This window comes from Pseudomonas sp. AL10, assembly GCF_029960685.1.
Classification (GTDB): Bacteria; Pseudomonadota; Gammaproteobacteria; order Pseudomonadales; family Pseudomonadaceae; genus Aquipseudomonas; species Aquipseudomonas lactis.
On record NZ_JASBQZ010000037.1, the window covers coordinates 1 to 48,464 of the forward strand.

39 protein-coding genes and 1 other RNA gene are annotated in these 48,464 nt (G+C 61.3%); 14 read left to right on the plus strand and 26 right to left on the minus strand.

The annotated features are described in order from the left end of the window. Nucleotides 1–210: 210 nt before the first annotated feature. A complete protein-coding gene (locus QK296_RS23755) occupies nt 211–993 on the minus strand; it encodes a transporter substrate-binding domain-containing protein (RefSeq protein ID WP_003188697.1) in 783 nt (260 codons plus the stop codon). Between the two features lie 162 nt (nt 994–1,155). After that, entirely contained in the window at nt 1,156–1,389 is a 234-nt protein-coding gene (locus QK296_RS23760; RefSeq protein WP_003188695.1) for a hypothetical protein, read from the minus strand. Nucleotides 1,390–1,582: 193 nt separating this feature from the next. Here QK296_RS23760 and QK296_RS23765 point away from each other — a divergent pair, with 193 nt between their 5' ends. The 6 genes from QK296_RS23765 to QK296_RS23790 all read left to right on the plus strand — a co-directional run bounded on the left by QK296_RS23765 (nt 1,583) and on the right by QK296_RS23790 (nt 11,251). Continuing rightward, nucleotides 1,583–2,749, plus strand: a complete 1,167-nt coding sequence (locus QK296_RS23765; RefSeq protein ID WP_034134897.1) for an efflux RND transporter periplasmic adaptor subunit — start codon at nt 1,583–1,585, stop codon at nt 2,747–2,749. Then, nucleotides 2,746–5,841 carry a multidrug efflux RND transporter permease subunit gene (locus QK296_RS23770; protein WP_282391412.1) on the plus strand — a complete coding sequence of 1,032 codons (3,096 nt, stop codon included), beginning with the start codon at nt 2,746–2,748 and terminating at the stop codon, nt 5,839–5,841. The genes QK296_RS23765 and QK296_RS23770 overlap by 4 nt, the downstream gene beginning before the upstream one ends. A gap of 7 nt (nt 5,842–5,848) precedes the next feature. After that, nucleotides 5,849–6,541, plus strand: coding sequence for a heavy metal response regulator transcription factor (locus QK296_RS23775; protein WP_003188690.1), 693 nt, complete (start codon nt 5,849–5,851; stop codon nt 6,539–6,541). Further along, nucleotides 6,531–7,895: a heavy metal sensor histidine kinase gene (locus QK296_RS23780; protein ID WP_003188688.1), complete on the plus strand. Its 1,365-nt coding sequence runs from the start codon at nt 6,531–6,533 to the stop codon at nt 7,893–7,895. The genes QK296_RS23775 and QK296_RS23780 overlap by 11 nt, the downstream gene beginning before the upstream one ends. Before the next feature lie 386 nt (nt 7,896–8,281). Then, nucleotides 8,282–9,604 (plus strand): OprD family porin, encoded by a 1,323-nt coding sequence (locus tag QK296_RS23785; RefSeq protein ID WP_192002458.1) that lies wholly within the window; start codon nt 8,282–8,284, stop codon nt 9,602–9,604. Nucleotides 9,605–9,766: 162 nt separating this feature from the next. Then, complete coding sequence (locus QK296_RS23790; RefSeq protein WP_057710943.1) at nt 9,767–11,251, plus strand: sensor domain-containing diguanylate cyclase; 1,485 nt, start codon at nt 9,767–9,769, stop codon at nt 11,249–11,251. Nucleotides 11,252–11,424: 173 nt separating this feature from the next. Here QK296_RS23790 and lpxC read toward each other — a convergent pair whose 3' ends face one another. The 18 genes from lpxC to rsmI form a co-directional block, all read right to left on the minus strand. Continuing rightward, entirely contained in the window at nt 11,425–12,336 is a 912-nt protein-coding gene (gene lpxC / locus QK296_RS23795) for a UDP-3-O-acyl-N-acetylglucosamine deacetylase (RefSeq protein WP_003171886.1), read from the minus strand. Between the two features lie 112 nt (nt 12,337–12,448). Beyond that, nucleotides 12,449–13,645 carry a cell division protein FtsZ gene (ftsZ, locus tag QK296_RS23800; protein WP_003188685.1) on the minus strand — a complete coding sequence of 399 codons (1,197 nt, stop codon included), beginning with the start codon at nt 13,643–13,645 and terminating at the stop codon, nt 12,449–12,451. A gap of 75 nt (nt 13,646–13,720) precedes the next feature. Continuing rightward, the gene (gene ftsA, locus QK296_RS23805; protein ID WP_003188682.1) at nt 13,721–14,983 is read right to left on the minus strand and encodes a cell division protein FtsA; all 1,263 of its coding nucleotides are present in this window, start codon (nt 14,981–14,983) and stop codon (nt 13,721–13,723) included. A gap of 15 nt (nt 14,984–14,998) precedes the next feature. Further along, nucleotides 14,999–15,868 (minus strand): cell division protein FtsQ/DivIB, encoded by an 870-nt coding sequence (locus QK296_RS23810; protein ID WP_032893516.1) that lies wholly within the window; start codon nt 15,866–15,868, stop codon nt 14,999–15,001. A 4-nt stretch (nt 15,869–15,872) separates the two neighbouring features. After that, nucleotides 15,873–16,829 (minus strand): D-alanine--D-alanine ligase, encoded by a 957-nt coding sequence (locus QK296_RS23815; protein ID WP_003188679.1) that lies wholly within the window; start codon nt 16,827–16,829, stop codon nt 15,873–15,875. After that, the gene (murC, locus tag QK296_RS23820) at nt 16,826–18,274 is read right to left on the minus strand and encodes a UDP-N-acetylmuramate--L-alanine ligase (RefSeq protein ID WP_003188677.1); all 1,449 of its coding nucleotides are present in this window, start codon (nt 18,272–18,274) and stop codon (nt 16,826–16,828) included. Before murC ends, QK296_RS23815 begins: the two co-directional genes overlap by 4 nt. Further along, nucleotides 18,267–19,337 carry an undecaprenyldiphospho-muramoylpentapeptide beta-N-acetylglucosaminyltransferase gene (gene murG, locus QK296_RS23825; RefSeq protein ID WP_003188675.1) on the minus strand — a complete coding sequence of 357 codons (1,071 nt, stop codon included), beginning with the start codon at nt 19,335–19,337 and terminating at the stop codon, nt 18,267–18,269. Before murG ends, murC begins: the two co-directional genes overlap by 8 nt. Further along, nucleotides 19,327–20,538 (minus strand): putative lipid II flippase FtsW, encoded by a 1,212-nt coding sequence (gene ftsW / locus QK296_RS23830; protein WP_161793210.1) that lies wholly within the window; start codon nt 20,536–20,538, stop codon nt 19,327–19,329. Before ftsW ends, murG begins: the two co-directional genes overlap by 11 nt. 8 nt (nt 20,539–20,546) lie before the next feature. Further along, nucleotides 20,547–21,893: a UDP-N-acetylmuramoyl-L-alanine--D-glutamate ligase gene (murD, locus tag QK296_RS23835; RefSeq protein WP_034134893.1), complete on the minus strand. Its 1,347-nt coding sequence runs from the start codon at nt 21,891–21,893 to the stop codon at nt 20,547–20,549. 6 nt (nt 21,894–21,899) lie between these two features. After that, complete coding sequence (mraY, locus tag QK296_RS23840; protein ID WP_003188670.1) at nt 21,900–22,982, minus strand: phospho-N-acetylmuramoyl-pentapeptide-transferase; 1,083 nt, start codon at nt 22,980–22,982, stop codon at nt 21,900–21,902. After that, on the minus strand, nt 22,982–24,352 hold the full coding sequence (gene murF, locus QK296_RS23845; RefSeq protein WP_003188669.1) for a UDP-N-acetylmuramoyl-tripeptide--D-alanyl-D-alanine ligase: 1,371 nt from the start codon (nt 24,350–24,352) through the stop codon (nt 22,982–22,984). Before murF ends, mraY begins: the two co-directional genes overlap by 1 nt. Then, on the minus strand, nt 24,345–25,808 hold the full coding sequence (locus QK296_RS23850) for a UDP-N-acetylmuramoyl-L-alanyl-D-glutamate--2,6-diaminopimelate ligase (protein ID WP_003188667.1): 1,464 nt from the start codon (nt 25,806–25,808) through the stop codon (nt 24,345–24,347). The genes murF and QK296_RS23850 overlap by 8 nt, the downstream gene beginning before the upstream one ends. Beyond that, the gene (locus tag QK296_RS23855) at nt 25,808–27,550 is read right to left on the minus strand and encodes a penicillin-binding protein 2 (RefSeq protein WP_019816949.1); all 1,743 of its coding nucleotides are present in this window, start codon (nt 27,548–27,550) and stop codon (nt 25,808–25,810) included. The genes QK296_RS23850 and QK296_RS23855 overlap by 1 nt, the downstream gene beginning before the upstream one ends. After that, on the minus strand, nt 27,550–27,843 hold the full coding sequence (ftsL, locus tag QK296_RS23860) for a cell division protein FtsL (RefSeq protein WP_003188663.1): 294 nt from the start codon (nt 27,841–27,843) through the stop codon (nt 27,550–27,552). The genes QK296_RS23855 and ftsL overlap by 1 nt, the downstream gene beginning before the upstream one ends. After that, nucleotides 27,840–28,781: a 16S rRNA (cytosine(1402)-N(4))-methyltransferase RsmH gene (rsmH, locus tag QK296_RS23865; protein ID WP_087149552.1), complete on the minus strand. Its 942-nt coding sequence runs from the start codon at nt 28,779–28,781 to the stop codon at nt 27,840–27,842. The genes ftsL and rsmH overlap by 4 nt, the downstream gene beginning before the upstream one ends. 2 nt (nt 28,782–28,783) lie before the next feature. Beyond that, complete coding sequence (gene mraZ / locus QK296_RS23870; protein ID WP_003171868.1) at nt 28,784–29,239, minus strand: division/cell wall cluster transcriptional repressor MraZ; 456 nt, start codon at nt 29,237–29,239, stop codon at nt 28,784–28,786. A 355-nt stretch (nt 29,240–29,594) separates the two neighbouring features. Beyond that, nucleotides 29,595–29,948: RNase P RNA component class A (rnpB, locus tag QK296_RS23875), an RNA gene on the minus strand. Between the two features lie 96 nt (nt 29,949–30,044). After that, nucleotides 30,045–30,917, minus strand: coding sequence for a 16S rRNA (cytidine(1402)-2'-O)-methyltransferase (gene rsmI / locus QK296_RS23880; protein ID WP_282391421.1), 873 nt, complete (start codon nt 30,915–30,917; stop codon nt 30,045–30,047). A 209-nt stretch (nt 30,918–31,126) separates the two neighbouring features. Here rsmI and QK296_RS23885 point away from each other — a divergent pair, with 209 nt between their 5' ends. The 4 genes from QK296_RS23885 to QK296_RS23900 all read left to right on the plus strand — a co-directional run bounded on the left by QK296_RS23885 (nt 31,127) and on the right by QK296_RS23900 (nt 34,574). Further along, complete coding sequence (locus QK296_RS23885) at nt 31,127–32,938, plus strand: penicillin-binding protein activator (protein WP_282391423.1); 1,812 nt, start codon at nt 31,127–31,129, stop codon at nt 32,936–32,938. Then, the gene (locus QK296_RS23890; RefSeq protein ID WP_003188656.1) at nt 32,938–33,309 is read left to right on the plus strand and encodes a YraN family protein; all 372 of its coding nucleotides are present in this window, start codon (nt 32,938–32,940) and stop codon (nt 33,307–33,309) included. The genes QK296_RS23885 and QK296_RS23890 overlap by 1 nt, the downstream gene beginning before the upstream one ends. Nucleotides 33,310–33,402: 93 nt before the next feature. Continuing rightward, a complete protein-coding gene (locus QK296_RS23895; protein ID WP_007904374.1) occupies nt 33,403–33,996 on the plus strand; it encodes a phosphoheptose isomerase in 594 nt (197 codons plus the stop codon). Continuing rightward, nucleotides 33,993–34,574 (plus strand): BON domain-containing protein, encoded by a 582-nt coding sequence (locus QK296_RS23900; RefSeq protein ID WP_003188655.1) that lies wholly within the window; start codon nt 33,993–33,995, stop codon nt 34,572–34,574. The genes QK296_RS23895 and QK296_RS23900 overlap by 4 nt, the downstream gene beginning before the upstream one ends. A gap of 206 nt (nt 34,575–34,780) precedes the next feature. Here the strand turns inward: QK296_RS23900 and QK296_RS23905 are convergent, their stop codons facing one another. Next, nucleotides 34,781–35,554 (minus strand): OmpA family lipoprotein, encoded by a 774-nt coding sequence (locus tag QK296_RS23905; RefSeq protein WP_003188654.1) that lies wholly within the window; start codon nt 35,552–35,554, stop codon nt 34,781–34,783. Between the two features lie 178 nt (nt 35,555–35,732). Continuing rightward, nucleotides 35,733–36,377: an MBL fold metallo-hydrolase gene (locus QK296_RS23910; RefSeq protein WP_014716965.1), complete on the minus strand. Its 645-nt coding sequence runs from the start codon at nt 36,375–36,377 to the stop codon at nt 35,733–35,735. A 155-nt stretch (nt 36,378–36,532) separates the two neighbouring features. Between QK296_RS23910 and QK296_RS23915 the strand changes: the two genes are divergently transcribed. From QK296_RS23915 to QK296_RS23930, 4 genes are read left to right on the plus strand one after another with little or no spacing between them, the layout of a single operon-like run. Beyond that, entirely contained in the window at nt 36,533–37,123 is a 591-nt protein-coding gene (locus tag QK296_RS23915) for a paraquat-inducible protein A (protein WP_034134888.1), read from the plus strand. After that, a complete protein-coding gene (locus tag QK296_RS23920; RefSeq protein WP_003188648.1) occupies nt 37,120–37,764 on the plus strand; it encodes a paraquat-inducible protein A in 645 nt (214 codons plus the stop codon). Before QK296_RS23915 ends, QK296_RS23920 begins: the two co-directional genes overlap by 4 nt. Continuing rightward, nucleotides 37,745–39,394: an MlaD family protein gene (locus QK296_RS23925; protein ID WP_014716962.1), complete on the plus strand. Its 1,650-nt coding sequence runs from the start codon at nt 37,745–37,747 to the stop codon at nt 39,392–39,394. Before QK296_RS23920 ends, QK296_RS23925 begins: the two co-directional genes overlap by 20 nt. Before the next feature lie 14 nt (nt 39,395–39,408). Beyond that, nucleotides 39,409–39,966, plus strand: a complete 558-nt coding sequence (locus QK296_RS23930) for a PqiC family protein (protein ID WP_034134885.1) — start codon at nt 39,409–39,411, stop codon at nt 39,964–39,966. Nucleotides 39,967–39,975: 9 nt separating this feature from the next. Here QK296_RS23930 and QK296_RS23935 read toward each other — a convergent pair whose 3' ends face one another. The 4 genes from QK296_RS23935 to QK296_RS23950 form a co-directional block, all read right to left on the minus strand. After that, nucleotides 39,976–42,705 carry a LuxR C-terminal-related transcriptional regulator gene (locus tag QK296_RS23935; RefSeq protein WP_282391429.1) on the minus strand — a complete coding sequence of 910 codons (2,730 nt, stop codon included), beginning with the start codon at nt 42,703–42,705 and terminating at the stop codon, nt 39,976–39,978. 271 nt (nt 42,706–42,976) lie between these two features. Next, a complete protein-coding gene (locus QK296_RS23940; protein WP_003188642.1) occupies nt 42,977–44,341 on the minus strand; it encodes a DUF1329 domain-containing protein in 1,365 nt (454 codons plus the stop codon). A 42-nt stretch (nt 44,342–44,383) separates the two neighbouring features. After that, a complete protein-coding gene (locus QK296_RS23945) occupies nt 44,384–46,243 on the minus strand; it encodes a DUF1302 domain-containing protein (RefSeq protein ID WP_003188640.1) in 1,860 nt (619 codons plus the stop codon). Between the two features lie 332 nt (nt 46,244–46,575). Beyond that, a complete protein-coding gene (locus QK296_RS23950; protein WP_282391432.1) occupies nt 46,576–48,258 on the minus strand; it encodes a fatty acid--CoA ligase in 1,683 nt (560 codons plus the stop codon). Between the last annotated feature and the right edge of the window lie 206 nt (nt 48,259–48,464).

Genomic DNA, 48,464 nt, shown 5'->3' on the forward strand with positions numbered 1-48,464 from the left:
GCTGGGCCGGCATTCCGGCTCTTTTCAAAAGTGAGCCGCTGTCAGAGCGGAACCCCAAGTGGCCGTTACCGCAGGAATGGATATGTACACAATCCAACTGTGTCGACTGGGAGGCCGTCATCGCAGGCAAGCCAGCTCCCACATTTGGACTGCGGGGTGTCAGGTAGATAGGCGCCTCACGGGTGCAGAGCGGCACTCACACATTCGCGATCATGAATGGGGCGGCAATACATCGAGCCGATACGGCTGAAGAATGCGCTGGTACTCGCCATTCTGCATCAATTGCTCAAGCGCATGATTAAGCTCATTACGCAACGCCGTATCGGTTTTTCGCACCGCAATCGCCACGCTATTACCCAGCAGGCCCGACGACACAGGCGGCCCCATGTAATCGAAGTCCAGCCCCTGGGGCGTGTCGAGCAGGGCTTCACGGATCTCCACCGCGCCTTGCAGGGTCGCGTCGATATCGCCCGAAACCAGGCCCTGCACCAGTTGGTCGTTGAGCCAGAAACTCCTGATGATCACTCCCGCCGGCGCCCACTTCGACAGGGCAAAGGCTTCGCGATTACTGCGCACCAGCACCCCGACACGCTTGCCCCTGAGCGAGCGCCGATCAGGGCGCAGGCCCGAGGTTTTACGCGCCACCAGCCGAGTGGTGATCGGGTAGAGGTCATCGGTAAAACTCACCCGTCGCCGCCGACTGCAGGTGGGCGCCATGCCCATGATCGCGTCGAACTGCCTGGCTTCAAGGGCCGGGAAGTTTTCCATCACGACCTGGTCAACCCAGGTACAGCGCACGTTGAGCTGCTCGCACAGGGCATTGCCCAGTTCGATATTCAGCCCCACCAATTGCCCTTGGGCGTTGCGGCTTTGAAAGGGCGGAAAATGCGCGGCAACGGCGAAACGGATTTCACGCCGAGGTTGAACGTCGGCGGCGACGGCACTCGTCGAGAGCAAGAGAGCAAGCACTGCACAGAGGTGTATCAGGGCCACGGGAATGTCCTTTTCCGGAAAGCTGACTCACCACGTCCCGATGGGCGTCATCGGGACGAAGCAAACGCTGTGCAAGCTTTCAAGAATCGGTCGCGGACCTACAAGCAGAAATGTCCACGGGCGATGTAGGCAACTGCCTATAACGCACGCAACGCTTTAATCTCAGCGTTTACCCATCGAGCGGCGAGTGCCCGGAGGCGCCATGCCTGGCGTCTTGGTATGCCCGTTCTTGGCGCCGCCTTTGTACCAGGGCTGGCTGGCATTCTTGGCACCGGCCAGCTCACCCGGCTTGAAGGGGAACTTGAACGCCGGGATCTCGGCTTTTTCAACGCCGTCGGCGGTAGCCGGATCGACGAGGTCGGCCGCGTCGACAGCGGGTTGGGTTGGGGAAGTCATAAGGGCTCCGGCACAGCTAATAGGTGTAAAAGCGCGAGTATACGGGGCCTGAGCTGCCAGCAGTAACTTCAAGCGACAAGCTCACATGGCCTAGCTGTCACGGCTGTCAGTTTGCCGTCACCGTGCTGACGGCGGAACAGCGCTATAAAGGACGTTCCGAACTCCAACTTGTAGTTTCCGCCGGCGTCCTCCTATGCAGATCAAACGAAACGTGGCCCTGATGCTGGGTGCTCTCCTGATACTGGCCGTTGCAGCCTGGGCGTTAACCCGGCCGGCCAAGACCCGCCTGGCAGCGCCTACCGCCATTCCTGTGCGGGTGGTGAGCGTGACGCAACAGGATGTGCCTCGGTTTGTCAGCGGCATCGGCTCGGTGTTGTCATTGCACAGCGTGGTGATTCGTCCGCAAATCGACGGCATCCTCACCCAACTGTTGGTCAAGGAAGGCCAATCGGTGAAGGCCGGCGACCTGCTGGCTACCATCGATGACCGCTCAATCCGCGCCAGCCTCGACCAGGCCAGGGCGCAACTCGGTGAAAGCCAGGCGCAGTTGCAAGTAGCATTGGTCAACCTCAAGCGCTACAAAGCGCTGAGCATCGACGACGGTGTGTCGAAGCAGACCTACGACCAGCAACAGGCGCTGGTCAACCAGCTCAAGGCCACGGCGCAAGGTAATCAAGCGGCCATCGATGCGGCTCAGGTACAACTTTCCTATACCCAGATTCGCTCCCCGGTCAGCGGCCGAGTGGGCATCCGCAATGTGGACGAAGGTAATTTCCTGCGCATGAGCGATACCCTGGGGCTGTTTACCGTCACCCAGCTCGACCCGATTGCCGTTGAGTTTTCCTTGCCACAGCAGATGCTGCCAACCTTGCAGGGCCTGATCGCCGCCCCCACCCGGGCCACCGTCGACGCCTACCTGGGCGCCGACACCGATGGCCAGACCGGCGACCTGCTCGGCGAAGGCCACCTGAGCCTGATCGACAACCAGATCAGCTCCACCACCGGCACCCTGCGGGCCAAGGCCGAGTTCAGCAACCCGGCGCATAAGCTATGGCCGGGGCAATTGGTGACCATCAAGATCCAGACGGCCCTCGACAAGAACGCCCTGGTGGTACCGCCGACCGTGGTGCAGCGCGGCCTGGACTCACATTTCGTGTACCGCGTAAGCGCTGACAAAGCCGAGGTGGTGCCGGTGCAGGTCGCCTACCAGAACAGCGACATCAATATCATCAAAGGCGTGCAGGCCGGCGATGTGCTGGTCAGCGATGGGCAGTCGCGGCTCAAGGCCGGCGCCCAGGTGACGGTGCTCAAGGAGCCGCCGCAAGTGATCCACACCGCCAACGCCCAGGTGCAACCATGAGCGCCAGCCGGTCGCCCTCGGCCTGGTGCGTTGATCACCCGGTCGCCACCTTGCTGCTGACTTTCGCCCTGGTGCTGCTGGGGATCATTGCCTTCCCGAACCTGGCCGTCGCGCCACTGCCGGAAGCGGAATTCCCGACGATTCAGGTCACCGCGCAACTGCCCGGCGCCAGCCCGGACACCATGGCCTCATCGGTGGCCACGCCTCTTGAGGTGCAATTCAGTGCCATCCCTGGCATGACCCAGATGACCTCCAGCAGCGCCTTGGGCTCCAGCCTCTTGACCCTGCAGTTCACCCTGGAAAAAAGCATCGATACCGCCGCCCAGGAAGTGCAGGCCGCGATCAACACCGCGTCCGGCAAGCTGCCCAGCGACATGCCGAGCTTGCCTACCTGGAGGAAGGTCAACCCGGCGGACAGCCCGGTGCTGATCCTCAGCGTCAGTTCCAGCAGCATGCCCAGCACCGAGCTGAGCGACTACGTGGAAACCCTGCTGGCGCGCCAGATCAGCCAGATCGACGGCGTCGGCCAGATCAACATCACCGGCCAGCAACGCCCGGCGATCCGCGTGCAAGCGGCCCCTGACAAGCTCGCGGCCATCGGCCTGACCCTCGCCGACATACGCCTGGCCATCCAGCAGTCGAGCCTCAACCTGGCCAAGGGCGCGATCTATGGCGAGAACAGCGTGTCCACCCTGTCGACCAACGACCAGCTGTTTCACCCGGAGGAATACGGCCAACTGATCGTTTCCTACAAGGACGGTGCGCCGGTTCAACTGCGCGATATCGCCAAGGTTATCAACGGCTCGGAAAACGCCTACGTACAAGCCTGGTCCGGCGATACGCCTGGGGTGAACCTGGTGATTTCGCGCCAGCCCGGCGCCAACATCGTCGACACCGTCGACCGCATTCAAGCCGAGCTGCCGCGCCTGCAAGGCATGTTGCCGGCCTCGGTGCAGGTCAGCGTGTTGACCGATCGCACCAAGACCATCCGGGCCTCACTGCATGAAGTGGAGATGACCCTGCTGATCGCCGTCCTGCTGGTGGTGGCGGTGATGGCGTTGTTCCTGCGCCAACTGTCGGCGACGCTGATTGTGTCTGCGGTGCTGGGTGTCTCGCTGGTGGCCAGTTTTGCCCTTATGTACGTGATGGGGTTCAGCCTGAACAACCTGACCCTGGTCGCTATCGTGATCGCCGTGGGCTTCGTGGTGGACGATGCGATTGTGGTGGTGGAGAACATCCATCGGCACCTGGAGGCCGGCCTGGGCAAGCGCGAAGCGGCGATCAAGGGCTCCGGCGAAATTGGCTTTACCGTGGTGTCCATCAGCTTCTCGCTGGTAGCAGCGTTTATTCCGCTGTTGTTCATGGGCGGTGTGGTCGGGCGGTTGTTCAAGGAATTTGCGCTGACGGCCACCGCGACCATTCTGATTTCGGTCGTGGTTTCGCTGACATTGGCACCGACGCTGGCCGCCTTGTTCATGCGCGCCCCTTCCCACCCTGCCCATGCCAAGCCCACCTTCAGCGAACGCCTGCTGGCCGGCTATGCGCGCAACCTGCGCCGTGCCCTTGCGCACCAACGCAGCATGGTCGCGATCTTCGTGGTAACCCTGGCCCTGGCGGTGGTCGGCTATGTGTTTATCCCCAAGGGTTTCTTCCCGGTGCAAGACACCGGTTTCGTGCTCGGCACCAGCGAAGCGGCGGCCGACGTGTCGTACAAGGACATGGTCGCCAAGCACAAGGCCCTGGCCGAGATCGTCAAGGCCGACCCGGCGGTGCAGGCGTTTTCCCATTCGGTCGGCGTCACCGGCAGCAACCAGACCATCGCCAACGGCCGCTTCTGGATCGCCTTGAAAGACCGCAGCGAACGCAATGTGTCCGCCAGCCAGTTCATCGACCGCATCCGCCCGCAACTGGCGAAGGTGCCGGGCATCGTGCTGTACCTGCGCGCCGGCCAGGACATCAACCTGAGCTCCGGCCCCAGCCGCGCCCAGTACCAATATGTGCTCAAGAGCAACGACGGCCCGACGCTGAACACCTGGACCCAACGCCTCACCGAAAAACTGCGCGCCAACCCGGCGTTTCGCGACCTGTCCAACGACCTGCAACTGGGCGGCAGCATCACCCACATCAGCATCGACCGCCAGGCCGCTGCGCGCTTCGGCCTGACCGCCACCGATGTCGACCAGGCGCTGTACGACGCCTTCGGCCAGCGCCAGATCAACGAGTTCCAGACCGAGATCAACCAGTACCAAGTGATACTCGAACTGGACAGCCAACAGCGCGGCAAGGCCGAAAGCCTCAACTATTTTTACCTGCGCTCGCCATTGACCAACGAGATGGTGCCGTTGTCGGCCTTGGCCAAAGTCGACCCGCCCACAGTCGGGCCTTTGTCCATCAGCCATGACGGCATGTTCCCCGCCGCCAACCTGTCGTTCAACCTGGCGCCTGGCGTGGCCCTGGGCGATGCGGTGATCATGCTCGACCAGGCCAAGAACGAAATCGGCATGCCGAGCACAATCATCGGCAACTTCCAGGGTGCGGCCCAGGCGTTCCAGAGCTCGCTGGCCAGCCAACCCTGGCTGATCCTCGCGGCGCTGGTAGCGGTCTACATTATTCTGGGTGTGCTGTATGAGAGTTTTGTGCACCCGCTGACGATCATTTCCACCCTGCCTTCGGCGGGCCTCGGTGCGCTGATCATGCTGTGGCTGCTGGGCCAGGACTTTTCGATCATGGCCTTGATCGGCCTGGTGCTGCTGATCGGCATCGTGAAGAAAAACGGTATCTTGATGATCGACTTCGCCTTGGAGGCGCAGCGGGTACGCGGGCTGCCGCCCGAAGATGCGATTTATGAAGCCTGCGTGACACGGTTCCGGCCGATCATCATGACCACCCTTGCCGCGTTGCTCGGCGCAGTGCCGTTGATGCTCGGCGCTGGCCCGGGGGCGGAGTTGCGCCAGCCGCTAGGCATCGCGGTGGTCGGTGGCTTGCTGGTGAGCCAGGCGCTGACGCTGTTCACCACGCCGGTCATATACTTGTACCTTGAGCGTTTTTTCCACAGGCCCAAACCAGCGCTGGCGCTGGCGACCACACACTGAGGCGGTCATGCGCGTCCTGATTATTGAAGATGAAGAAAAAACCGCGGACTACCTGCACCGCGGCCTGACCGAGCAAGGCTACACCGTTGATGTAGCCCGCGAAGGCATCGAAGGCCTGCACCTGGCGCTGGAGAACGATTACGCGGTGATCGTGCTCGACGTGATGCTGCCCGGCCTGGATGGCTTCGGTGTATTGCGCGCCCTACGCGCCCGCAAGCAGACGCCGGTGATCATGCTCACCGCCCGCGAGCGCGTGGAAGACCGCATCCGCGGCCTGCGCGAAGGCGCCGACGATTATCTGGGCAAGCCGTTTTCGTTCCTGGAACTGGTGGCCCGCCTGCAAGCCCTGACCCGTCGCAGCGGCGGCCATGAACCGGTGCAGGTCACCGTCGCTGACCTGTGGATCGACCTGATCAGCCGCAAGGCCAGCCGCAACGGCCTGCGCCTGGACCTGACCGCCAAGGAGTTCTCGCTGCTCAGCGTATTGGCGCGGCGCCAGGGCGAGATCCTGTCCAAAACCGCGATTGCCGAGATGGTCTGGGACATCAATTTCGACAGCGACGCCAACGTGGTCGAAGTGGCGATCAAGCGCCTGCGCGCCAAGCTCGATGGGCCGTTCGAACACAAGCTGCTGCACACCATTCGTGGCATGGGTTATGTGCTGGAGAACCGCATGCAGGAAAACCACAGTGGTCGCTAATTCCATCGCCCTGCGCCTGAGCGGCATGTTCACCCTGGTGGCGCTGCTGATCTTCCTGTTGATCGGCGGCGCGCTGTACCAGCAGGTGGACCGTGGCCTCGGGCTGTTGCCAGGTGCCGAGCTGGATGCGCGCTACAGCGTGCTGGAATCGTCGATCAATCGCTTCGGCACGCCAGAGCATTGGGCCAAGATCAGGTCCAAGCTCAAGCTGTTGGGGGAAGAAGACAAGCGCATCCGTTTCTGGGTGGTCAGCAGTGACCCGAGCTACGAATACGGTGAACCAGATGCGCAGATTCGCGCCTTTGCCGAAGGCCCCACGGGCAAACGCGACCTGCGCTTGCCCGGTCACGATTATCCGTTCAAGGTGCTGGTCAGCCAGTTTGCCGCCAAGGACCAGCGCCCGGCGCTGCGCTTCATGATTGCCATCGACACGGAGAACTTCCGCGCCACCCAGCATCACTTGCTGGTGGCGTTGATCAGCCTGGCATTGGTGGGCGTCATACTGGCGGCACTGTTGGGGTTCTGGGTCGCGCGTATCGGCCTCAAGCCCCTGGGCAAACTCTCGGATGAGGCGCAAAAACTTGCGCCGCCGAAACTCTCCGGGCGCCTGCAATTGTCGCCCTTGCCGCCGGAACTGAGCCAATTCGTCAATTCGTTCAACGCCACCCTCGACCGGGTCGAACAGGCGTATTCGCGCCTGGAATCGTTCAACGCCGACGTCGCCCATGAACTGCGTTCGCCGCTCACCAATCTGATCGGCCAGACCCAGGTGGCTCTTACTCGCGGCCGTTCGGCAGAGCACTATTTCGAGGTGCTGCAATCGAACCTGGAAGAGCTGGAACGGCTGCGCTCGATCATCAATGACATGCTGTTCCTCGCCAGCGCCGACCAAGGCAGCAAGGCCACCAAGCTGATCGAAAGCGCCCTGGCCGATGAAGTGGCCACCACCCTCGACTACCTGGACTTCATCCTCGAAGACGCCCAGGTCGAAGTGCACGTGCACGGCGATGCCGTGGTGCAGATCGAAAAAGCCCACCTGCGGCGCGCACTGATCAACCTGCTGAGCAATGCCGTACAACATACCGCGCCGGGGCAAGTCATCGACGTGCACATTCAAGTGCAGGCACACCAAGTGACGATTGGCGTGACCAACCCCGGCGAGGCCATTGCCAGCGAACACTTGCCACGCCTGTTCGAACGCTTCTATCGGGTGGATGCCTCGCGCAGCAACAGCGGGGCCAATCACGGGCTGGGGCTGGCGATCGTCAAGGCGATTGCGTTGATGCATGGGGGGGATGTGTTTGTGCGCAGTGAAGGCGGTGGCAATACCTTTGGTATTACCCTTCCGGTCTAAACAACTCGGCCAAAAAAATGTGGGAGCTGGCTTGCCTGCGATAGCATCACCTCGGTGCGCCTGGCATACCGAGGTGTCTGCATCGCAGGCAAGCCAGCTCCCACAGGAGATCCCATCGCTCGCACTGTTGCGGTTTGGGCAATAGTTATTATCTTGTTACACTCTGTATCGCAGCGCTCGCCTGCGTTACTTTGACGCACCGATGAGCGCGGTGGCAAAGACAGCTGACCCGCTTACCCGAATTTCCCTCGACTTTTTTCCAGGGCTCTACACTGGGAATCTGTCTTAAAGCCGCTGATTTTCAGCGGCTTTTTTTTGCCGTAAAAAAAGGCCGGGCACACCCTCACGACACTGGCCATTATGGATTGACCAAAGGAGCTTTACCGGTGAAGAACTCGCTGACGTTCACCCCGTTATTCCTCGCGATTGCAGCAACGATCGCCCCACTGGCCCACGCGGCAGACACTACCCCCAACGACGGTTTCGTCGAAGGCTCCCACCTCACCATCAACACCCGCAACTACTACATGAACCGCGACCGGCGCGATATTCATACCGATGACAGCAAGGAATGGGGCCAGGGCTTTATCGGCACTTTCGAATCCGGCTACACCCAGGGCACCGTCGGCTTCGGCCTGGACGTCAATGCCATGCTCGGCCTCAAGCTCGACGGCGGTGGCGGTACGGATGGCTCCAGCATCCTTCCGTATGGCAGCGGCAACGGCAAGGCGCCGGGTTCGTTTTCGACGGCCGGCGGCACCTTGAAGCTGCGCGCCTTCGACACCGAACTGAAAGCCGGCGACCTGCTCCTCAACAACCCGGTGATCGCCGGCGGCATGACGCGCATGTTGCCGCAGACCTTCCGTGGCGTGAGCCTGACCAACCACAGCTTCGACGGCTGGATGTTCGAAGGCGGCCAGGCCAGTTTCACCAAGCTCTACAACCAGAGCGGCCATCGGCGCATCGGCACCAGCTACGGCACGCTGCCCGCCAACACCGACAGCCAGCACCTGGACTGGGCTGGTGTGTCGTTCAGCGCGATTGAGGGGCTGACCAGCAACCTGTACGCCTCCGAACTGAAGGACGTCTGGCACCAGTATTACTACGACCTGGAATACACCTACGCCCTGAACGACCTGGTCAGCCTGACCCCCGGCCTGCACTACTACCACACTCAGGACACCGGCCAATCACTGCTGGGCGATATCGACAACAACACCTACAGCCTGCATTTCACCGTGGGGGTGGGCAACCACAGCGTCACGGCGACTTATCAGCGCGTCAATGGCAACACGCCGTTCGACTACATCACCCAGGGCGACAGCGTGTACCTGGACAACTCCCAGCAGTACTCGGACTTCAACGGCCCCAACGAGCGCTCCTGGAAGCTCAAGTACGCGTACGATTTTGCCGGCCTCGGCGTGCCCGGCCTGACGTCCGCCGTGTCGTACATCAGCGGCAAGACCGACCTGACCAAGGTCGACCCCAACAGTCGTGGCTACAGCAACTGGTACAGCGCCGATGGAAAGGACGCCAAGCACTGGGAGCGCGATATCGACCTGAAATATGTGGTGCAGGGCGGCAAGGCCAAGGACTTGGCCGTGCGCCTGCAATGGGCGACCAATCGCGGCAGCAATGGCTACTCGGCGGTGGACCGCGATGTGGATGAGTACCGCGTGATCGTGGATTACCCGATCAACGTGTTCTGAATACAGGTAGGAGCGAGCTTGCTCGCGAAAAACGTTAACGATAACGCGTGCTTCCTGAATAAACGCGGCGTCTGTGAGTTTTTCGCGAGCAAGCTCGCTCCTACAGCCATATTCAAGAGTTGCTACTACGCTAAGGGCATTCTCAACGCAAAAGTGTGCTCGATGAATTCAAGCCTTACGCGCCCGGAGCGCCTGCTGATCCTGGGCAGCACGCTCACGGTGTTGCTGATCGTGGGGGTCGTGACTGCGCTGCTGATTCGTGAACATGCCAACACCCTGCAGACGGCCAAGCGCACCGCCAATACCATCACGCAATTGATCGACGCTGACGTGCTGCGCAATGTCGAACTTTACGACATGGCCCTCAAAGGCTTGATCAGCGCCACCGAGCGCACCGACCTGCAAGATGTTTCAGAGAGCATCCGTCATTTGGTGCTGTTCGATCGTTCCGCTGCGGCGCCCTACAAGGGCGATATCCTGCTGTTGGACCCGGCCGGCGAGGTGATTGCCGATTCGTCCCTGCTTACGCCCAAGCTGGGTAACTTTGCCGACCGTGACTATTTTCAGGCCCACCGCAACAACCCCGACCTGGGCTTGTATATCAGCCGCCCGTTCATGGCCCGCTGTCAGTGTGACGACCCCTGGCGCATCGCGTTCAGCCGTCGCGTTTCGTCAGCGGACGGGCGTTTTCTGGGGGTGGCGGTCGCCTCCATGCGCCTGTCGTACTTTCATCAGTTGTTCAGCAGCTTGAACATCGGCAACAACAGCACCATCAACCTGCTCAACCACCAAGGCATCCTGCTCGCGCAAGAGCCTTTGCTGGAAGTGGACATCATCGATAAGGACCTGAGCCAGCGCCCGAATGTGGCGCGCATGCTGCGCGAACGGGACGGCAGCTTCCAAAGCATCTCCAGCGTCGATCGCCAGGCACGGCTCTACAGCTTTTCCAATGTGGGCGACTTGCCGCTGATCGTGGCAGTGGCCTTGTCCAGCGATGAAATGTTCGCACCCTGGCGACGTGCGGCGTGGCTGGTCAGCATCGCGACCGGAGTGTTGTGCGTGGGCTTGTTATGGCTGACCTGGGCACTGTGCATGGAGCTGCGCCGCCGCCATCGCGCCGAGCAGGTGCTGTCAGAACTGGCAGCCACCGACGCCCTTACCGGCCTGGCCAACCGCCGCACCCTGGACGAACGCTTGCGGCTGGAATGGGACCGGGCACAACGCTCGACCGAGTCGTTGAGCGTGTTGATGATCGATGTGGACCACTTCAAGGCCTTCAACGACCGTCATGGTCACCAGGGCGGCGATGAGGCGTTGCGTACAGTCGCACAGGTGATCGCCAGCCATATCCGCCGCCCTGCCGACCTGGCGGCGCGTTACGGCGGTGAAGAATTCGCGGTGGTGCTGCCCAATACCGACGCCAAGGGGGCGTGGGTGATCGCCGAGCATATCCGCGAGGGGGTCCAGCACTTGCCGAGAGTGGTCGGGGACGAGCAACCGATCACCTTAAGCATCGGCCTGAGTACCTGGCAGAAGCACAGCCGTATTTCCCTTGAAGACCTGCTGCTCAAGGCTGACCAAGCGTTGTATCAGGCCAAGCACAGCGGCCGTAACCGGACAATGGATGTTTCAAAGACCTCAAACTGATGAGGTCAATTGTGAGAGCTGGCTTGCCTGCGATCGCGGTGGGTCAGCTACCTATAAGCTAACTGGCAGGCCGCTATCGCAGGCAAGCCAGCTCCCACATTTGGATATTCGTCAGGCATAAAAAAAGGCCACCCGAAGGCAGCCTTTCAAAACTAAAGAAAGAGAGTTGTTACTTACACCGCCGCAACGGGACGCATGTAAGAGATCGGTGCGGTGCTGGCATCTTCGAAGGTCACGACTTCCCAAGCGTCTGTCTGCTCAATCAACTTGCGCAGCAGCTGGTTGTTAAGGGCGTGGCCCGACTTGAAGCCTTTGAACTCGCCTATCAGGCTATTGCCCAGCAGGTAGAGGTCACCGATTGCATCGAGGATCTTGTGCTTCACGAATTCGTCTTCATAGCGAAGGCCGTCTTCGTTCAGTACACCATCCGCGTCGACCACGATGGCGTTTTCCACGCTGCCGCCGAGTGCGAGGTTGTGCTTGCGCAGGTACTCGATGTCACTCATGAAACCAAAGGTACGGGCGCGGCTGACTTCTTTTACGAACGAAGTGCTGGAAAAATCCACGCTTGCACTTTGGGTGCGGTCACGGAATACCGGGTGATCGAAATCGATCTCAAAGCTCACTTTAAAGCCTTCGAACGGGACGAAGGTGGCGCGCTTGTCGCCGTCTTCTACTGTCACTTCCCGCAGAATGCGAATGAACTTCTTGGCTGCGTCCTGTTCTTCCAGGCCGGCAGATTGAATCAAGAATACGAAGGGGCCAGCGCTGCCATCCATGATCGGGACTTCGGACGCGGAGAGCTCGACGTAGGCGTTATCGATGCCCAGGCCAGCCATGGCCGAGAGCAAGTGCTCCACCGTGTCCACTTTGACGTCACCGTTGACCAATGTGGTCGACATAGTGGTTTCGCCAACGTTTTCCGCGCGAGCAGGAATCTGCACCACAGGGTCCAGGTCGGCACGCACAAACACGATGCCGGTGTCGACAGGTGCAGGCTTGAGGGTCAGGTATACCTTCTCCCCGGAGTGCAGACCTACACCTGTGGCACGAATAATATTCTTCAGGGTGCGTTGTTTAATCATGGCTTGGACCGCTTCAGCGCAAATTGCGAACTGGTATCAACAAAGGCTGGCGATAATAGCAGACCAGACCTTTGCTGAACACCAATCACCTTCATAGCCCTGATACATTCCATTAATCGGCCTGACGACGCAGGAATGCCGGGATGTCCAGGTAGTCCAGGTCATCTTGCGGATTCGGGCTACGGGACGCCGCAGCACCGGCCTGAGCCTGGTTGCGCATCACGGTCGGACGGTCCAGGTCACGGTAGTTCACCGACGGCAGTTCCTGGCGAGCAGGGGCTGGAGCGGCGGCTGCCTGGCTGGCCTGGCTGGTGTGCAGGGTGTTGTCGATGACCTTCACTGGCTTCTCGATTTTTGCACCCAGGCCGGTGGCAACCACGGTTACATGCAGCTCATCGCGCATGTCCGGATCGATAACGGTACCGACTTTGACCATGGCGTGCTCGGAAGCGAAGGCTTCGATGATGCTACCCACGTCGGAGTACTCACCCAGGGACAGGTCGGGACCGGCGGTGATGTTCACCAGGATGCCGCGTGCACCTTGCAGGTTAACGTCTTCGAGCAACGGGTTGCGGATGGCCGCTTCGGTGGCTTCGCGTGCACGGTTCGGACCGCTGGCGCAGCCAGTGCCCATCATCGCCATGCCCATTTCGCTCATGACCGTACGTACGTCGGCAAAGTCGACGTTGATCATGCCTGGGCGCTTGATGATGTCGGAGATACCGCGAACGGCACCGGCCAGTACATCGTCAGCCTTGGCGAAGGCAGACAGCAGGCTGGCATCCTTGCCCAGGATGGTCAGCAGTTTCTCGTTGGGGATGGTGATCAACGAGTCGACGCTTTCAGACAGCAGACGGATACCTTCGTCGGCGATCTGCATGCGCTTGCGGCCTTCGAACGGGAACGGACGCGTCACGACAGCAACGGTCAGAATCCCCATTTCCTTGGCCACTTCGGCAATGATCGGTGCAGCACCGGTACCGGTACCGCCGCCCATGCCGGTGGTGATGAACACCATGTTGGTGCCTTGCAGCACTTCGGCAATACGCTCGCGGTCTTCCAGGGCGGCTTGACGGCCGACTTCCGGATTGGCGCCAGCGCCGAGGCCCTTGGTCACCGCGGTGCCCAATTGCAGGATGGTCCGCGCGCCGATGCTTTTGAGCGCCTGGGCATCAGTGTTGGCGCAGATGAACTCAACGCCTTCAATGTTGCTCTTGACCATGTGGTTGACAGCGTTGCCGCCGCCACCGCCGACACCGATTACTTTGATAACCGGGCTAGCGGGGATATTGTCTACGAGTTCGAACATGTTCCCTCTCCTTTCATTTTCTCTAGTTTTTTCGCCTACTGCTTGTTGCGGGTGTTGCGGTGTCGCGGTAAATCTTTAGAAATTGCCTTTTACCCAAGCCTGCAGCCGCTCGAACAACGGCGCTTTCGCCTCGTCGTCGCTGCGGTAGCTGTCACGGATGCTCGGGCCCGACAGGGAAATGCCGTCGGTCTGCTTTTGCAGCCCGTACAACAGCAAGCCCACACCGGTGGAATAAATCGGGTTGCGCACTACGTCGCCCAGGCCTTTCACGCCATGGGGCACGCCCAGGCGCACCGGCATGTGGAAGATCTCTTCGGCCAACTCGACCGCGCCTTCCATCTTCGAGGTACCACCGGTCAGCACGATGCCGGCCGGGATCAAATCTTCGTAGCCGCTGCGGCGCAGTTCAGCCTGGATCAGGGTGAACAGCTCGTCGTAACGTGGCTCGACCACTTCGGCCAGGGCCTGGCGCGACAGCTCGCGCGGTGGACGGTCACCCACGCTTGGCACCTTGATGGTCTCGCCGGCACCGGCCAGCTTGGCCAGGGCGCAGGCGTAGCGGATCTTGATTTCTTCGGCGTACTGGGTCGGTGTGCGCAACGCCATGGCGATGTCGTTGGTGACCTGGTCGCCGGCAATCGGGATCACCGCGGTGTGACGGATCGCACCCTCGGTGAAGATCGCGATGTCGGTGGTGCCGCCGCCGATGTCCACCAGGCACACGCCCAGCTCTTTTTCGTCGTCGGTCAGTACCGAGTAGGCCGAGGCCAACTGCTCGAGAATGATGTCGTCGATTTCCAGGCCGCAGCGGCGCACGCATTTTTCAATGTTCTGTGCGGCGTTGACGGCGCAGGTCACCACGTGAACCTTGGCTTCCAGACGCACGCCCGACATGCCCAGGGGCTCGCGCACACCTTCCTGGTTGTCGATCACGTAGTCCTGCGGCAGGGTGTGCAGCACGCGCTGGTCTGCCGGGATCGCCACGGCCTGGGCAGCGTCGAGCACGCGCTCAAGGTCGGCCGAGCTGACTTCACGGTCGCGGATCGCCACGATGCCGTGGGAGTTCAGGCTGCGGATGTGGTTGCCGGCCACGCCGACGAACGCCGAGTGAATCCGGCAACCGGCCATCAACTGCGCTTCTTCGATGGCGCGCTGGATCGATTGCACGGTGGACTCGATGTTCACCACCACGCCCTTCTTCAGGCCCCGGGACGGATGCGTGCCAATACCGACGATTTCGATCGCGCCGTCTTCCCCGACCTCGCCCACCAGCGCCACCACCTTGGAGGTGCCGATATCGAGACCGACGATCATTTTGCCGCTTTGCACGTTTGCCATGGGTCCTGCCTCTTCTTAATTCTTCGCGACAGCGGGTTGTGCTGCCGTGGGCGCAGCCGGTGTACGCCATCCGACGGCCAGGCCGTTGGCGTAACGCAGGTCGACGCTCGCAATGTTCGTAATCTGTTCTTTCAAGGTTTTTTCATAGATGGCAATAAAGCGGCGCATCTTTTCCACCAAGCGGTCGCGTCCCAGCAACAACTCGATGCCCGGGCCGGAACTGCCTGCCCCGGTCGTCAAAAACCAGCTGCCCCGCTCACGCAATTCCAGGCGTGCAATGGAGAAGCCCAGTGGCCGCAGCATCTGGCTCAAGGCCTGGTACTGCTGCATCACTTGCTGCTGCGCCCGCTGCGGCCCGAACAGCTGCGGCAGGTGTTCGTAGTTGGCCAGCTCACGCGGGGTGAACGCCTGGCCCTGGTTGTTCAACAGCGCTTCATCGCCCCAACGGGCCACGGGCAGTTGTTCTTCCAGGCGGATCGTCACCTGGTCCGGCCATACACGGCGAACTTCGGCGTGGGCGATCCACGGCATCTGTTCCAACTCCGAGCGCATGCCCGCCAGGTCGATGGTAAAGAAGCTCGCCGCCAGGTATGGGCCGATGCGCTGCTGTACCGCTTGCTGGCTGATGTAGCTCAGGTCGCCCTGCACGCTGATCTTGGTGATCGGCCGGTCGGCATACGGCAACAGGCGCTGTGCGCCTTCGTACGTACCAAAGCCCAACACCACCAGCAGCACCGGCCAGAACAACGCCTTGATAAAACCAAAGTTGGCTTTTGGCAGGCGCGAAGACATCGGCTCTTTAGCCACCATTCGGCTTGCACCCCGTGGCACCGGCTTGCGGCTCGGTGCTTGTGGGGGCTGATGACGAAGCGATGCGCCGTTCATGTGTTTAGCCTCTTGGCTCAATGCTGTCGGCCAGGATCGCCAGCACTAACTGCTGGAAATCCAGACCGGCGGCACGGGCTGCCATGGGAACCAGGCTGTGGTCGGTCATGCCCGGTGCGGTGTTGACTTCAAGGAACCAGAAATTCCCTTGGTCATCCTGCATCACGTCTGCCCGCGCCCAACCGGCGATACCCAGCGCCTCACAGGCTTTCGCCGTGAGGTCCATCAATTCTTGTTCCTTGGTTGCTTCGAGGCCGCAGGGGATCCGGTACTGAGTATCGGAAGCCAGGTACTTGGCGTCGTAGTCATAAAAGGTGTGGGGCGTGCCCAAAGCGATGGGCGGCAATACCTGGCCACGCAGGGTGGCGATGGTGTACTCGGGACCGGAAATCCACTGTTCCACCAACACTTGCGAATCGTAGGTACTTGCCGCTTTCCATGCGTCGATCAATTCGGCGGCCGAGTTCACTTTGGCCATGCCGATACTGGAGCCTTCATGGGCAGGTTTGACGATCAAAGGCAGGCCCAGTTCCTTGGCCGCAGAAATACAATCGTCTTCGCTGCACAATACGGCGTGACGCGGGGTCGGAATGCCCAGGCTGTGCCACACCTGCTTGGTGCGCAACTTGTCCATCGCCAAGGCCGAGGCGAGGATGCCGCTGCCGGTGTAAGGGATGCCGGCGCACTCGAGCAGGCCCTGCATGCTGCCGTCTTCACCGCCACGGCCGTGAAGAATGAGAAAGGCACGGTCGATCTTCTCGGCCTGCAGGCGGGCGAGAAAATCATCGCCCACATCGATACCGAACGCGTTCACGCCAGCACTTTGCAGCGCCTCAAGCACCGCATTGCCGGACTTGAGCGACACTTCGCGCTCGGCGCTCTTGCCGCCGAACAGCACGGCGACGCGACCGAAGTCGGCAGGCGCAAGGGTGGAAAACAGGGAGCCGTAGTCAGTGATCATTTCGACTTCCCCTTGGCCGCGGCTGCAAACAGCGGGCTCGCCAGCAACTTGGGCGCAAGGCCACCGATATCACCGGCGCCCTGGCACAGCAGGATGTCGCCGGCACGCAGCAGCGGCTTGACGATAGGCGCCAGGTCCACGCCACGCTCGATGTAGATCGGGTCCAGCTGGCCGCGCTGGCGGATGCTGTTGCACAGCTTGCGGCTGTCAGCGCCCGGGATCGGTTCTTCACCGGCCGGGTAGACTTCCATCAGCAACAGGACGTTGGCATCGGCCAGTACATTGACGAAATCGTCGTACAGGTCGCGAGTGCGGCTGTAGCGGTGCGGCTGGTACACCATCACCAGGCGGCGCTCCGGCCAGCCACCGCGCACGGCCTTGATCACGGCCGCCACTTCGGTCGGGTGGTGACCGTAGTCGTCCACCAGCATCACGTCACCGCCTTCAACCGGCAGTTGGCCGTAGACCTGGAAACGACGGCCCACACCGGCAAAGCGCGACAGGCCCTCGACGATGGCTTCATCGCTGACGCCTTCATCGGTAGCAATGCAGATGGTCGCCAAAGAGTTCAGCACGTTGTGGTTGCCCGGCATGTTCACCGACACGTCCAGCGGCTCGCGATCAGGACGCAGCACGGTGAAGAAGGTTTGCATGCCTTCCTGGCGCACATTGATTGCGCGCACGTCGGCGTCTTCGCTGAAGCCGTAGGTCACGGTCGGGCGTTTGACCTGAGGCAGGATTTCACGCACTACCGGGTCGTCCAGGCACACCACGGCCAAACCGTAGAACGGCAGGTTGTGCAGGAAGTCGACGAAGGTTTTCTTCAATTTGTTGAAGTCACCGTCGTAGGTCGCCATGTGGTCTTCGTCGATGTTGGTGACGACGGCGACCAGCGGTTGCAGGTGCAGGAAGCTCGCGTCACTTTCATCGGCTTCGGCGATCAGGTAGCGGCTGGTGCCGAGCTGGGCATTGGTGCCAGCTGCATTCAGGCGGCCACCGATGACGAAGGTCGGGTCCAGGCCACCGGCGGCGAACACCGAGGCGATCAGGCTGGTGGTGGTGGTCTTGCCATGGGTACCGGCGACGGCGATGCCGTGGCGATAGCGCATCAGCTCGGCGAGCATCTCGGCACGCGGCACCACTGGAATACGGCGTTCAAGGGCAGTGGCCACTTCCGGGTTGGAGGTGTTCACGGCACTGGACACCACCAGCACGTCAGCCTCGGCAGCGTTCTCGGCACGGTGGCCGATAAAGATCTGCGCGCCGAAGGACTTCAGGCGCTCGGTGACCGGCGACTCTTTCAAGTCCGAGCCGGAGACCTGATAGCCCAGGTTCAGCAACACTTCGGCGATGCCGCACATGCCCACGCCACCGATACCGACGAAGTGAATACGACGGATGCGGCGCATCTCGGGTTGCGGCATGGCTTTCTGATTCTCAACCATGGGCCACCTCCAGGCAGATATCGACCACGGTACGGGTTGCGTCAGGTTTGGCCAGGCGGCTTGCGGTGCTCGCCATGCTGTTGAGTCGTTCCGGTTGCATCAAAACCTCGGTCAGGCGAGCGGCCAAATCGGCGGCGCCAGTCGTTCTTTGCGGCAGCAGGAAGGCAGCGCCCTCCCCGGCCAAATATTCGGCGTTGCGGGTCTGGTGATCGTCGATGGCGTGGGGCAAAGGCACCAGCAAGGACGGCAGACCGGCGGCCGCCAGTTCACTGACGGTCAGCGCACCAGCGCGGCAGACCACCAGGTCGGCCCAGCCATAGGCTTGGGCCATGTCTTTGATGAAGGGCTGTACATTGGCCTCTACACCGGCCTCGCGATAACGCGCGGCGGTGACTTCATCGTGGTTCTTGCCGGCCTGGTGGAAGATCTCCGGGCGCACATCCTCAGGAAGTTGCGCAACGGCTTCAGGCAGCAATTTGTTCAGAGGCTCGGCGCCCAGGCTTCCGCCCAGGATCAGCAGGTGTGCCTTGCGCCCCGCCAGCGCGTCACGCGCAATGGCCATGAACAGTTCGGTACGCACCGGGTTGCCGGTGGTGCGAAGCTTGTCGGAGGCGGCGAAGGTTTTCGGAAAGGCTTCACACACCCGCGCAGCCAACGGCACCAGCAGGCGGTTGGCGGTACCGGCGACGGCGTTCTGTTCGTGGACGATCACCGGCACGCCCGCGAGTTTCGCCGCGACGCCACCGGGGCCGGTCACATAACCGCCAAAGCCGAGCACACACACTGGCTTGAGCTCGCGAATGATCTTGCGCGCCTGCATGACCGCCTTGAGCAGCACGAACGGCGCCTTGAGCAGCGACAACTTGCTCTTGCCACGCAAACCGGTGACGTTGATCAAATGCAGCGGCAAGCCGGCATTAGGCACCAATTCGTTTTCGATGCCACGGGGTGTACCCAGCCAGTGCACGGTGTAGCCACGGTTCTGGAATTCACGGGCGCAAGCCAGGGCCGGGAACACATGCCCCCCGGTGCCGCCTGCCATGATCAGCACATTAGCGCCCATGGGTCGGCTCCTCGGCGAAGTCGCTCTCGCTGAACTCCATCTCTTCGCTGCCCAGGTGGGTACGACTCTCCCACTCGATACGTAGCAGCAAGCCGAGACAGGCGCAGCAAATCACCAACGAACTGCCGCCGTAACTGAGGAACGGCAAGGTCAGGCCCTTGGTCGGCAGCAGGCCGACGTTCACGCCGATGTTGATCAGGAACTGGCCGATCCACAGGAAGGCCAACCCATAAGCCACGTAGGCAGCGAAGAACTGCTTGGCCTTCTCGGCCCACAAGCCGATGTACATGGCGCGCACGCAAACGAACACAAACAGCGCAACGGTGCACAGCGATCCCACCACACCCAACTCCTCGGCCAATACCGAGAACACGAAGTCGGTGTGGGCTTCCGGCAGGTAGAACTGCTTCTGCACACTGTTGCCCAGGCCCACGCCCAGCCACTCGCCGCGACCGAAGGCAATCAGCGCCTGGGTCAACTGGTAGCCGGAGCCGAACTGGTCGGACCAGGGGTCGGTGAAGGTGATCAAACGCGCCATCCGGTAGGGCTGCGCCTGCACCAGGATGGTCACCGCCGCGACCGCCAGCACCACCATCAAGGTGAAGCGGAACAGCCCGACGCCACCCAGGAACAGCATCGCGGCGGCGGCGCCCATCATCACCACCGTGGCCCCGAAGTCGGGCTCCATCAGCAACAGGCCAGCCATGGGCAGCAGCACGATGAACGGCTTGAAGAAGCCCATCCAGCTTTCGCGTACTTCTTTCTGGCGGCGCACCAGGTAACCGGCGAGGTAGATCACCACGAACACCTTGGCGATTTCCGAAGGCTGCACGTTGAACGCGCCGAAGCCGATCCAGCGCATTGAACCGTTCACCTCGCGGCCAATGCCCGGCACGATCACCATGACCAGCAAGCCGAACGCACCGATCAGCATCAGCCAACCCAGACGCTGCCAGGTGGCAATCGGGATCATCATGGTGACGATGCAGGCGCCCAGGCCGATCACCAGGTACACCAGGTGACGGATCATCATGTACAGCGTGTTGCCCGACTGCACGGCAGCCACTTCGGAGGACGCCGAGGTGATCATCACTAGGCCCAGGCCGAGCAGCGCCAGGCAACCGGCGAGCATAGGGAAATCAAGGTCAATGCCGCGCCCGGTAATGATCGGCGACGGGTAGGGCTTGATGATGTTTCTCAGGTTGAGGCTCATGCCAAAGCCTCCACGGCGCGGGCGAACAGGTGGCCGCGCTCTTCATAGTTCTTGAACATGTCGAAGCTGGCGCACGCGGGCGACAGCAACACCGCATCGCCGGGCTGGGCCAGGGCTTTGCACTGGGCAATGGCGTCGTCCAGGGAAGCTGCGCGTACTTGCGGTACAGCGTCACCGAGGGCGGCGGCGATCAGGTCCGAATCGCGGCCCATCAGCACCACGGCGCGGCAATGGGCGGCCACTGGCGCTTTAAGGTCCTTGAAGTCGGCACCCTTGCCATCACCACCGGCGATCAGCACCAGCTTGCCGTCGATATCGGCACCCAGGCCTTCGATGGCCGCCAGGGCCGCACCGACGTTGGTGGCTTTGGAGTCGTTGTAATAGCTGACGCCATTGAGGTCGCGCACCCACTGGCAGCGATGCTCAAGCCCGGCAAAGGTGCGCAGGCTGGCGAGCATGGCGTCGAATGGCAGGCCAACCGCGTGACCGAGCGCCAAGGCCGCCAGGGCATTGGACTGGTTGTGTGCGCCACGGATCTTCAGTTCGCGTACCGGCATCAGGTTCTGGAATTCGAACGCCAGGTATTTCTCGCCGTTCTCTTCACGAATGCCGAAGCCTTTGAAGTCCGGTTTGCCCAGGCCGAACGTCCAGCAGGGCATGCCCTCGCCCATCAGCGGACGGCTCAGGGCATCCTGACGGTTGACGACAAATTGCCTGGCGCCACGGAAAATCCGGTGCTTGGCCAGGTGATAAGCCGGCAGGCCGCTGTAGCGGTCCATATGGTCTTCGCTGACGTTCAGTACCGTCGCCACTTCGGCGCCCAGGTCGTGGGTGGTTTCCAACTGGAAGCTCGACAATTCCATCACGTACAGCTCGACGTCGTCGCTGAGCAGGTCCAGGGCCGGCACGCCAAGATTGCCGCCGACAGCCACACGCTTGCCCGCCGCCGCTGCCATCTCACCCACCAGGGTGGTAACGGTGCTCTTGGCGTTGGAACCGCTGATGGCCACGATCGGCGCCTTCGCGTTGCGCGCGAACAGGTCGATATCGCCGGACAGCTTCACGCCACGGGCCGCCGCCGCTTGCAGGGCCGGTGTCGCCAGGGCCAGGCCCGGGCTCACGTAGAGCTCATCGGCACGGCACAGAAACTCGACATCCAGCTCGCCACAACGCACTTCCACGTGCGGGTAGTCACGGCGCAGCGTGACCAGCTCCGGTGGATTTTCCCGCGTATCGGCCACAGCAAACGACGTGCCCCGGTTCGCCAGGAAGCGAACCAGGGACATGCCGCTCTTGCCGAGGCCGACAACGATGCGGAAGTGGTCTGAAGCGATCAGGGACACTCGTTTCTACCTCAGTTTCAGGGTGGCAAGGCCGACCAGTACCAGAATCACGGTGATGATCCAGAAGCGGACAATCACGCGTGGCTCAGGCCAGCCCTTGAGTTCAAAGTGGTGGTGAATCGGCGCCATGCGGAACACGCGGCGCCCGGTCAACTTGAAGGACGCGACCTGGATGACCACCGACAGGGTTTCCATCACGAACACGCCGCCCATGATGAACAGCACGATTTCCTGGCGAACGATCACCGCGATGGTGCCCAAGGCCGCGCCCAGCGCCAGTGCGCCGACGTCGCCCATGAAGACTTGTGCCGGGTAGGTGTTGAACCACAGGAACCCCAGGCCGGCACCGATCAGCGCGCCGCAGAACACGATCAGTTCACCAGCGCCCGGTACATAAGGAATCAACAGGTATTCCGCGAATTTCACGTTACCCGACAGGTAGCAGAAGATGCCGAGCGCGCCGCCCACCATCACCGTCGGCATGATCGCCAGGCCGTCGAGGCCGTCGGTCAGGTTCACCGCGTTGCTGGAGCCGACGATCACGAAGTAGGTCAGCACCACAAAACCAACACCCAGCGGGATGCTCACGTCCTTGAGCATCGGGATGATCAAGGTGGTTTCCACGGCACTTGGCGCGGTGGTGTACAGGAAGATCGCGGCGGCCAGGCCGAACACCGACTGCCAGAAATACTTCCAGCGGCTTGGCAGCCCCTTGGAGTTTTTCTCGATCACTTTGCGGTAGTCATCCACCCAGCCGATGGCACCGAACAGCAGGGTCACCAGCAGCACCACCCACACGTAGCGGTTATGCAGGTCGGCCCACAGCAAGGTGCTGACGCCGATGGACGACAGAATCAGCGCACCGCCCATGGTGGGCGTGCCGGACTTGGACAGGTGCGACTGCGGGCCGTCGTTACGAACCGATTGACCAATTTGCAGGTTCTGCAGGGTGCGGATCATCCACGGCCCTAAAAACAGCGACAAAGACAGCGCGGTCAGCACACCCAGGATCCCGCGCAGGGTCAGGTACTGGAAGACCGCGAAGCCTTTGTGGAACTGTTGCAGATACTCAGCCAGCAGCAGCAGCATTAATGTTTCTCCGTACTTGAGCCACACAAGGCTGCGACGACGTTTTCCATCACCGCGCTGCGCGATCCCTTGATCAAAATGGTTGTGTGTGTGTCATGTTCAGCCGCCGTCAACGCCTGGATCAGCTCGGCCTGGCTGGCGAAGTGCCGCGCGCCAGGGCCGAAAGCGTTGACCGCATGGGCCATGTTCGTGCCAACGGCGTAGAGCGCGTCCACTTTGCCGGCGGCATAGGCGCCGACTTCACGGTGGCCTTGTTCAGCCCAATCGCCCAGTTCGCCGATGTCGCCCAGTACCAGGACCTTGCGCCCATCAAAGCCTTTGAGCAGGTCCACAGCGGCATTGATGGAGGACGGGTTGGCGTTGTAGGTGTCATCGATCACGCGCATGCCGTTGCCAGCCAGTTGCGCCACGGTGCGGCCCTTGACCGGCTGCACCGCGCCCAGGCCTGTGGCAATACCGAACAGCGACACACCCAGGGCATGGGCGGCAGCGGCGGCGGCCAAGGCGTTGGCGACGTTATGGTTGCCTAGCAAATTCAACTGCACGTGCTCATCACCTTGCGGGGTGTGCAAGGTGAAAGACGGGCAGCCACGGGCATCGACATTGATGTTGGAGGCGTAAAAATCGGCTGCGGCATTGAGCACCGCAAACGTCAGGACCTTGCGACCGGCGGCGCGTACATGCCAGGTCTCGAAGGCCTTGTCATCCAGGTTCAGTACCGCAGTGCCCGAAGCGTCGAGGCCTTCAAGGATTTCGCCCTTGGCTTCGACGATTTTTTCCGGGCCGCCGAACTCGCCGACATGGGCGGTACCGGCGTTATTGATGATCGCCACGTGCGGCTGGGTCAGCGCCACGGTGTAGGCGATTTCGCCGATGCGCGAAGCCCCCAGTTCGATCACTGCCGCCGTGTGTTCCGGGGCCAGTTCGAGCAGGGTCAGCGGTGCGCCGAAATCATTGTTCAGGTTGCCACGGGTCGCGAGTACCGGCCCGCGCGTGCGCAAGACGCCGGCAAGCAGTTCCTTGACCGTGGTCTTGCCGCTGGAACCGGTAATGGCCGCCACCGGCTTATCAAAAGCGGCGCGGTTAAGCGCGCCCAGTTGGCCCAGGGCCAGGCGGGTGTCGGCTACCAGCAATTGCGGCAAGGCGGAATCGGCCACTTCACGCTGAACCAAGGCACCGACGGCACCTTTGGCGGCAACGTCGTTGAGGTAGTCGTGGCCATCGAAACGCGGGCCGGCCAGGGCGACAAACAGTTGCCCCGGCTGGATGTTACGGCTGTCGATACTCACGCCATTGAATGTGCAGTCGCTCGACAGCACACGGGCCGACAGGGCCTGGGCCAGCTCGCTGAATGTCATCGCTTTAAGCATGGGCGACCTCCCAGGCGGTCAGGGCGTGATCCGCCTCGACCAGATCAGAGAAGGCATGGCGCTCACCGTTGATTTCCTGATAGTCCTCGTGACCTTTACCCGCCAGCACCACTACGTCGTCCGCGCCGGCACTGGCGATCAACTGCGCAATGGCGGCGCCACGGCCCGCGACAAAGGTGGCCTTGGAGGCGTCTTTGAAGCCGACACGGATGTCGTCGAAAATCTGGCTCGGGTCTTCGCTGCGTGGGTTGTCGTCGGTGACGAGTACGCCATCGGCCAGGCGCTCGACAATCTCGGCCATCAATGGGCGCTTGCCGCGATCGCGATCACCGCCGCAACCGAACAGGCACAACAGTTTGCCCTTGGCATGTGGGCGCAGGGCTTCGAGGACTTTTTCCAGGGCATCCGGAGTGTGGGCGTAATCGACCACCACCAGCGGTTGTGTGCCGCCACCCAGGCGCTGCATGCGACCGGCCGGGCCTTCCAGCTTTGGCAGTACCCGCAGGATTTCATCCAGGGCGTAGTCCAGGCCCAGCAGTGCGCCGATAGCGGCGAGCACGTTACTCAGGTTGAACCGCCCGAGCAAGGTGCTGCGCAAGTGGTGCTCGCCCTGCGGCGTCACCAAGGTGGCACGCACGCCTTCGTCATTGAATTGGGCTTCGCGGCAATACAGGTAGGCGCTGGCATCTTGCAGGCTATAGCTGATCAAGCGCGCGTCGCTGTCTTGGCCCGCCAGTTGGCGGCCAAACGCGTCGTCGAGGTTGACCACCCGGCACTTCAGGTCATTCCAGGCAAACAGCTTGGCCTTGGCTGCGGCGTACGCTTCCATGGTGCCGTGGTAGTCGAGGTGATCGCGGGACAGGTTGGTCATCACCGCCACGTCAAAGGCCAGGGCAGTGACACGCCCTTGGTCCAGACCGTGGGAAGACACTTCCATGGCAACCGCCTTGGCGCCGGCCTTTTTCAGGTCGGCCAGGGTCGCTTGTACGGCAATCGGGTTTGGCGTGGTGTGCAGGCCGCTTTGCAGCGCGCCATAGAAACCGGTGCCCAGGGTGCCGACGATGCCGCAGTGCTGACCCAGCAGGTCCAACGCCTGGGCGACCAATTGGGTCACGCTGGTCTTGCCGTTGGTACCCGTCACGCCCACCAGGTTGAGTTGGCGGCTCGGGTCACCGTAGAAACGCCCGGCGATGTCAGAAAGCTGCGCAGCCAGGCCCTTGACCGGAATCAACGGCACATCGGTGATCGGCAGCACGGTGGCGCCTTGCACTTCATAGGCAACCGCCGCCGCACCGCGTTGCAGGGCATCGGCGATATGCGCACGGCCATCGAGCTTACCGCCGGGTACCGCCAGGAACAGATCACCGGCGCGCACATTACGGCTGTCCAGGGTCAGCTCACGAATCAGCAGATCGTGGCCGGCATGGGCAAAAATCTTGTTCAGGCTAAGAGACATCAGCCGCGCCCTCCATTGGCTTTAACAGCAGCGGCCGGCGGGCCGGCGTTGGCTTGTTGGGTCGGCGGCAGGTTGTCCGGCGTGATGTTCATCAGGCGCAGGGTGCCGGACATCACTTTGCTGAACACCGGGGCCGAAACCAGGCCACCGAAGTAGCCGGCTTTACTAGGCTCGTCGATGACCACGACGATGGCGTAGCGCGGGTCGCTCATTGGGCCGAAGCCGGCGAACAGCGAACGGTAGGAGTTTTCGGCATAGCCTTTGGTGCCCACCGAAGTCTTGCGCGCCGTACCCGACTTGCCCGCAACGTGGTACGCCGGCACCTGGGCGCGGAATACGCCACGCGGTGCCTCGATCACTTGTTGCAGCATGCCTTGCATGGTCTTGGCGACGTTTTCCGGGATCACTTGGGTGGCTTTTGGCGCTTCGTCGACATGGATCAGGCTCAGTGGAACCATGCGGCCGTTATTGGCCAATACCGAGAAAGCGTGGGCCAACTGGATGGCGGTCACCGACAGGCCGTAGCCGTAGGACAGCGTGGCAGTCTCGGCTTTTCTCCATTCGCGGTAGTTCGGCAGGTTACCCACGCGCTCACCTGGGAAATCGAGGCCGGTGGGTTGCCCCAGGCCGATTTTTTGCGCCAGGTGATAGATCGTTTCACCGCCAATGTCGAAGGCAACCTTACTCATGCCCACGTTACTGGAGTTGATCAGGATGCCTGTCAGATCCAGCACCGGACCTTCAGTGCGGGATACGTCACGAATAGTGTATTTGCCCAACTGCAAGGTGCCTGGGTAAACCTCGACCTTGTCGCTAGGTTTCCAGCGCCCGGTTTCCAGGGCAGCGCTCATGGAGATGGCTTTCATGGTCGAACCCGGCTCGAACACGTCGATCATTGCGCGGTTACGCATCATCGCCGGTTGCAGGTTGCGACGGTTGTTGGGGTTATAGGTCGGCTGGTTGACCATGGCGAGGATCTCGCCGGTCTTCACGTCCATGATCACCAGGCTGCCGGCTTTGGCGCCGTTCTCGATGATCGCGTTACGCAGTTCGCGGTTGGCCAGGTATTGCAGGCGCAAATCGATCGACAACGCCAGAGGCTTGCCAGCCTTGGCGTTCTTGGTGACCTGGACGTCCTTGATCAGCCTGCCGCGCCGATCCTTGATGACCTGGCGCTTGCCCGGAACCCCAGCCAGCCATTCGTCATAGGCCAGTTCGACCCCTTCGCGGCCGTGGTCATCGATGTCGGTGAAACCCACCATGTGCGCGGTGGTTTCACCGGCCGGGTAGAAACGCCGAAATTCCTCGATACCGTAGACACCGGGGATTTTAAGGTCGAGCACTTGCTGGCCTTGCTCAGGGGTAAGCCCGCGCACCAGGTAGATGAATTCTTTGTTGGCCTGGGCTTCCAGGCGCTCGGTCAGGGCCTTGCGGTCTTGCCCCAGGGCAGCCGCCAGTTCAGGCCACTTGTCCTTGGCAACTTGCAGTTCCTTGGCGTTGGCCCACAGGGTGGTCACCGGGGTACTGACGGCCAGGGGCTCGCCATTACGGTCGGTGATCAGGCCGCGGTGTGCAGGAATCGGAATATGCCGCAGGCTGCGGGCGTCACCCTGGCCGATCAGGAAGTCGCGGTCGACGACCTGCAGGTCGAAGATGCGCCAGACGATCGCGCCCACCATCAATGCCAGCAAGCCGAGCATCAGGCGAAAGCGCCACGGGTAGAGTGCCCCTTCGAGTTTCATCATGGCGCCACCATGCGGACTTCAGCCGCGCCAGGGATGTGCATCTTCAGCTGTTCGGTGGCCAGCACTTCGATACGGCTGTGGGCCGTCCAGGTGCTTTGCTCAAGGATCAACCGGCCCCACTCTGCCTGGGCTTTATCACGCACGCTCAATTCCCCGTACAGGGTATTGAGCAACTGACGGTTCCAGTGGGCGCTGTAGGACACCGCAATCGCGGACACCAGCACGCCGACAAACAGCAGCAACATAAAGAAGCTGCCGCCCGGGAGGGGCTTGGCGAAAAGCTTGCTCACCGCAACTTCTCCGCAACACGCATGACGGCGCTACGGGAACGTGGGTTGGCCTTGAGTTCGGCTTCGGAAGCGAACTGCGCTTTGCCATGGATTTTGATTTTCGGCACAAAGGCTTCGAAACGCACCGGCAGGTTACGCGGCAGGTTATCGGATTCGCCCTTGACCAGACGACGCATGAAGAGTTTGACGATGCGGTCTTCCAGGGAGTGGAAGCTGATCACCACCAGGCGACCGCCCACTTCCAAAGCATCCAGAGCGGCTTCGAGGCCGGCTTCCAGATCGCCCAATTCGTTGTTGACGTGAATGCGCAGGCCCTGGAACGCACGGGTCGCCGGGTTCTTGCCCTTTTCCCAGGCCGGATTGGCGACCTTCAGCACTTCGGCCAGGTCAGCGGTGCGTTCGAACGGCTGGATTTCGCGGCGCTCGACCACGGCACGCGCCATGCGCCCGGCGAAGCGCTCTTCACCATATTCCTTGAACACACGGGCGATTTCTTCCACCGGTGCGGTGGCGATGAACTGTGCAGCACTGACCCCACGGGTAGGGTCCATGCGCATGTCGAGGGGGCCGTCGTTCATGAAGCTGAAGCCGCGCTCCGGGTCATCGAGCTGCGGCGAAGACACGCCCAGGTCGAGCAGAACCCCGGCCACCTTGCCCGCCATGCCGCGCTCGGCAACTTCGGCGCCCAGCTCGGCAAAGCTGCGCTGCACAACGACAAAGCGGCCGTCTTCGGCCGCTAGCGCTTGCCCGGTGGCAATCGCTTGAGGATCTTTGTCGAACCCGAGGAGTTTGCCGTCGGACCCGAGCTGGCTGAGTATCAACCGGCTATGCCCGCCCCTGCCGAATGTGCCATCGACATAGCAGCCATCGGCACGTACGGCGAGAGCCTCAACGGCTTCGTCAAGCAGTACGGTGATGTGGTTAAAGCCGCTATCAATAGTCACAGGATCAAATCACGCAGTTCATCAGGCATGGCGCCCGGTTGTTGAATAGCAGCCAGGTCCGCTGCAGACACAGCATCCCAGGCATCTTCGTCCCACAATTGGAACTTGTTCAGTTGGCCTACCAGCATTGCGCGCTTGTCCAGCTTGGCGTACTCGCGCAGTCGCGGAGGCACCAGGAAACGACCGCTGCCATCGAGTTCAAGGTCGACGGCATTACCGATCAGCAAACGCTGAAGGCGGCGGTTTTCTTCTCGCAATGAAGGCAGCGCGCGCAACTTGGTTTCAATCAACTCCCACTCGTCGAGGGGGTAAACACACAAACAGGGGTCAACGGCGTCAATCGTGATGATTAACTGCCCTGAACTTCGCGAAATGAGCTCGTCACGATACCGGCTCGGCATGGCGAGACGGCCTTTTGCATCGAGACTGATAGCGTTAGCTCCGCGAAACACAGATGCGTTTCTCCAAATTTTAGCGTTTTACGTTCAAAAAACCCACTTTGTGCCACTTTCCGCCACTTGCGCACACTATAGGAATGCGCCCACCACACCGTCAAGGCGCGTATTCAAGGAAAAGCCTTACAGAACGGAGATTTAGGAAGGTAAAGGGAGGAGAAACGAGAGTTTTGCGATGTTTTTGACTCAACAACAGCAAACAGCTCAAAGAGCTAGGGCTTAAAGTTAAAGTGTTTTATTAAGAGTAAGATTTTTTTGGTATTACGAAGATGCATCTGCCAATGATTTGGCAGGGAGGGATTCTTGCGTTACTACCGGGTTTGCGCACGAGATTCGAACGCAAGGAGAAAAGGTGGAGAGTCGATCTGTAAGCCGGGTTCTGTCTTGAACAGTCATTCGTCTACGATGGCCATCACTGGACATCTTTAGCAACCTACCCGGTCCCAGCGCGGGCCACGCCTTGGGACCCTATTTGGTCTTGCTCCAAGTGGGGTTTACCTAGCCACGAACTGTTGCCAGTCGTGCGGTGCGCTCTTACCGCACCTTTTCACCCTTACCGGCACCGAAGTGCTTAGGCGGTTATTTTCTGTGGCACTTTCCGTAGGCTCACGCCTCCCAGGCATTACCTGGCACTTCGCCCTATGGAGCCCGGACTTTCCTCCCCCCCCTAATTTTCATAGAGGGCAGCGACTGTCCAATCGACTCTCCGCCGCGAAGGTTAACGGCACGGCGGCTTGAGGACAAGTATTAAAAGTGCAGCATTGCCATCACGTTCAGACGAAATACAGTTTTGGCCCCGGAACTATTCGGCCTTCTGTTTATCGAGCGCGAGCTGATACAACACATTCTTGCGCACCCCGGTAATTTCGGCAGCCAGGGCGGCGGCGCGCTTGAGTGGCATTTCCTTGAGCAACAAATCGAGGATGCGCATGGCCTCGCTGCCCACCGCGTCTTCACTCTCCGGCGCGGTCCAGCCGGCTACCAGCACCACGCATTCGCCGCGCTGCTGATTGCTATCGCCCTCGACAAACGCCCGCAACGCCTCCAGCGGCAGCCCCTTGAGGGTTTCGAAGGTCTTGGTCAACTCCCGGGCCAGCAAGGCCAGGCGCTCGCCGCCAAACACCAGCTCCATGTCTTGCAGGCATTCAAGAATGCGATGCGGGGCCTCATAGAAGATCAAGGTGCGCGGTTCTTCTTTAAGTGCCTGCAGACGCGCCCGACGCCCTACAGCCTTGGCGGGCAGGAAGCCTTCGAAGATAAAGCGGTCCGAGGGCAACCCGGCGGCCGATAATGCAGCAATCAGCGCGCAGGCTCCTGGAACAGGCACTACATTGATACCAGCGGCGCGCGCCTGGCGGACCAGGTGGTAACCAGGGTCGGAAATCAGCGGCGTGCCCGCGTCGGAAATCAGTGCGACGTCATCACCCGCCAAAAGGCGCGTGATGAAGCGGCTACCCTCTTCACGTTCGTTGTGTTCGTGGCAGGCCGCTAATGGCGTGCTGATACCAAAATGCTGCATCAACCGTTGGGAGTGCCGCGTGTCTTCTGCCGCGATCAATTTCACCTCGCGCAACACCTTCAGCGCCCGGGCACTGATGTCGTCCAGGTTGCCAATGGGCGTCGCCACCACAAAAAGCGAGCCTGCAGTGGAATTCAAAGGACCTGGAGCAGTCAAAGCGCACACCTCGATGGTTGGCAAAAGTCACATTGTAGCGCGTAGAAGCCTTGAAAATATGCCATCACGGCCGATGCCGTTTCAGCCACCGTCAGCTACTGGCAACATTTGCACGACCTAAATCCACGGTTTAACGCCATGAACATCGCGCCTGGGCCAGTGCTTGGGTACACTTCCACGCTAATTTGATCGGTATCAGGAACACTTACATGATCGCTTGCCTGCGGCTGCTCTCCGCCCTCTGCCTCGCTGCCTTGCTGGCCGCTTGCGCCAGTTCGCCCTCCTCCAGTTTTGGCGAACTGCCACGCACGCCCGATGCCAGTATCGAGCAACTGCTCGAACAGGCGACGAACGCCAAGACGCCAGAAAAAGCCGCGTTGCTGCGCCTGAGCGCGGCAGACCTGGCCTACCAGCAGAACAATCCAGGCCGCTCCTCGCAGATCCTTGCGCAAGTGCCCCTGGATGCCCTGAAGCCAGCCGCGCAAGTATTTGCCAGCACCCTGGCCGCAGAACTGGCCATGGGGCGCAACCAGCCCAAGGCGGCCTTGGCAGCGCTGAACCACCCCAGCCTGCAAAGCCTGAAGGAACTGCCGACCGACCAGCAGATCCGCACCGGCACCGTGCATGCACGCGCCTATGAAGCCGACGGCCAGACCCTCGCCGCCGCTCGTGAGCGCGTGGCCATGGCGCCCCTGCTGACGGGCGAGGCTGCCAGCAGCAACCACGAAGCCATTTGGGTATTGATTGCCGCGCTGCCAGCCGAACAGCTGCAAGCCACCGGCAATCCGACACTCGATGGCTGGATCACCCTGGCCCAGGCGGTCAAGGGCGCCGGTACGCTGGAGCAACAACAAGCCGCCATCGACACCTGGCGCGCGCAGAACCCGGGCCACCCGGCGGCGGTGCAACTGCCAGCGCCGCTGACCAAGCTCAAGGAACTGGCCAGCCAGCCCCTGAACAAGATCGCCCTGCTGCTGCCCCAGGAAGGCCCGCTGGCCGCTGTGGGCAAAGCGCTGCGCGAAGGCTTCATGGCGGCTCACTACCAGGCTGAACAAGCCGGGCAAAAGCCACCGGTTATCGAGTTCTATGACAGCTCGCGCCTGACCTCCCTCGACGACTTCTACGCCAAGGCCCAGGCCGCCGGCGTGCAACTGGTGGTCGGCCCGCTGGAAAAACCGCTGGTCAAGCAACTCAGCGCACGCCCGCAGTTGCCGATCACCACCCTGGCCCTGAACTACAGCGAGACCGATCAAGGCCCGGCGCAGCTGTTCCAGTTCGGCCTGGCCGCTGAAGACGAAGCCCGCGAAGTATCGCGGCGCGCGCGTGCCGATGGCCTGCATCGCGCCGCCGCCATGGTGCCCCGTGGCGAATGGGGTGAGCGCGTGTACAAGGCGTTCCGCCAGGATTGGGAAGCCAATGGTGGCACCGTCATGGGCGTGGAATATGTCGATCAGCCTGTGGCCCTGGCCCAGCAGATCGCCGATCTGTTCCAACTGCGCAAGAGCGAAGGCCGCGCCAAGAGCCTGCAAAGCACGGTCGGCACCGACGTGGCCGCCCAGCCTTCGCGTCGCCAGGACATCGAGTTCATCTTCCTGGCCGTCACGCCGCAACTGGCCCAGCAGATCAAACCGACCCTGAACTTCCAATACGCCGGCGATGTGCCGGTGTACGCGACCTCTCACGTGTTCAGTGCCAGCGGTGACCGCAACCAGTACCTGGACATGACCAATGTGATGTTCTGCGAAACCCCTTGGCTGCTTAACACCACCGACCCGCTGCGCAACCAAGTCGCCGCACAATGGCCGCAAGCCAATGGCAGCCTGGGCCGCCTCTATGCGATGGGCGTGGATGCCTACCGCCTGGCGCCACGCCTGGGCCAGCTCAAGGCACTGCCGGACACTCGTGTCGACGGCCTCTCGGGCAACCTGGGCATCAGCGCCAACCAGCGCGTCGATCGCCAGATGCCGTGGGCGAAGTTCGTCGGCGGCGACATTCAGCGCCTGCCTGATACCCCACGCTGATGCCCGAGCGGTCCAGCGCACAAAGCGGCAAGGATGCCGAACTGCATGCACTCAATTACCTGCAACAACAGGGTCTGCGCCTTCTGGCGCAGAACTGGTTATGTAAACGCGGCGAGCTTGATCTGGTCATGCTTGACGGCGATACAGTAGTATTCGTCGAAGTCCGCTACAGAAAACACGCACAATGGGGTGGCGCGCTCGCCAGTATCGACGGGCGCAAGCGTCAAAAGCTGATACTCGCTGCGCAGTTTTTTCTGCAAAAAGAGCATCGCTGGGCTGACTGCCCCTGCCGTTTCGATGTGGTTGCCATGGAAAGCACCCCGTCAGGCACAGCTGATCTGACCTGGCTCAAAAATGCCTTCGACAGCTGATTCGCCGGGCACCTTCACCACTCATTTTTGCTCTTTGCTTTGCGGGCTGCACATTACCTGTGCCAAACAGCCGCGCTACTTAAGGTCACACAGATGGACATGCAATCCCGAATTCGCCAGCTTTTCCAGGCCAGCATCGACACCAAGCAACAGGCGATGGACGTACTTGCACCGCACATCGAGCAAGCCAGCCAGGTGATGGTCAATGCCTTGCTCAACGAAGGCAAAATGCTTTCGTGCGGCAACGGTGGTTCGGCCGGCGATGCCCAGCATTTTTCCTCCGAGCTGCTCAACCGCTTCGAACGCGAGCGCCCGAGCCTGCCGGCTATTGCCTTGACCACCGATTCGTCGACGATCACTTCGATTGCCAACGACTACAGCTACAACGAAATCTTCTCCAAGCAGATCCGCGCCCTCGGCCAGCCCGGCGATGTGTTGCTGGCGATTTCCACCAGCGGCAACTCGGCCAATATTATTCAAGCGATCCAGGCCGCACATGATCGCGAAATGATTGTCGTAGCCTTGACCGGTCGCGACGGCGGCGGCATGGCGTCGCTGCTGCTGCCTGAGGACGTGGAGATTCGCGTCCCGGCCAATGTCACTGCACGTATCCAAGAAGTTCATCTGCTGGCGATCCACTGCCTGTGCGATCTGATCGACAGCCAACTGTTCGGGAGTGAAGAATGACCGTTAATCGCCTCAGTCTTTTGGCCATCACGCTGTGCGTCGCCATCAGCGGCTGCAGCTCGGCTATCACCGCTACACGGGACACCCCTATCCAGGACGACCGGGGCACACGCACCTTCGGCAGCACCATTGATGATTCGCTGATCGAAACCAAGGTGAAGGTCAACGTCGCCAAGGCCGCTACCGACCTGGGCAACGGTGCCTCGCGCATTGTAGTGACCAGCTTCAATGGCGTGGTCCTGCTGGCAGGCCAAACGCCCCGCGCCGATCTCAAGGCCCAGGCCGAGCAAGCCGCCGCCGGCGTGCAACGCGTCAAGAAGGTCCACAACGAACTGCAGGTCATGGACCCGATCACCCTGCTGGCCATCAGCAACGATGCCCTGCTGACCACCAAGATAAAGGCCCAGATGCTGACCGACAGTGCGGTGCCTGGTTCGCGGATCAAGATCGTCACCGACAACGGCATCGTCTACATGATGGGCCTGCTGACCCAGGCCGAAGCCACCCGCGCCGCCAACCTGGTGCAGGGCGTGTCGGGCGTACAGAAGATTGTGAAGGTGTTCGAATACATCGACTGATGTAGATCGAAGGAGCCTGATCGTTCCCACGCTCTGCGTGGGAACGCATCCCGTGACGCTCCGCGTCACCGCACACGCTTCAGCTTTTGCGCCAAGAGTAGGACGCGGAGCGTCCGAAGGAGCGGGCATTCCCACGCAGAGCGTGGGAACGATCAAAAAAGGGCGCCGTGCATTGACTGCACGGCGCCCTTTTTAGTGTTTAACGTTTACTGGTATTGCTGGTACGGGTTGCCCTGGAACTGGTTGTTCTGCTGTGGCGCCTGCTGCTGGCCCGCAGGTTGGCCGTATTGCTGGCCAGGGATCGGGCCGAGGTTGACCTCGACACGACGGTTCTGGGCACGGCCGTTCACATCGCCGTTGCTGGCAATCGGGTTATCCGGGCCGGCACCGCGTGCGCTCAGGTTGGCACCGTTGACGCCTTGGGAGGTCAGGTAGTTGGCCACGCTCTGCGCACGGCGCTGGGACAGGTCCATGTTCAGTTGACGGCTACCGGTGCTGTCAGTGTAGCCAACGATCTGGATGGTGTTCTGGTTGAACTGCTTGAGGGAGTTGGCCAGGTTGTTCAGCGGCTGGTAGAAGCTGCTGGAGATCGCGTCCGAGTTGGTGGCGAAGGTAATGTTACCCGGCATGATCAGCTTGATCTGGTCACCCTGGCGCTGCACCTCAACCCCGGTGTTGGCCATGCTTTCACGCAGTTTTTTCTCTTGCTGGTCGGCGTAGTAGCCATAACCTGCCGCACCGGCACCCGCAACCACCGCGCCAATCAGCGCGCCCTTGCCACGGTTGTTATGGTCGATGGCCGCACCGGCCAATGCGCCAGCCAGCGCACCGAGGCCGCCGTATTTGGCGGTTTTGCTCATGCCGCTTTCGGAACCATTGCTGGCCTGTCCCTGGCTGCCGTCATAAGGGTTAGGTGAAGCGCAGCCAGACAACAGGGCTACGGCGGTAGCGACAACAAGCAGACGACGCGGAGTGAACATGAAGGAAGCTCCTACTTTTGCATTCTGTGATGCAGAGGACATTGGCAATGGACCTGTGCCGAGTTTGGAACGCGACAAACGGCAAAAATTCCGTGGAGGGGTGCGTAAAGCATAGCTGTCTTTGGCTCGGGCCTGTGCCTGTGTGTCTGTACCGGCTTGTATCAGAGCCGACAACCCATCACGCACGCACGAAAGGATTCTCCCGCATCTCATCGCCCAGCAACGTATCCGGCCCATGCCCAGTGACCACCGTCGCGCCTTCGTCCAGCGTATACAGGCGCTGCTTGATCGACCGCACAATCGTCGCCTGGTCGCCGCCCCATAAATCCGTACGCCCTACCCCGCGACGAAACAAGGTATCGCCGGCGATCAACAGCTTGGCGTCGGCAAACCAGAAACTCATCGAGCCCGGTGTATGCCCTGGGGTGTGCAAGGCCACGCCGCAGCCGCAGGCCAGTTCTTCGTCATGCTCCAGCCAGCGATCCGGAGACGGCACCGGGACGTAGGGCACGCGAAACATCTGGCATTGCATTTCCAGGTTGTCCCACAGAAATTGATCATCCTTATGCAGGTGCAACGTAGCACCGGTCTTTTCCTTCAATTGGCCGGAAGCCAGGAAATGATCAAGGTGAGCATGGGTGTGGATAATGCTCACCACCTTCAGGCCCAGCGCATCAAGGCGCGCCAGAATCAACTCGTGATTGCCGCCGGGGTCGACGACGATGGCTTTTTTTGTGACCGGGTCACCAATGATGGTGCAGTTGCACTGCAACGGGCCGACGGGAAAGGTTTCGCGAATCAACGGTTGTTTTTCAATAGTCATGGGTGTCCTGCAAGCTCTCTGGCGCGTTCCAAGTGCAGTATGGTGTAGCTTGCCCCTGCGCGGGAAGGCGTCGATTGCGCGGTCTATCCGCTGCTAAGCTACACACGCGCCATTGAAATCCCCCGCTGCAGTCAGTCGCATTTGGAGCAACACCCATGGCGAATCAACAGATCATCTGCGAACACTGCGACTGCGTGTACGAGAAAGTCACGCTCGCCAAACATCAGAAAGCCCTGTGCGTACGTTGCTCGGGCGTGCTGCAGCGCTATAACGGCCTGTCGGTGCAACAACGTCTGGCCCTGACGGTGACTGCCGCAGTGCTGTGGACCTTTGCCAACTTTTACCCGGTGATGAGCATCAGCCTGCAAGGCTTGAAAAACAGCGCCACCCTCTGGGACTCAGTGGTTGCACTGAGCCTGGGGCCAATCACGTTCATTGCACTGGTGGCAGCGATCTCCATCATTATCGCCCCGGTGTTTCAGCTAGCGTTGCTGATCTGGGTGCTGAGTTTCGCCTTGGCCGGCCGGCGCTCGCCAGCGTTCAAGCTGTGCATGCGCTGGCTCGAAGCGCTCAGGCCTTGGAGCATGCTGGAGGTGTGCCTGCTGGGCGCGATGGTCGCGGTGTTCAAGCTGGCCGGCATGCTGGATGTGATCCCTGGCACCGGCCTGTTTGCCTTGGCCGCCCTGAGCCTGTTGCTGATCCGCATTGCCGGGCGCGATGTGCGTGACCTGTGGGACACCGTATGAATTCACCGCCCACCGCTCGCGAGCTGAACCTGTGCCTGTGCCACACCTGCGGCCAGCCCTGCGACATGCGCCTTGAACCCACCGAGTGCGACCGCTGTGGCGCCGCGCTGCATCGGCGCAAGGTGCAGTCCCTGACCCGAACCTGGGCCTACATGCTCACCGCCCTCGCCTTTTATGTCCCGGCCAATTTATTGCCAGTGATGAACACCACCATGCTCGGCTCGGGCGCAGACAGCACCATCATGAGCGGCGTGCTGGAGTTCTGGCAGCATGGCGCCTGGGACATTGCGCTGATCATTTTCATCGCCAGCATTGCCGTGCCGGGCATCAAGTTCTTGTCGCTGGGGCTGCTGCTGGTCACCGTGCAGCGCAATAGCCAGTGGGCGCGCAAGGAGCGTTCGAAGCTGTTTCGGTTTATCGAACTGATCGGCTACTGGTCGATGCTCGATGTCATCGTGGTCGCCCTGGTGGCCGCGCTGGTGAAGTTTCAAGCCCTGGGCACGATCGAACCGCGCCTGGGTATTCTGTTTTTTGGCCTGGTGGTCGTGTTTACGATGCTCGCGGCCATGAGCTTTGATCCCCGGCTAATCTGGGAAAACCCACCTAACGAGGAGACCTCGGATGAGCTCATCCAAGGCTGACACCCCTGCGGGGCAACCCGTGATCAAGACGCGTCGTTTCAGCGTTTCGCTGGTCTGGATCGTGCCGATTGTCGCCGTGCTGGTGGGGATCTCGCTGGTGATCCACAGCGTCATGCAACAAGGGCCGACCATCGTCCTCAACTTCAAGACCGGCAGCGGGCTGGTTGCCAACAAAACCGAGGTCAAATACCGCAACGTGGTGATCGGCCAGGTAACCGCCGTGGCCCTGAGTGATGACCAGAAAAGCGTCAACGCCACCGTCGAGCTGGTCAAACAGGCCGAAAGCTTCACCCGCGAAGATTCGAAATTCTGGGTGGTGCGCCCGCGCATTGGCGCAGGCGGCGTGTCGGGCATCGACACGTTGTTGTCCGGCGACTACATCGGCGCAGACATCGGCCAGTCCGAGACCCGCGCCAAGCACTTTACCGGCTTGGAAAACCCGCCGCCCATCACTTACGGCGAGCCGGGCAAGCGCTTCACCCTGCACACCCAGGCTCTGGGCTCCCTGGACATCGGCTCGCCGGTCTATTACCGCAAAATCCCGGTGGGCCAGGTGGTGGCCTATGAGCTGGACAACGAGGGCAAGGGCGTGAATGTCGAGATCTTCGTGCATGCGCCCAATGATGTGTACATCACTGAGAACACGCGGTTCTGGAACGCCAGTGGCGTCGACTTGAGCGTTGGCGCCAATGGCTTCGCGCTGAAAACCGAATCCTTGTCGTCCATGTTGATGGGTGGGATCGCCTTCCAGGCGCCGCCCTACAACCCCAATGACAAACCGGCCGAAGAAAGTCGCAGCTTTGAGTTGTTCGAAGACCAGCAAAGCGCCCTCGCCCCACCCAACGGCAAGGGCCAATACATGGTCCTGCGTTTCGATCAGGCTCTGCGCGGGCTGAAAGTCGACGCACCGGTGGAGTTCCTTGGCGTGGAGTTCGGCAGGGTTGTATCGATCAACCTGGATTTCGATGCGAAGAAACGCACCTTCCCGGTCAATGTCGGCATCGTGATCTACCCGCAACTGCTCGGCGAGGCCCACACCAAGCTGCTCAAGGCCATGAACAATAACCCTGACGATGAGGCCGCCGGCGTACGCCTGATTGGTACCTTCATCGAAAACGGCCTGCGCGCCCAGGCCCGCAGCGGCAACTTGCTGACTGGCCAGCTGTACATCGCCCTGGACTTCTACCCCAAGGCCGAGAAAGTCGCGTTCGACCCGAACCAGCGACCCGTGGGCATCCCCACCATCCCGGGCAACCTGGAACAACTGCAAGAGAAGTTCGAAGGCATCGTCAACAAGATCAGCCAACTGCCTGTCGAGCGCATTGCCGGCAACCTCGATGCCAGCCTGGTCGAACTGCGCAAGGGCCTGGCGCAATTCAACGCCAAGACACTGCCGGGTGTGCAGACGACCTTGGCCGACGTGAGCAAGACCCTGCAATCGGCCAGTTCAACCCTGGCCGAAGACTCGCCGCAGCGTGAACAACTGACCCAGACCCTCGACGAGTTGGGACGCATGTCGCGCTCCCTGCGCGAGCTTTCGGATTACCTGGGCCGGCATCCGGAGTCGCTGATTCGCGGCCGCCCCGATAATGCCGCACCGACGGACCTGCAAGGGCCACCCCGTAAATGACCATTGGAGCCGCCATGACATTGCCGCTGAAGATCACGTTGCTGAGCGCCCTGCTGATGCTCGGTGCCTGTCGCAGTGAACCCATCGCCTTTCACACCCTGACCCCGGCACACTTGAGCCCGAGTACGCGAGCAGAGGCCGGCGGTGTACGCATTGAGAGCATCAGCGTGCCGCCTCAGGTCGACCGCGCGCAGATAGTGATTCGCCAGGGCGACAGCGGCCTGGCGATTCTTGAAACCCAGTGGTGGGCGGCCACCCTCGCCGATGAGCTTAAGAGCGCCCTGGTGGACCAGTTGGCCAGCAGCAATGCCCGGCAAGCCGTGGCGTTGCGCGTGGACGTGCAGCGCTTTGACTCGGTACCAGGGCAGTACGCGTTGCTCGATGTGCGCTGGCGCCTGAGGCAAATCAATGGCGACCGTCCGGCGTTGACCTGCCGCACCACTTTGCAGTCGCCTGCCGGGCCGAGCATCGACGAACTGGTGGTGGCGCACCAGAACAACCTCAAGCGGTTCGCGGCGCTGATCAATCAGACCGTCGACACTTCACTCAAGGGCTGCCCGACCGCGCCTTGAGCCACGGGCTCAGGCCAGCAAGCCCATGGACTTGGCCCGCGCGACTGCCTGGGTACGACGCTCCACGCCGAGCTTGCTGTTGATGTGGCTGGCGTGGGTCTTCACCGTGTGCAGGGAGATGAACAGCTGATTGCTGATTTCCTGGTTTGAACAGCCTTGGGCAATCAGCTGCAGCACCGCCAGCTCTCGGGTGCTCAGGGTTTCCTGTTGAGGTGAGGTTTCAACCGCAATGACTTGGGGCAGCAGCGCCAGCAAGCTCTGGTTGAGCAGCCCATGGGAGTCCTTGCCCAGCTGCTCGCGCATCCACTGGGGGTAACCCTCCAACACGCGTTGAAACGGCTGCAACGCACCGCCCGAGCCGGCTTGCAGGGCACGGGCCAATACCGGCCTGGCCTTAGCCTCCTGGCCATTCTCCAGAAGCAACTGCACCTGCTGGACCAGCGCCATCAGGGCAATCATCTGGCGCCCGCTGTCATGGGCCTGCTGGGCCAGCGCTTCGAGGCGTTGCAGCGCACTGTCGGGTTGATGGCGAGTGGCATCGAGCGCGGCTTGTTGCAGCTCGATATGTTGCGGCAGGTGCGGATGAAACTCGGGGGCGGCCGCGGCGTGCTCGCCGTTGTAGGTCTGCCCCAGGCGGGCCAGCCAGGCGTCGGCCAGGTCAGTGCGACCCTGGACCAGCCACAGCTCGCATTTGATCAGGGTGATCATCGCCAGGTAATAGATCGGCGGCACATCCCAGATGTGCATCAAGCGCTCGGCCTCGGCCAGTTCGGCAAAGGCATTGGCAAACTCCCCACGCCGCCCTTCGAAACTGGCGATGACACAGTGCCCGATCAGCACACTGATATCGCGGCAGGCGCGGGCCTCGGCCAGGCCGGCGCGCAAACGCGCAAGGCCGGCTTCGGGCTGGTAACGCACCAACAGCAGGTAACCTTCGTAAAGCGACAACCGTGCGCGCACGGCATACAGGCGCTGGGGTGCCAGCCCATGCAGGCGCTCCAGGCCTTGGCGAACTTCATCCAGAGAACGCAGGATCTCACCTCGCGACTGCAACACCCGCGCTCGGTCGTAATGGGCCAAGGCCTCAAACAAGGGGTTACCGACGCGCTGCGCCAGTTCCAGAGATTCGCGGTTCAGGCCACGGGCGCGCCACAGGTCGGCATCGGCGATTGCCAGGTTGGACAGAGTCGAGAGGCACACCAGGCGCTGGCCGTAACGCTTTTGCGGCAGGCTTTCCAACGCCTCTTGGCAATAGCGCTGAGTCAGCTCACGGTCTCCGCGCCCACGGGCAATGATCCCGCTCAGCGCCAACCATTGGGCCAACATGGATTTTTGCGCGGTGGCCGATGGCGCCGGCAGGAAGCGGCTGAGGTAACTGGACAGTTCCTGCGCCGCATCCAGTTGGCATGCGAGCCCCAGCGCCCAGCTGTACAGCACGATCAAACGCGGCGTGCTGATCAGCAAGCTGTCGGGCAGGTCCATCTTCCAGCGCAGCAGCATGCCGATGTTCTGCTCTGCCAGCAGTTGCTCTTCGGACAGGTTCTGCACCAGGTTCGCCGCCACATCCAGGTGCCCGGCCCGCAGCGCCTGCTCCACCGCCTCGTCGATCAAGCCCTGGGCGTTAAACCAGCGACAAGCGCGCAAGTGCAAGCTGGCCGGCGGCAAGGTGGCACTCTTCTCGCGGCGGGTGCGCAGCAGATCGGAGAACAAATGGTGATAGCGGTACCAATGGCCTTGCTCATCCAACGGCACCAGAAACACTTGATGAGCCTGCAGATAACGCAGGATTTCTGCGCTGTCATGGGCCTCTCGGATGGCGTCGCACAGTTCGCTGCAAAAGCGCTCCTGCGGTGCGGTGTCGTACAGGAACGCTTGCACTTCTGCGGGAAGGCAGTCGATGACTTCTTCGAGCAGGTAATCGCGAATCAGCCCTTCGCCACCGTGCAGGCTTTGGGGCAAGGCGCCCTCACTGCCCGCTTCGGAGGCCGCCAACAGCCAGAAGCGCAGGCCGGCGACCCAGCCCTCGCTACGGCGGATCAGGTTTTCCAACGCCTCACCGCGCAACGCATTGCCGTGTCCATCCAGCACCGCCAGGGATTCATCGTGAGTCAGGCGCAGGTCTTGCTCATGCAGTTCCAATAGGTGCCGCGACAGGCGCAGGCGTGCCAGGTGCCAGTCCGGACGCTGCCGGCTGGTGACCAGCACCACCAGTCCATCAGGCAAATGGTTGAGGAAAAATTGCAGGCAGCGATCCAGCACCGGGCCCTGGGCCAGGTGATAGTCATCCAGCACCAGCAATAACGGCGAACGCGCAGACAGGTGCATGGCCAGCTCGTCGAGCAGGCCATCGAGCCATTCTTCGAAGGCAAAGGGTTGGTGACGCTGGCGCATTTTCAGCAAGCCCATGGATTGGGCGCCGAGTTGCGGGAAATACTGTTGCAAGCCGTCGAGCAGCCGCTCCAGGAAACGGCCGGGGTCACTGTCTCTTGGGCTCAGGCCCAACCACAGGCTTTGCCACTGAGCTGGCAAGCCCTGGCAAAACTCCACCGCCAACGAACTCTTGCCAAACCCAGCAGGCGCGCTGACCAGCAACAGTCGCCCCTCCAGGCCCGCATTCAGCCGTTCGCACAGGCGTGGGCGCAGCACGTAGCCGTCAGGCAGCGGCGGCCTGTAGAAGCGGCCTTCCAGGGTCGGCATCACCACACTGGCAGGCCCATGGGTTCGGGACAGATCAGTCATCGCCGGGCTCTTGTAGAAGGCTGTTGTCGGCATTGCAGATGTCCGCAGACTAGCGGTAAAAGCGGCGGGATTGTAGATCTTTGCAACAAATGGCTGAAAAAGAACTGCGACAAGAAATATCTCTTCCAGCCACCAAGAAAGAAGTAGGAGCGAGCTTGCTCGCGAAGGGCTCAAAAACAACGCGCCCATTCAGGATGGGCGCGTGAGGCGTGACGCAGAGCGTCACAGGAAGCGCTCCCACGCAGAGCGTGGGAGCGATCATTAGCAGAGGTTAGCGAACACCGTCCTGGCGCAGGGCCGCTGGGGTGAAGTCGCTGGTGCTGGCGGTGAAGCCAAAGTCATAGGCCTGCTTCTCTTCGTTCTTCATGCCCAAGGCCAGGTAGCGGCCGGACTGCAGGTCGTAGAGGGTTTCCAGGGCGTACCACGGCACTTGCTTGTCGTAGTAGTTCTCGGCATGGGCTTCGGCGACACGCCACAGTTGGCCACGACCGTCGTAGTGGTCGATCACCGCGGCTTGCCAGGTGTCTTCGTCAATGTAGAAGTCACGCTTGGCGTAAATGTGGCGCTGGCCTTCCTTCAAGGTGGCGACCACGTGCCAGACACGGCGCAGCTCGTAGCGAGCCAGGTCCTGGTTGATGTGGCCAGCCTTGATGATGTCGGCGTACTTGAGCTTGGGATCGTCGACCTTGTAGCTGTTGGAGGCGATGTAGATTTCTTTCTTGCCTTCCAGCTTCCAGTCGTAGCGGTCCGGCGCACCGTTGTACATGTCGAGGTTGTCGGAAGTGCGCAGGCCATCGGCGGCGGTGCCCGGCCCGTCATAGGAGACTTGGGGCGCCCGACGCACGCGGCGCTGACCGGCGTTGTAGACCCAGGCCGACCGCGGTTCTTTGACCTGGTCCAGGGTTTCGTGCACCAGCAGTACACCACCGGCCAGGCGCGCTGGCGCAGTCACTTGCTGCTTGAAGTAGAACAGCACGTTGCCTGGGTTTTTCGGATCGAAGTCCTTCATCTTGTCGCGGAACACGAACTGGTCGCGGAAATACACCAGGCTGTAGGAACCGTTGGTTTGCGGGGTGGCCTGGGTGACCAGGCGGGTGACGCTGCCGCCGCGATAACGGGTGATGTGGTTCCAGATCACTTCAACGCCGCTCTTGGGAATCGGGAACGGGACGGCGGTTTCGAAGTTTTCCAGGCCGTTGCCGCCGGACACCAGGTTGGTGGTGGTGGCGTTTTTCTTGATCGAGGCAAACACCTCAGCCGGCACGGTGGCACCGCGATGGGTCGGGTACACCGGCATCTTGAAGCTGTCCGGGTAACGCTTGAACATCGCGTATTGCCCGGGGGCCAGCTTGTCTTTGTATTGCTCGACGTTCTGCGCGGTGATGGTGAACTGCGGTTGCTCGCTGGCATACGGGTTGGCGAGGAAACCACGGGCGTCGACCGCGCCGGCATTGGTGGGCAATGGCGACCATTTTGGAATGGTGCCAGCCGCGTTACCCGCCATCTCGGCGCCCATCGGGGTCAGGGTCGTGCCGAGCTTGGCGGCTTCATCTGCCGAGACTGCCGCCATGACGTTACTCGCCAGGATCGACAGCCCAAGCACACCCACGTGCAACAGACTTTTTGTTATTTTCATGCTCTGGTCTTCCTGAATACATGCCACTTGAAAAGAGTGTGCTTAGAAGTTGGCGCCGAAGCTCAAGGCGACAAAGTCGCGGTCATCCACGGTGCTGAACTTGCCACCAAAGAAGTTGGTGTACGCCAGGCTCGCGGTGTAGGTGTTCTGGTATTCGGCATCCAGGCCCAGGCTGACCGCCTTGCGACCTTCTTCAAAGTTGCCGCCAGGGCCTGGCGAGTAACCTTTGACGTCATGGGACCAGGCCACGTTGGGCTTGAGGTTCACGCCCGCGAACACATCCGGGTATTCCCAGATGGCACGGGCACGGTAGCCCCAGGACGTTGCGGTGGTGTAACCGTCGTTATTGCAGTTGGTGTTCAGGCCGGCAGCGTTGGGCAAGCCGGCGCCGTTGGCGGTGGAGTTGTTGAGGGCGTTGCAGAACCCACCTGGCAACGTGCCTGGGCCGAACACTGGGTCGCGGCCGTAACGAGCCTGGGATTTGCTTTCCAGGCCGCCCACGTGGGTCACGCCGATTTCACCGACGGTGGTGAGGCGGCTGGCGCCCATGACCTGGTCGAAGAAGTGCGTGAAGGTGGTCTGGAACTGGGTGACTTCCTTGCGGTTGTAGCCGTGCAGGTCCTGGCCCGGCGTGCCCTTGAGCACAGACGCATTGCCAAAGCCTGGGATCGGCGTGACACCGGCGAACAGAATGTCAGTGGTGCTCAACTGCACCGGCGCATTCGGACGGTAGCTCAACTCACCGCTCCAGGCGGTGCCGGTAGGCAAGGTGGTGGAGAAGCTCAGGCCGTAGAGGCGGATATCTTCCGGGTACTCGACGAAGTAATTCGAGCTGCCCGCCACGATCAACGGCCGCAAGGCTCCCAGTGGCCCCAGCGGACGCGTGTAGGCCGCCGATGGCGCGCCCTGTGCACTGAAGATCGGCGCACGGCTATGGTAGTTCATGAAATACGCGCCGAACTCAGTATCCAGCGGTTCGAAGTTGTAGCGCATGGCCACGCCGAACTGGCCGCTGTCGCGTGCATCACGGTCCGGCCCACGGCGCACCAGCACGCCTTCGCTGTTGACGTCCACACCCAAGGCACCCAGGGTCGGCAGGGCGGCGGCAGGAATGGTGGAACGCTTGTTCAGTACCCGCAGGTTATTGCTGCAACCATCGGAGATCACGTCCGGCTGCGAGAAGAACGTGCCGCAGTTATCGGTCACGGTCTGGTCCCACTCCAGCTGGTAAAACGCCTCGGCCGACAGGTTGTCGGTGAGCGACTGGGACACGTAGAACATGTTCACCGGGATCAAGCCTTCCTTGATCTCGGCCCCCGGACGGCGAAACGCCGACACGTCGATCGGGTTGATGGAGTTGATGCCGCCACCGATGAAGGTACTTTCGCCCCAGCTCACCACCTGCTTACCAAAACGCACGGAACCCGGCGCATCGGCAATGGAATAGTTGTGGTAAACGAATGCATCGAGAATCTGCCCGCCCGAAGACTTGGCGCCTTCCTTGCGGTTGTTGTCGCTGATGTCCTTGAACGGACGGCTTTCGTCCTTGAGTTCGAAGTCGTACCAGTACTTGCCCCGCACAAACACACCGGTGTCGCCGTACTTCAGTTCCAGGTCGTGGATGCCCTTGAAGATCTTCGAGAAGGTCTCGCCGCGCTTGAAGTTCAGGTGGCCGTCATCGGAGGTCTGGGACAGGCCCTTGCCGCCGTTGTTGGCACCGATCAGGTCACGATTGGGTTTGGCCGTGGACCAGCTCGCCCCCACGGAAAGCGACGAGTCAAAGCTCCCTTCGATTTCACCAATGTTGAAACTGACGCCGAATGCCGGCCCGGCGAGCGTAGAAGCGAGGCTGACGGCCAGGGGCAGTCTTGCCCGGCGCCAGAACTGGTTTACTGAGGTCATCGACGCTACTCCATGTGCATATTTTATTGTTATGGCAGTGAGCCCTTTCTTCAGATGTAACGGCCGGGATACAACGATTCCAATGCCGCATCGCCACCGAGCCTCCATGGCTCGAAGCGCAACATCCGCGAAAAACTCTGAAAGGGACTATAGCCAGAGGGGGGTAGTGCTTGATCCCTCTAAAGTGTGATTTGCATCACCAACCTGTCTGCCACAACCCTTTCGCCACGCCGACGAAGGTCGACGCGGGAAGGATGGCTGAAATTCGGCAAATCACAAGTAAAGGCTTGATATAGAGCATTGCCGCGCCCGAACGGGCGCGGCGAGAGGGCTTAGAGCGTGGACAGGAACGTGCTGTTGTTGGCCTGCCATTCGATGATGTCGACACGGATACGTTTCTTGTCGAGCTTGCCGACACTGGTCTTGGGAATTTCAGTAACAACGGCGATCTGGCTCGGGATCGCCCACTTGCTCAAATGGCCCAGCTCGACAAAAGGCTTGAGGTGTTCCTTGAGCTCTCGCGCATCGATCACATGCCCTTCACGCACCACCAACAGCGCGAAGGGACGCTCGCCCCATTGCGGATCGGCAATGCCTACCACCGCCACTTCCCGCACCGCCGGGTGGCGGCTGACCAGGTCTTCCAGAGCCAGGGAAGAGATCCATTCGCCGCCGGTCTTGATCACATCCTTGATGCGGTCGCGGATATCAATCACGCCGAAGGCATCCAGCGTGGCCACATCACCGGTGTGCAACCAACCACCGGCCCAGAGTTCGGTGCCCTTTTGCGGTTCTTTGTAGTAACCCTCGGTCAGCCACGGCGCGCGCAGCACCAGTTCGCCCTGGGTTTCGCCATCGGCGGGCAGGAAATGACCGTCAGTGTCCATGATTGCCGCCTCAACCAACGGGCCCGGTACACCGGCCTTGATGCGGTAGGTGGTGCGCTCATCTTCGCTGCCGGCCATCAACTCATCATTGAGGTGAGCGCAAGACACCAGCGGCCCGGTCTCGGACATGCCATACGCGGCGGTCAGTTGAATGCCCCGAGCCTTGGCGGCTTCGTACAGCGAGCGGTTGAGGGCGCTGCCGCCGATGACGATTTTCCAACCGCCGAAATCCACGTTCTGCGCAGCCTTGGCGTTGAGCACCATTTGCAGGATGGTCGGCACACAGTGGGAGAACGTCACCTTCTCCTTGCGCCACAGCTCCACCAGGTATTCCGGGTCGTAGCGGCCGGGGTACACCTGCTTGAGCCCGAGCATGGTCGCCACATACGGCAAGCCCCAGGCGTGTACGTGGAACATCGGCGTGATCGGCATGTACACGTCGTTGGTGCCCAGCAGCCGCACGCTGTCGACGCTGCCCATGATGGTCGCCACGCCAATGGTGTGCAGCACCAGTTGCCGATGGGTGAAGTACACACCTTTGGGGTTACCGGTGGTGCCGGTGGTGTAGAACGTGGTGGCGACCGAGTTTTCGTCAAAATCCTCGAAGTCATAGCTGGGGCTGGCGGCGGCCAGGAGGGTTTCGTACTCACCGACAAGATTGGGTAGCTCGGCGGTGTGGGTGTCACTATCGGTAATCAACAAGGTCTTGTCGACGGTAGTGAGCTGCCCGGCAATCGCCTGGTAGAGCCCCACGAACTCACTGTTGACCAGCACAAAGCGGTCTTCGGCGTGGTTCATGGTGTACAGAATCTGCTCCGGCGACAGCCGCACGTTAATGGTGTGAATCACCGCGCCAATCATCGGGATGGCGAACATGCACTCCAAGTAACGGTGGCTGTCCCAGTCCATCACCGCCACGGTATCACCGGCCTTGACCCCGGCTTCAGTCAGCACATTGGCCAGGCGCGCAACGCGCTCGATCAGCGTCGGGTAGCTGTAGCGCAGCTTGTCGCGATAGATAATTTCCCGGGTCTTCTCGTAGCGAGTCCCGGACATCAACAGGCGCTTGATCAACAGCGGATATTGGTACGCACCTTCGGCGGGCGGGATAACACGGGTCTGCAACATAAGAATCCCTTTAATGACTGCACGGTCTTGGCTTGAAGACCTGCACTGTAGAGCGCTTATGTTTCAGCCAAATCAGCCAAAGGAATGATTTGCAGGAGCCAGCAAATGCTAGCGTTACGCCATTATCCGGACGTCATTGCGTTCCAGCAATCGACGGTAACCACGATGCGAAGCGAGCCGCTCTTGATCTGCTCTTGATCTGCTTT

Excerpts from the sequence above, each read along its gene's own strand:
- QK296_RS23760 (WP_003188695.1), bottom strand. The coding sequence starts at position 1,389 with ATGACTTCCCCAACCCAACCCGCTGTCGACGCGGCCGACCTCGTCGAT.
- QK296_RS23765 (WP_034134897.1), top strand. The coding sequence starts at position 1,583 with ATGCAGATCAAACGAAACGTGGCCCTGATGCTGGGTGCTCTCCTGATA.
- QK296_RS23770 (WP_282391412.1), top strand. The coding sequence starts at position 2,746 with ATGAGCGCCAGCCGGTCGCCCTCGGCCTGGTGCGTTGATCACCCGGTC.
- QK296_RS23775 (WP_003188690.1), top strand. The coding sequence starts at position 5,849 with ATGCGCGTCCTGATTATTGAAGATGAAGAAAAAACCGCGGACTACCTG.
- QK296_RS23790 (WP_057710943.1), top strand. The coding sequence starts at position 9,767 with ATGAATTCAAGCCTTACGCGCCCGGAGCGCCTGCTGATCCTGGGCAGC.
- lpxC (WP_003171886.1), bottom strand. The coding sequence starts at position 12,336 with ATGATTAAACAACGCACCCTGAAGAATATTATTCGTGCCACAGGTGTA.
- ftsZ (WP_003188685.1), bottom strand. The coding sequence starts at position 13,645 with ATGTTCGAACTCGTAGACAATATCCCCGCTAGCCCGGTTATCAAAGTA.
- ftsA (WP_003188682.1), bottom strand. The coding sequence starts at position 14,983 with ATGGCAAACGTGCAAAGCGGCAAAATGATCGTCGGTCTCGATATCGGC.
- QK296_RS23810 (WP_032893516.1), bottom strand. The coding sequence starts at position 15,868 with ATGAACGGCGCATCGCTTCGTCATCAGCCCCCACAAGCACCGAGCCGC.
- QK296_RS23815 (WP_003188679.1), bottom strand. The coding sequence starts at position 16,829 with ATGATCACTGACTACGGCTCCCTGTTTTCCACCCTTGCGCCTGCCGAC.
- murC (WP_003188677.1), bottom strand. The coding sequence starts at position 18,274 with ATGGTTGAGAATCAGAAAGCCATGCCGCAACCCGAGATGCGCCGCATC.
- murG (WP_003188675.1), bottom strand. The coding sequence starts at position 19,337 with ATGGGCGCTAATGTGCTGATCATGGCAGGCGGCACCGGGGGGCATGTG.
- mraY (WP_003188670.1), bottom strand. The coding sequence starts at position 22,982 with ATGCTGCTGCTGCTGGCTGAGTATCTGCAACAGTTCCACAAAGGCTTC.
- murF (WP_003188669.1), bottom strand. The coding sequence starts at position 24,352 with ATGCTTAAAGCGATGACATTCAGCGAGCTGGCCCAGGCCCTGTCGGCC.
- QK296_RS23850 (WP_003188667.1), bottom strand. The coding sequence starts at position 25,808 with ATGTCTCTTAGCCTGAACAAGATTTTTGCCCATGCCGGCCACGATCTG.
- QK296_RS23855 (WP_019816949.1), bottom strand. The coding sequence starts at position 27,550 with ATGAAACTCGAAGGGGCACTCTACCCGTGGCGCTTTCGCCTGATGCTC.
- QK296_RS23885 (WP_282391423.1), top strand. The coding sequence starts at position 31,127 with ATGATCGCTTGCCTGCGGCTGCTCTCCGCCCTCTGCCTCGCTGCCTTG.
- QK296_RS23890 (WP_003188656.1), top strand. The coding sequence starts at position 32,938 with ATGCCCGAGCGGTCCAGCGCACAAAGCGGCAAGGATGCCGAACTGCAT.
- QK296_RS23895 (WP_007904374.1), top strand. The coding sequence starts at position 33,403 with ATGGACATGCAATCCCGAATTCGCCAGCTTTTCCAGGCCAGCATCGAC.
- QK296_RS23900 (WP_003188655.1), top strand. The coding sequence starts at position 33,993 with ATGACCGTTAATCGCCTCAGTCTTTTGGCCATCACGCTGTGCGTCGCC.
- QK296_RS23905 (WP_003188654.1), bottom strand. The coding sequence starts at position 35,554 with ATGTTCACTCCGCGTCGTCTGCTTGTTGTCGCTACCGCCGTAGCCCTG.
- QK296_RS23910 (WP_014716965.1), bottom strand. The coding sequence starts at position 36,377 with ATGACTATTGAAAAACAACCGTTGATTCGCGAAACCTTTCCCGTCGGC.
- QK296_RS23915 (WP_034134888.1), top strand. The coding sequence starts at position 36,533 with ATGGCGAATCAACAGATCATCTGCGAACACTGCGACTGCGTGTACGAG.
- QK296_RS23920 (WP_003188648.1), top strand. The coding sequence starts at position 37,120 with ATGAATTCACCGCCCACCGCTCGCGAGCTGAACCTGTGCCTGTGCCAC.
- QK296_RS23925 (WP_014716962.1), top strand. The coding sequence starts at position 37,745 with ATGAGCTCATCCAAGGCTGACACCCCTGCGGGGCAACCCGTGATCAAG.
- QK296_RS23930 (WP_034134885.1), top strand. The coding sequence starts at position 39,409 with ATGACATTGCCGCTGAAGATCACGTTGCTGAGCGCCCTGCTGATGCTC.
- QK296_RS23935 (WP_282391429.1), bottom strand. The coding sequence starts at position 42,705 with ATGACTGATCTGTCCCGAACCCATGGGCCTGCCAGTGTGGTGATGCCG.
- QK296_RS23940 (WP_003188642.1), bottom strand. The coding sequence starts at position 44,341 with ATGAAAATAACAAAAAGTCTGTTGCACGTGGGTGTGCTTGGGCTGTCG.
- QK296_RS23945 (WP_003188640.1), bottom strand. The coding sequence starts at position 46,243 with ATGACCTCAGTAAACCAGTTCTGGCGCCGGGCAAGACTGCCCCTGGCC.
- QK296_RS23950 (WP_282391432.1), bottom strand. The coding sequence starts at position 48,258 with ATGTTGCAGACCCGTGTTATCCCGCCCGCCGAAGGTGCGTACCAATAT.